This is a genomic window from Dactylosporangium salmoneum, from assembly GCF_039532525.1.
GTDB lineage: Bacteria > Actinomycetota > Actinomycetes > Mycobacteriales > Micromonosporaceae > Dactylosporangium > Dactylosporangium salmoneum.
Map to the genome: position 1 here is coordinate 1 of NZ_BAAARV010000059.1, position 54,589 is coordinate 54,589.

Annotated in this window: 56 protein-coding genes, 1 tRNA gene and 2 pseudogenes (1 of these 59 cut by a window edge); 28 read left to right on the forward strand and 31 right to left on the reverse strand. The window is 73.7% G+C overall.

The annotated features are described in order from the left end of the window. Positions 1 to 708: 708 nt before the first annotated feature. The 6 genes from ABD352_RS31035 to ABD352_RS31060 are packed head-to-tail and all read right to left on the reverse strand — an operon-like array spanning position 709 to position 7,169. On the reverse strand, positions 709 to 1,470 hold the full coding sequence (locus ABD352_RS31035; RefSeq protein WP_344616056.1) for a maleylpyruvate isomerase family mycothiol-dependent enzyme: 762 nt from the start codon (positions 1,468 to 1,470) through the stop codon (positions 709 to 711). Further along, positions 1,467 to 2,078 carry a TetR/AcrR family transcriptional regulator gene (locus ABD352_RS31040; RefSeq protein WP_344616057.1) on the reverse strand — a complete coding sequence of 204 codons (612 nt, stop codon included), beginning with the start codon at positions 2,076 to 2,078 and terminating at the stop codon, positions 1,467 to 1,469. The genes ABD352_RS31035 and ABD352_RS31040 overlap by 4 nt, the downstream gene beginning before the upstream one ends. Positions 2,079 to 2,080: 2 nt before the next feature. Then, entirely contained in the window at positions 2,081 to 3,364 is a 1,284-nt protein-coding gene (locus ABD352_RS31045; protein WP_344616058.1) for an MATE family efflux transporter, read from the reverse strand. 34 nt (positions 3,365 to 3,398) lie between these two features. After that, positions 3,399 to 4,421: a sugar transferase gene (locus ABD352_RS31050; RefSeq protein WP_344616059.1), complete on the reverse strand. Its 1,023-nt coding sequence runs from the start codon at positions 4,419 to 4,421 to the stop codon at positions 3,399 to 3,401. Positions 4,422 to 4,461: 40 nt separating this feature from the next. Further along, on the reverse strand, positions 4,462 to 6,348 hold the full coding sequence (gene asnB / locus ABD352_RS31055) for an asparagine synthase (glutamine-hydrolyzing) (RefSeq protein ID WP_344616060.1): 1,887 nt from the start codon (positions 6,346 to 6,348) through the stop codon (positions 4,462 to 4,464). 41 nt (positions 6,349 to 6,389) lie between these two features. Continuing rightward, on the reverse strand, positions 6,390 to 7,169 hold the full coding sequence (locus ABD352_RS31060; protein WP_344616118.1) for a WecB/TagA/CpsF family glycosyltransferase: 780 nt from the start codon (positions 7,167 to 7,169) through the stop codon (positions 6,390 to 6,392). Positions 7,170 to 7,507: 338 nt separating this feature from the next. Here ABD352_RS31060 and ABD352_RS31065 point away from each other — a divergent pair, with 338 nt between their 5' ends. Next, entirely contained in the window at positions 7,508 to 8,749 is a 1,242-nt protein-coding gene (locus ABD352_RS31065) for an LCP family protein (protein ID WP_344616061.1), read from the forward strand. Positions 8,750 to 8,763: 14 nt separating this feature from the next. Here the strand turns inward: ABD352_RS31065 and ABD352_RS31070 are convergent. Beyond that, a tRNA-Cys gene (locus ABD352_RS31070) sits at positions 8,764 to 8,835 on the reverse strand. 18 nt (positions 8,836 to 8,853) lie between these two features. Then, complete coding sequence (locus tag ABD352_RS31075; RefSeq protein WP_344616062.1) at positions 8,854 to 10,602, reverse strand: ankyrin repeat domain-containing protein; 1,749 nt, start codon at positions 10,600 to 10,602, stop codon at positions 8,854 to 8,856. Between the two features lie 98 nt (positions 10,603 to 10,700). On the opposite strand from ABD352_RS31075, the gene ABD352_RS31080 reads away from it, so the two are divergent. Then, positions 10,701 to 12,554 (forward strand): esterase-like activity of phytase family protein, encoded by a 1,854-nt coding sequence (locus ABD352_RS31080; RefSeq protein WP_344616063.1) that lies wholly within the window; start codon positions 10,701 to 10,703, stop codon positions 12,552 to 12,554. Here ABD352_RS31080 and ABD352_RS31085 read toward each other — a convergent pair. Then, positions 12,544 to 13,881: an MFS transporter gene (locus ABD352_RS31085; RefSeq protein ID WP_344616064.1), complete on the reverse strand. Its 1,338-nt coding sequence runs from the start codon at positions 13,879 to 13,881 to the stop codon at positions 12,544 to 12,546. The two genes, ABD352_RS31080 and ABD352_RS31085, sit on opposite strands and share 11 nt — an antisense overlap. A 184-nt stretch (positions 13,882 to 14,065) precedes the next feature. Here ABD352_RS31085 and ABD352_RS31090 point away from each other — a divergent pair, with 184 nt between their 5' ends. Further along, the gene (locus ABD352_RS31090) at positions 14,066 to 14,266 is read left to right on the forward strand and encodes a hypothetical protein (RefSeq protein WP_344616065.1); all 201 of its coding nucleotides are present in this window, start codon (positions 14,066 to 14,068) and stop codon (positions 14,264 to 14,266) included. Between the two features lie 19 nt (positions 14,267 to 14,285). Continuing rightward, positions 14,286 to 15,380 (forward strand): hypothetical protein, encoded by a 1,095-nt coding sequence (locus ABD352_RS31095; RefSeq protein WP_344616066.1) that lies wholly within the window; start codon positions 14,286 to 14,288, stop codon positions 15,378 to 15,380. Here ABD352_RS31095 and ABD352_RS31100 read toward each other — a convergent pair. Further along, entirely contained in the window at positions 15,285 to 16,583 is a 1,299-nt protein-coding gene (locus ABD352_RS31100) for an MFS transporter (protein ID WP_344616067.1), read from the reverse strand. The two genes, ABD352_RS31095 and ABD352_RS31100, sit on opposite strands and share 96 nt — an antisense overlap. Positions 16,584 to 16,626: 43 nt before the next feature. Here ABD352_RS31100 and ABD352_RS31105 point away from each other — a divergent pair, with 43 nt between their 5' ends. After that, on the forward strand, positions 16,627 to 17,739 hold the full coding sequence (locus ABD352_RS31105) for an ROK family transcriptional regulator (RefSeq protein ID WP_344616068.1): 1,113 nt from the start codon (positions 16,627 to 16,629) through the stop codon (positions 17,737 to 17,739). Here the strand turns inward: ABD352_RS31105 and ABD352_RS31110 are convergent. Together ABD352_RS31110 and ABD352_RS31115 are read right to left on the reverse strand one after the other, a co-directional pair. Further along, positions 17,716 to 18,045 (reverse strand): STAS domain-containing protein, encoded by a 330-nt coding sequence (locus ABD352_RS31110; RefSeq protein WP_344616069.1) that lies wholly within the window; start codon positions 18,043 to 18,045, stop codon positions 17,716 to 17,718. The two genes, ABD352_RS31105 and ABD352_RS31110, sit on opposite strands and share 24 nt — an antisense overlap. A gap of 73 nt (positions 18,046 to 18,118) precedes the next feature. Further along, on the reverse strand, positions 18,119 to 18,574 hold the full coding sequence (locus ABD352_RS31115) for an ATP-binding protein (RefSeq protein ID WP_344616070.1): 456 nt from the start codon (positions 18,572 to 18,574) through the stop codon (positions 18,119 to 18,121). Between the two features lie 81 nt (positions 18,575 to 18,655). Here ABD352_RS31115 and ABD352_RS31120 point away from each other — a divergent pair, with 81 nt between their 5' ends. After that, positions 18,656 to 19,210, forward strand: a complete 555-nt coding sequence (locus ABD352_RS31120) for a DUF6939 family protein (protein WP_344616071.1) — start codon at positions 18,656 to 18,658, stop codon at positions 19,208 to 19,210. A 280-nt stretch (positions 19,211 to 19,490) separates the two neighbouring features. Here ABD352_RS31120 and ABD352_RS31125 read toward each other — a convergent pair whose 3' ends face one another. Beyond that, positions 19,491 to 19,853 (reverse strand): hypothetical protein, encoded by a 363-nt coding sequence (locus ABD352_RS31125; protein ID WP_344616072.1) that lies wholly within the window; start codon positions 19,851 to 19,853, stop codon positions 19,491 to 19,493. A 20-nt stretch (positions 19,854 to 19,873) separates the two neighbouring features. On the opposite strand from ABD352_RS31125, the gene ABD352_RS31130 reads away from it, so the two are divergent. Next, entirely contained in the window at positions 19,874 to 20,386 is a 513-nt protein-coding gene (locus tag ABD352_RS31130; RefSeq protein WP_344616073.1) for a YciI family protein, read from the forward strand. Positions 20,387 to 20,546: 160 nt separating this feature from the next. Here the strand turns inward: ABD352_RS31130 and ABD352_RS31135 are convergent, their stop codons facing one another. Then, positions 20,547 to 20,735, reverse strand: a complete 189-nt coding sequence (locus tag ABD352_RS31135) for a hypothetical protein (protein WP_344616074.1) — start codon at positions 20,733 to 20,735, stop codon at positions 20,547 to 20,549. Between the two features lie 58 nt (positions 20,736 to 20,793). On the opposite strand from ABD352_RS31135, the gene ABD352_RS31140 reads away from it, so the two are divergent. Continuing rightward, positions 20,794 to 21,708, forward strand: a complete 915-nt coding sequence (locus tag ABD352_RS31140) for an SDR family oxidoreductase (RefSeq protein WP_344616075.1) — start codon at positions 20,794 to 20,796, stop codon at positions 21,706 to 21,708. Between the two features lie 4 nt (positions 21,709 to 21,712). Then, on the forward strand, positions 21,713 to 22,681 hold the full coding sequence (locus ABD352_RS31145) for a helix-turn-helix transcriptional regulator (RefSeq protein WP_344616076.1): 969 nt from the start codon (positions 21,713 to 21,715) through the stop codon (positions 22,679 to 22,681). Here the strand turns inward: ABD352_RS31145 and ABD352_RS31150 are convergent. From ABD352_RS31150 to ABD352_RS31160, 3 genes are read right to left on the reverse strand one after another with little or no spacing between them, the layout of a single operon-like run. Next, complete coding sequence (locus ABD352_RS31150) at positions 22,570 to 22,989, reverse strand: hypothetical protein (RefSeq protein ID WP_344616077.1); 420 nt, start codon at positions 22,987 to 22,989, stop codon at positions 22,570 to 22,572. The two genes, ABD352_RS31145 and ABD352_RS31150, sit on opposite strands and share 112 nt — an antisense overlap. A gap of 55 nt (positions 22,990 to 23,044) precedes the next feature. Beyond that, complete coding sequence (locus tag ABD352_RS31155) at positions 23,045 to 23,605, reverse strand: DUF3592 domain-containing protein (RefSeq protein ID WP_344616078.1); 561 nt, start codon at positions 23,603 to 23,605, stop codon at positions 23,045 to 23,047. A 31-nt stretch (positions 23,606 to 23,636) separates the two neighbouring features. Continuing rightward, a complete protein-coding gene (locus ABD352_RS31160; protein WP_344616079.1) occupies positions 23,637 to 24,185 on the reverse strand; it encodes an FBP domain-containing protein in 549 nt (182 codons plus the stop codon). 190 nt (positions 24,186 to 24,375) lie between these two features. On the opposite strand from ABD352_RS31160, the gene ABD352_RS31165 reads away from it, so the two are divergent. Both ABD352_RS31165 and ABD352_RS31170 read left to right on the forward strand, forming a co-directional pair. Beyond that, a complete protein-coding gene (locus ABD352_RS31165) occupies positions 24,376 to 24,936 on the forward strand; it encodes a helix-turn-helix domain-containing protein (RefSeq protein ID WP_344616080.1) in 561 nt (186 codons plus the stop codon). A 10-nt stretch (positions 24,937 to 24,946) separates the two neighbouring features. After that, positions 24,947 to 25,456: a GNAT family N-acetyltransferase gene (locus tag ABD352_RS31170; RefSeq protein WP_344616081.1), complete on the forward strand. Its 510-nt coding sequence runs from the start codon at positions 24,947 to 24,949 to the stop codon at positions 25,454 to 25,456. Here the strand turns inward: ABD352_RS31170 and ABD352_RS31175 are convergent. The 3 genes from ABD352_RS31175 to ABD352_RS31185 form a co-directional block, all read right to left on the reverse strand. Further along, a complete protein-coding gene (locus tag ABD352_RS31175; RefSeq protein ID WP_344616082.1) occupies positions 25,453 to 25,995 on the reverse strand; it encodes a hypothetical protein in 543 nt (180 codons plus the stop codon). The genes ABD352_RS31170 and ABD352_RS31175 overlap by 4 nt on opposite strands. Positions 25,996 to 26,071: 76 nt before the next feature. Next, a complete protein-coding gene (locus ABD352_RS31180; RefSeq protein ID WP_344616119.1) occupies positions 26,072 to 27,067 on the reverse strand; it encodes a serine hydrolase domain-containing protein in 996 nt (331 codons plus the stop codon). After that, positions 27,016 to 28,197: an FAD-dependent monooxygenase gene (locus ABD352_RS31185; RefSeq protein ID WP_344616083.1), complete on the reverse strand. Its 1,182-nt coding sequence runs from the start codon at positions 28,195 to 28,197 to the stop codon at positions 27,016 to 27,018. Before ABD352_RS31185 ends, ABD352_RS31180 begins: the two co-directional genes overlap by 52 nt. A 210-nt stretch (positions 28,198 to 28,407) precedes the next feature. On the opposite strand from ABD352_RS31185, the pseudogene ABD352_RS58020 reads away from it, so the two are divergent. From ABD352_RS58020 to ABD352_RS31220, 8 genes and pseudogenes are all read left to right on the forward strand, one after another. Beyond that, positions 28,408 to 29,514 (forward strand): annotated as a pseudogene (locus ABD352_RS58020) (lytic polysaccharide monooxygenase auxiliary activity family 9 protein); the annotation flags it as partial. Positions 29,515 to 29,640: 126 nt separating this feature from the next. Further along, positions 29,641 to 30,282 (forward strand): annotated as a pseudogene (locus ABD352_RS58025) (cellulose-binding protein); the annotation flags it as partial. A 172-nt stretch (positions 30,283 to 30,454) separates the two neighbouring features. Then, a complete protein-coding gene (locus ABD352_RS31195; RefSeq protein WP_344616085.1) occupies positions 30,455 to 30,871 on the forward strand; it encodes a hypothetical protein in 417 nt (138 codons plus the stop codon). 5 nt (positions 30,872 to 30,876) lie between these two features. Next, positions 30,877 to 31,272 (forward strand): hypothetical protein, encoded by a 396-nt coding sequence (locus tag ABD352_RS31200; protein ID WP_344616086.1) that lies wholly within the window; start codon positions 30,877 to 30,879, stop codon positions 31,270 to 31,272. Between the two features lie 86 nt (positions 31,273 to 31,358). Beyond that, positions 31,359 to 31,751, forward strand: coding sequence for a hypothetical protein (locus ABD352_RS31205; RefSeq protein WP_344616087.1), 393 nt, complete (start codon positions 31,359 to 31,361; stop codon positions 31,749 to 31,751). 102 nt (positions 31,752 to 31,853) lie between these two features. Beyond that, a complete protein-coding gene (locus tag ABD352_RS31210) occupies positions 31,854 to 32,156 on the forward strand; it encodes a hypothetical protein (protein WP_344616088.1) in 303 nt (100 codons plus the stop codon). Positions 32,157 to 32,392: 236 nt separating this feature from the next. Continuing rightward, the gene (locus tag ABD352_RS31215; protein WP_344616089.1) at positions 32,393 to 34,060 is read left to right on the forward strand and encodes an AMP-binding protein; all 1,668 of its coding nucleotides are present in this window, start codon (positions 32,393 to 32,395) and stop codon (positions 34,058 to 34,060) included. Between the two features lie 215 nt (positions 34,061 to 34,275). After that, entirely contained in the window at positions 34,276 to 34,449 is a 174-nt protein-coding gene (locus ABD352_RS31220; RefSeq protein ID WP_344616090.1) for a hypothetical protein, read from the forward strand. Here ABD352_RS31220 and ABD352_RS31225 read toward each other — a convergent pair. Then, positions 34,429 to 35,022, reverse strand: a complete 594-nt coding sequence (locus tag ABD352_RS31225) for a LysE family translocator (protein WP_344616091.1) — start codon at positions 35,020 to 35,022, stop codon at positions 34,429 to 34,431. The two genes, ABD352_RS31220 and ABD352_RS31225, sit on opposite strands and share 21 nt — an antisense overlap. A gap of 81 nt (positions 35,023 to 35,103) precedes the next feature. On the opposite strand from ABD352_RS31225, the gene ABD352_RS31230 reads away from it, so the two are divergent. Together ABD352_RS31230 and ABD352_RS31235 are read left to right on the forward strand one after the other, a co-directional pair. Beyond that, on the forward strand, positions 35,104 to 35,556 hold the full coding sequence (locus ABD352_RS31230) for an Lrp/AsnC family transcriptional regulator (protein ID WP_344616092.1): 453 nt from the start codon (positions 35,104 to 35,106) through the stop codon (positions 35,554 to 35,556). Positions 35,557 to 35,763: 207 nt separating this feature from the next. Beyond that, positions 35,764 to 36,603: an SAM-dependent methyltransferase gene (locus tag ABD352_RS31235; RefSeq protein WP_344616093.1), complete on the forward strand. Its 840-nt coding sequence runs from the start codon at positions 35,764 to 35,766 to the stop codon at positions 36,601 to 36,603. Here ABD352_RS31235 and ABD352_RS31240 read toward each other — a convergent pair. Both ABD352_RS31240 and ABD352_RS31245 read right to left on the reverse strand, forming a co-directional pair. Beyond that, entirely contained in the window at positions 36,600 to 37,214 is a 615-nt protein-coding gene (locus tag ABD352_RS31240) for a GNAT family N-acetyltransferase (RefSeq protein ID WP_344616094.1), read from the reverse strand. The two genes, ABD352_RS31235 and ABD352_RS31240, sit on opposite strands and share 4 nt — an antisense overlap. Positions 37,215 to 37,232: 18 nt before the next feature. Continuing rightward, positions 37,233 to 37,757: an AAA family ATPase gene (locus ABD352_RS31245; protein ID WP_344616095.1), complete on the reverse strand. Its 525-nt coding sequence runs from the start codon at positions 37,755 to 37,757 to the stop codon at positions 37,233 to 37,235. A gap of 30 nt (positions 37,758 to 37,787) precedes the next feature. Between ABD352_RS31245 and ABD352_RS31250 the strand changes: the two genes are divergently transcribed. Continuing rightward, complete coding sequence (locus tag ABD352_RS31250) at positions 37,788 to 38,654, forward strand: ketopantoate reductase family protein (RefSeq protein WP_344616096.1); 867 nt, start codon at positions 37,788 to 37,790, stop codon at positions 38,652 to 38,654. Positions 38,655 to 38,795: 141 nt separating this feature from the next. Here the strand turns inward: ABD352_RS31250 and ABD352_RS31255 are convergent, their stop codons facing one another. Further along, positions 38,796 to 39,986, reverse strand: coding sequence for an MFS transporter (locus tag ABD352_RS31255; RefSeq protein ID WP_344616097.1), 1,191 nt, complete (start codon positions 39,984 to 39,986; stop codon positions 38,796 to 38,798). A gap of 59 nt (positions 39,987 to 40,045) precedes the next feature. On the opposite strand from ABD352_RS31255, the gene ABD352_RS31260 reads away from it, so the two are divergent. Then, positions 40,046 to 41,017, forward strand: coding sequence for an ArsR/SmtB family transcription factor (locus ABD352_RS31260; RefSeq protein WP_344616098.1), 972 nt, complete (start codon positions 40,046 to 40,048; stop codon positions 41,015 to 41,017). On the opposite strand, the gene ABD352_RS31265 is transcribed toward ABD352_RS31260, so the two are convergent. Beyond that, a complete protein-coding gene (locus ABD352_RS31265; RefSeq protein ID WP_344616099.1) occupies positions 41,002 to 41,592 on the reverse strand; it encodes a TetR/AcrR family transcriptional regulator in 591 nt (196 codons plus the stop codon). The genes ABD352_RS31260 and ABD352_RS31265 overlap by 16 nt on opposite strands. Positions 41,593 to 41,650: 58 nt before the next feature. On the opposite strand from ABD352_RS31265, the gene ABD352_RS31270 reads away from it, so the two are divergent. After that, positions 41,651 to 43,015 (forward strand): MFS transporter, encoded by a 1,365-nt coding sequence (locus tag ABD352_RS31270; protein WP_344616100.1) that lies wholly within the window; start codon positions 41,651 to 41,653, stop codon positions 43,013 to 43,015. Here the strand turns inward: ABD352_RS31270 and ABD352_RS31275 are convergent. Genes ABD352_RS31275 through asnB (ABD352_RS31285) form a run of 3 tightly spaced genes read right to left on the reverse strand, consistent with a single transcriptional unit; the run spans position 42,913 to position 47,126 of the window. After that, positions 42,913 to 45,021: an Hsp70 family protein gene (locus ABD352_RS31275; RefSeq protein WP_344616101.1), complete on the reverse strand. Its 2,109-nt coding sequence runs from the start codon at positions 45,019 to 45,021 to the stop codon at positions 42,913 to 42,915. The genes ABD352_RS31270 and ABD352_RS31275 overlap by 103 nt on opposite strands. Positions 45,022 to 45,067: 46 nt before the next feature. Next, positions 45,068 to 45,238 (reverse strand): hypothetical protein, encoded by a 171-nt coding sequence (locus tag ABD352_RS31280; RefSeq protein WP_344616102.1) that lies wholly within the window; start codon positions 45,236 to 45,238, stop codon positions 45,068 to 45,070. After that, positions 45,204 to 47,126, reverse strand: a complete 1,923-nt coding sequence (asnB, locus tag ABD352_RS31285) for an asparagine synthase (glutamine-hydrolyzing) (protein WP_344616103.1) — start codon at positions 47,124 to 47,126, stop codon at positions 45,204 to 45,206. Before asnB (ABD352_RS31285) ends, ABD352_RS31280 begins: the two co-directional genes overlap by 35 nt. Positions 47,127 to 47,239: 113 nt before the next feature. On the opposite strand from asnB (ABD352_RS31285), the gene ABD352_RS31290 reads away from it, so the two are divergent. Further along, positions 47,240 to 47,956, forward strand: coding sequence for a response regulator transcription factor (locus tag ABD352_RS31290; RefSeq protein WP_425553705.1), 717 nt, complete (start codon positions 47,240 to 47,242; stop codon positions 47,954 to 47,956). Next, positions 47,953 to 49,587, forward strand: coding sequence for a sensor histidine kinase (locus tag ABD352_RS31295; protein ID WP_344616105.1), 1,635 nt, complete (start codon positions 47,953 to 47,955; stop codon positions 49,585 to 49,587). The genes ABD352_RS31290 and ABD352_RS31295 overlap by 4 nt, the downstream gene beginning before the upstream one ends. On the opposite strand, the gene ABD352_RS31300 is transcribed toward ABD352_RS31295, so the two are convergent. From ABD352_RS31300 to ABD352_RS31310, 3 genes are all read right to left on the reverse strand, one after another. Continuing rightward, entirely contained in the window at positions 49,582 to 49,878 is a 297-nt protein-coding gene (locus tag ABD352_RS31300; protein WP_344616106.1) for a hypothetical protein, read from the reverse strand. The two genes, ABD352_RS31295 and ABD352_RS31300, sit on opposite strands and share 6 nt — an antisense overlap. 77 nt (positions 49,879 to 49,955) lie before the next feature. Then, the gene (locus ABD352_RS31305; RefSeq protein WP_344616107.1) at positions 49,956 to 51,839 is read right to left on the reverse strand and encodes a potassium transporter Kup; all 1,884 of its coding nucleotides are present in this window, start codon (positions 51,837 to 51,839) and stop codon (positions 49,956 to 49,958) included. A 427-nt stretch (positions 51,840 to 52,266) separates the two neighbouring features. Further along, positions 52,267 to 52,572 (reverse strand): STAS domain-containing protein, encoded by a 306-nt coding sequence (locus ABD352_RS31310; RefSeq protein WP_344616108.1) that lies wholly within the window; start codon positions 52,570 to 52,572, stop codon positions 52,267 to 52,269. A 122-nt stretch (positions 52,573 to 52,694) separates the two neighbouring features. Between ABD352_RS31310 and ABD352_RS31315 the strand changes: the two genes are divergently transcribed. Continuing rightward, positions 52,695 to 53,366 carry a response regulator transcription factor gene (locus ABD352_RS31315; RefSeq protein WP_344616109.1) on the forward strand — a complete coding sequence of 224 codons (672 nt, stop codon included), beginning with the start codon at positions 52,695 to 52,697 and terminating at the stop codon, positions 53,364 to 53,366. Further along, on the forward strand, positions 53,363 to 54,589 hold the 5' portion of the coding sequence (locus tag ABD352_RS31320; RefSeq protein WP_344616110.1) for a HAMP domain-containing sensor histidine kinase. The gene runs 123 nt beyond the window's last position; 1,227 of the gene's 1,350 nt are visible here — the first part of the coding sequence; its start codon is at positions 53,363 to 53,365; the stop codon falls past the right edge of the window. Before ABD352_RS31315 ends, ABD352_RS31320 begins: the two co-directional genes overlap by 4 nt.

Below are 54,589 nucleotides of genomic sequence, written 5' to 3' on the forward strand. Positions count from 1 at the left end.
CAGCCCTACACCTCACCCACTTCGAATACCGTTACCTACCGCAATCTCGTTGAGATCACGTCATTGGGATAGCAGTTGTCTGATGCCATCCTTCGGGGACCCTGGAGAAAATGGTGACCTAGCGGGCGTGGCATTGTTGAACGACGACTGCAATGCGCCGGTGCCCGCATATTGCTGGTCGCCGTTCCGTATATCGTCGCACCGACGGGCCCGCGCAGAAATGGCACGGGTGTGCCACGACGCTTCGGGGCAGGGCCGGGCTGTGCCGTGCGGTTCGTCTCGTGGGGCGCGGGATCGCCATCAGGCGCCATGCTGTCGCTCGCGGGATGTCCGGCCTGCTCAGGCAGTGTGACCGGTGGCGGCGAGGCCGGCGCTGCTTCGCCCATCGAGCCGTCCTGCTGGTCGCCGGCCGGTGGCGGCGTGTCGCCGTGCACGCGGCGCAGCCGCTCGGCGTGCCGTCTGGCCAATCCCCAGGCGCGATGCCGCTCATGTTCCCGGCGGAACTGCTCCTTCGCCGGACAATAGCGACGCGACCTCGTCCGATCGCGCATGGCAGCCAATTCGGACCTGGTGAACAATTGCAGCTGCCCCACGCATTCAATTATCCCAGCACCCAGCCGAAAACGCCGCCCCGGACCGCAGCGCATAATGGCAAATGGCGCACGCTCATGCCGCCTGGTCCTCAGTCCCTATCGCTGCCGTGCGGCCTCAGAACGGTACCGCCGTGGCGAGCAGGCCGGTGGCCTCGCCGCGCCCGGAGAGTCTGCGGCAGAAGTCCAGCGCGTCCAGCGTGATCCGTTCGCCGTCGGTGCCCCACGCGCCGCCGGCCGGGCCGGTGAGTTCCAGGGTGTAGGGGTGGCCGTGGCGGCCGGCCCATTCGTGCACGATGTCGTCGATGAGGAGGCCGTCGTGCTCCGCGGCGGGCTGCGGGTCCAGGCCGATGGCGGCGCAGATGTCGAGCCGGTGCATGAAGCAGTCGCGGGTCAGGATGATGTCCGTCAGGTAGCCGAACGTCCAGCGCTCCAGGCGCCCGCCGACGAGTTGGGCCTCGGGAAGGGTGCGCCGCAGCAGGAGGCCCGGCAGGCGACGGCGGCCGCGTACGGCTTTCGGGGTCAGCTCCCGCCAGTGCTGGACGAGCTCGGCCGTGGTGAGGCCGGCGTTGCGCCGCACCTGCAGGGCGGTGAGGAAGTCGATGGAGACGGGCGCCTTGGCCTTCCGGGCTTGCCGCATCGACGTCGACATCTGGCCGAGCAGCTGCGGCAGGCTGCTCATGACCTGCACCATGCCGAGCATGTGGCCGGCGGTGTCGCGGACGGTCCATCCGGTGTTGGCGGTCGGGGCCGACCACTGCTGGGGCTCCAGCCCGGCCAGCAGGTCGGCGCAGCGGGCGTACTCGGCCTCGGCGAGGCGCATCGCCAGGGCGCGCTCGATGCGCGGCAGCCGGGGCGGGGGCGCGGCCTGTGCGGTCATGGCAGGCTCCTCTCGTCGGTGATGCCGACGTTGGTGGCGTACATGTCGATGGCCCGATCGAGCAGCGCCGACCAGCGCGTGCCGCCCGGGTCGTTGGCGATCTGCGCGTCGGCCAGCCCGCTGACGATGGCGACGAACAGGTCGATGTCGGCCTGCTCGCGCACGCCGTGACGGGCCATCCTGGCGATGAAGTCCTGCATGACGGCGACGGACGGCGCGTAGGCCTCGGGCGAAGGCGTGAAGTCGGGGAGCGTGCGCTGGTTCATCAGCTGGTGGCGAGCCGGGAAGTCCACCGCGAAGTCGAAGAACACGCGGGCGTAGAAGCGCATGGCGGCCCGGCTCGGGCGGGGCTCGTTCGCCTCGGCCGTCTTCGAGTACTCCAGGAACTGCGTCCAGGCGTCGCCGAACATGGCGTCGTAGATGGCGTTCTTCGACGCGAAGTGGGTGTACAGCGACGGGGCCCGCATCCCCACCAGGTCGGCCACGTCCCGCAGCGTGACCTGGGCCAGTCCCTTGTCCCGCGCGACCTGCCACGCGGCGTCGATGATCTCCCGCCGTGTGGCCGTACGTCGTTCGGATTTCCTATCGCGCTTCGGTTCGCCTAACACGATTAGGAGTATCGGGCCGCCGGCTGGGTGGCGTCAAGCGGCACATCGGCGGGGAGGTCCCGGGGTACGGCCCGGGCCGGCGGGCGGACCGACCGCAGGGCGAAGGCGTAGAGGGCGGCCATGCAGATCAGGCTGGCGGTCGAGCCGGTGAGCAGACCCCAGGCGGCGCCGTGCAGGCCGGCGTACCCGGCCCCGACCGTCAGGCCGCTGAGGGAGACGACGGCGAAGGCGACGTACTGCACGAAGAGCAGCCGGGCCCGGTGCATGCCCCGCAGGGCGGCGGTGAACGGGACCTGGAGCAGGTAGACCGCGCACTGCAGCGCGATGGGCAGGGCCAGCGGGGCCGCCTCGGCGAACTTGTGGGTGTGGACCAGCACGAAGGAGACGACGGGCCAGACGGTGAGCACCAGGAGGGTGCCGAGGACGGCGAAGGCGGTCACGAGCTGACGGGTCCGGCGGCGCAGGGCGGGGCCACCTTCGGCGGCGTCGCGCGACGCGCGGGGGACCAGCAGGTTCTGCAGGGCCGTGATCAGATTTTGTACGGGCTGGAGCTCGACGGTCTGCACGAAGCGCAGGTTGGCCAGGTCGATCCGGGACAGCCGACCGGCGACGATGAAGCTGATCGCGAGGACCTGGACCTGGGCGACGATGGCGGTGACGGTGAACCAGCCCGACAGGTGCCGGGTTTCGGCCAGCCAGGCCCGGGGGCTGCCCCGCCACGGCAGCCGGCGCTCGCGGACGAGGTAGACGGTGGCGCCGGCGGTGGCGCCGAGGCCCCAGGCGGTGAGCAGGCCGCCGGCGCCGGCGGTGTGGGTGAGGATCATGACGACGACCGCGACGGACTGGGTGCCGGCCCAGACCAGGCCGATGCCGAGGGCCTTGTCCGGGCGGCGCGCGGCCAGGTAATCGCCGCGGGCGGTGTCGTGCAGCATGATCGGGACCATGAACGGCGCCAGCCAGACGAGCTGGTGCAGGTCGATCTCGCCGCGGCTGGGGGAGAGCGCCCACAGGGCCACGAAGACGACGGTGGTGATCAGGCCGGAGCACAACGCGGTGGCCAGGCCGTCGCGGACCAGCCGCGCGCGGGGCTCGCCGTCGAAGCGCGAGGCCAGCGCGAGCAGCACGTCGCCGACGATCGCCCGGTTGAGGCACGTCGCGAAGTAGCCCACCGCCAGCGCCAGGGCGAGCGCGCCGAAGCGCCCCTTGGGCAGCAGGATGCCGCCGAGGAGGGTGTTCGCCGAGTTGGCGGCGGCGATGACCACCTGGTCGAGCAGGCCGGCACCCACGAGCCGGCCCCGGGCGCGCCGGATGCGCGTCCGCTCAGGTGTCCTGGGCCTGGCTGGCATGCTCGACCGGCCTCGGCAGCTGCCCGTCGGTCCGGCTCGTCGGCACCGCGGGGGAGATCGGCGCCGCGGGGGGAGCGGGCGCGGCGAGCACCGGCTCGTCGTAGTGACGCTGGCCGCGGACCGTGGTCAGCACGGCTTGGACGAGCAGCTCCAGGTCGAGCCGCACACTCTGGCGCTCGATGTAGGCGAGGTCCTTCACCAGCCGCTCCTGCGGCGGCATGTGGAACTTCTCGATCTGGGCGATGCACGCGATGCCGGGCCGCGTCGTGTGCCGTTCGGCGTAGCCGGGGACCTGCTCGAGGTGCTTGCGGACGAGCACCGTGCGCAGCGGCCGCGGCCCGACGAGGCTCATCGAGCCGCTGAGCACGTTGATCAGTTCGGGGAGCTCGTCGAGGTGCCAGCGGCGCAGCCGGCGGCCGACCCTGAGCGTGCGCGGGTCGCCGGCGGGCGACAGGACCGGTCCGGTGAGCCGCTCGGCGCCGTACTGCATGCTGCGGAACTTGAACTGGCGGAACGTGCGGCCGCCGCGGCCGACGGAGTTCTTGGTGAAGAAGATCGGCCCGGGCTCCTCGAACCAGATGAGCAGCCCGATGATCGGCCACAGCGGCAACGTGAGCGCGAGGCCGACGAGAGCGCCGGTCACGTCCAGGACCCGCTTGCCCCTCGGGTCCGGGCGCAGGGTGCAGCCCGTGTGGTACCGCAGGACCGCGTGCTGGATGGCGGGCGGCGGCGGCGCGTTGTCCTCGACGATCCCGGCCGTGGCGCCGCTGAGCACGATCCCGCCGGCGAACGATCCGGTGATCAGGATCATGGCGACCCGCGCCGGCAGCTCGTGGCCCAGGCGCAGCCAGACCCACGGGGCGGCGATCAGCGCCGCGGTGACGACGAAGGCGACCCGGCAGGCCCAGGCCCGGACCCGCGGGGGGACGGAGGAGGTGAGGACGACGGCGGGCAGAAAGGCCAGTAACAGGGGGAAGAGCAGTACCCAGACTCTCACAGGGGTTCGTACCTCCAGGGCGGGCGGGCGGACGCCGTCGTCATCGGTATGCCTTCTCCTGCTCGGCCCACATGGTGAACAGCAGCAGGATCCAGATCTCACGGGCGTGTTCGGCCGCGCCGCTGAGGTGGCGCTCGACGATCTCGTTCACCGCGTCGAAGCGCAGGTAACCCTGCCGCCGAAGGACGTCCCGGCTCAGGTACTCGCGCACCAGCGGCTGGAACTCGCCGCGCAGCCAATGCGGCAGCGGGGCGTTGAAGCCCTTCTTGCCCATGGCGAGCGTCGGCGGCGGCAGCAGGCCGGCCATCGCCTGCCGCAGCAGCCACTTCGGTTGCCGGCCCGGGAACTTCAGCCGGCCCGGCAAGGAGAACGCGAACTCGAGCATCGGCGTGGCCAGCAGCGGGACCCGTACCTCCAGCGAGTGCGCCATGCTCACCCGGTCGACCTTCGTCAGCACGTCGTCGGGCAGGTAGACGTGGGTGTCGGTGTACTGGAACCGGGTCATCCGGTCGAAGGGGGCGCCGGCTTCGTAGTGCCCCTGGTGCGTGTCGTACGCGTCGCACAGCTCGGCGTACACGTCCGGCTGCAACAGCTGCGCCTTGTGCGCCTCCCGGAACACGACCCGCCACAGGTAGTGGCTGCGGCCGGGCTCCTCCAGGGCGTTCTCGACGAAGCGGCGGGCCTTGAAGTCGAAGCTCGCCCTGGCGCTGGAGCGCGGGAGGAAGCGCAGCAGGCCCGGCACCATCCGGGCCGTCACCGCCCGCGGCAGGTATCGGTAGTAGCGGGCGTACTTGTCGGCCTGGTACGTGAGGTAGCCGGCGAAGAGCTCGTCCCCTCCGTCGCCGCTCAACGCCACTGTCACGTCCCGGCGGGCGAGCTGGCACAGGTAGTAGGTGGGCACCATCGACGGGTCCGCGAACGGCTCGTCGAAGGCGGGCAGGATGCCGTCCACGAGGTCGTGCGCCGTCGGCTCGACCATCAGCTCGGTGTGGTCCGTGCCGAACCGCTCCGCGGCGACGGCGGCCTCGGCGCGTTCGTCGTACGACCGGTCCGCGAAGCCCACCGAGAAGGTCTTCAGGGAGGCGCCGGGCAACGCCCGCCGGGCGGCCGCGACGACGGTGCCGGAGTCCATGCCGCCGCTGAGGAAGAAGCCCACGGGCACGTCGGCCTCCAGCTGCTGGCGGACGCAGTCCACCACGAGGTCGCGCAGGATGGCACACGCGCGCAGGGCGCTGAGGTGGGGCCGCTGCGGCACGTCGGCGAGGGCCCAGTAGCGCTGCAGCGTGCAGCGGTTGTCCTGCCAGACCAGCGTCGTGCCCGGTTCCAGCTTGCGAATCTCCCGGTACATCGTGCGCGGCGCGGGCACGTACATCAGCGACAGGTACGCGCTGAATGCCTCCAGGTCCGGCGTCCGGTCGGGGATCGCGCACAGCACCGCCTTGATCTCCGAGCCGAACACGAGGCCGTCGGGGCGCTCCGCGTAGTGCAGCGGCTTCACCCCGACCCGGTCGCGGCACAGGACCAGCCGGTGGTTGGCGCTGTCGTACAGGGCGATGGCGAACATGCCCTCCAGGTGCTGCGGGAAGTCGGTGCCGAACTCCTCGTACAGGTGCGGGATCACCTCGGCGTCGCTGCCGGAGCGGAACGTGTGCCCGCGCGCGGCGAGGTACTGCCGCAGCCGTGCATGGTTGTAGATCTCGCCGTTGAGCACCGCGTGCACGGTGCCGTCCTCGGAGCGCACCGGCTGCCGGCCGTGCAGCACGTCGATGACGGCCAGCCGCCGCACCGCCAGGCCGCCGGTCGGGCTGAGGAAGTAGCCGTCCTCGTCCGGGCCCCGGTGGGCGAGGCTGCCGCACATGGCGCGCAGCCGATCCTCGTCAACAGCAGGCCCGCCGTCGGCCACTACGATTCCGGCGATTCCGCACATGAGTCCTCCGCCTCGGTCGATTGATGAACAGGCGGGCGCGGTCAGACCGGTGCCGGTTCGACCGGCCGGTGCGACGGTGCGGGCACGAACGGTTCCCACAGCCCCGTCTTCTGCGCCGACAGCCGTACCAGGTACCGGGGTCCGAGGACCAGGTAGCGCCGCCACAGCCGGCGCGGCTCGAGCAGCAGCCGCCACGTCCAGGCCAGTCCGTTGCGCTGCATCCAGCGCGGTGCGTAGCTCAGCAGCCCGGCGTGATAGTCGAAGGCGGCCCCGACCGCCAGCAGCGGCATGGCGAGCAGCGGCCGCATCGCGTGGACGAACGACTCCTGCCGCGGGCAGCCGAGGCCGACCAGCACCAGGCGGGCTCCCGACGCGTTGATGCGCTGGGCGATGCGGGCGTACTCGCCCGGCTCGGCGTCGCGGAACCGCGACGGCTCGGCGCCGGCGATCCGCAGCGTCGGGACCGTCCGGGCCAGCGCTGCCTCCAGCCTCGCGACGGTGCGCTGCGTGGACCCGTACAGGTACACCGGCAGCTCCTCGGTGGCGGCGCGCCCCAGGACCCGGAGGGTCAGTTCCGGCCCGCTCACCCACTCGCGCAGCCCGGCCTGGTGTAAGAGGTTCAGCGCCCACCGCACCGGCTGACCGTCCGGGGCGACGACGTCGAAGGCGTTGAGCCGGGCGTTGTGCCGCCGATCGGACACGCCGGTCATGACGCCGTGCACGGCCAGCGCGGTCAGGATGAACGGCCGCTGCTGCTGGGCGGCCGCGATGACCTTCGTGATCGCCGCGTCGTAGTCGATGACGTCGACCAGCACCCCCATGACGCTGCGTTTTCCCGCGTCGACCAACGCTCTTCCTCTCCTCTCGCCCCGCCGGCACGCGGCCGACCACGACGGCCGGCTCGAGGCAACGAACGCCAGCCTCAACTGCGGGATGCTGAGCGCGCCTGTACCCATGCCGTTGCCGATAAACGCGGCCGGCGGCCGGGCTGAGGTGACTCGCCGTGTGATGTGGGCGCGCGGCCGCGACGACGTCGCCGACCTGTGCCACAGCCCCCGCCACCTGCGTAATCACCTGCGGACGCGCGGCCCGGTCCCGTGCGGTCCTCTTATGCTTGCGAGGTCTGCCGGCGCACCAGGTTCGAGGACGGTTACACGTTATGGGCGATCCATTTCCCGACGCCGGCGCCGGTGACGGCCGACCCCGCACGGGCGCGGGAGGTCTTCCCGGCCGGCCCCGGGGCCGGGTGATGGCGCGGGCCAAGGTTCCACAGCAAGGACCGCCCGCCGACGAGGTCAAGGTCCGGCGGCGTCCGCGGTGGGCCCGGCCGCTGATCGTCCTCGGGGTGCTGCTCATCCTGGTCAGCGCCGCCGGCATCGCCGGTTCCCAGGCGCTGCTGCACCGGTACACCGACGCGATCGGCCAGCAGCGGCTGCTCGGCGACGCGGCGGCCACGCACGTCAGCATCGACGGGCCGATCAACCTTCTGCTGGTCGGGATCGACGAACGGAGCAGCAGCCCGGACGCCGACCACAACGCGGACTCGATCCTGATCGTGCACATCCCGGCGAACCACAACGCCGCCTATCTGGTGTCCATACCCAGGGACTCGTACGTGCCGATCCCGGCGTACTCGAAGAGCGGCTTCGGCGGCGGCAGCGACAAGATCAACGCGGCGTTCGCCGACGGCTACGGCGACGGCGTCGGCCGCGCGGGCGGGTTCGAACTGCTCGCCCTGACGATCAAACAGCTGACCGGGATCTCGTTCAACGGCGGCGCGATCGTCGACTTCTCCGGGTTCAAGTCGTTGGTGGCGGCCCTGGGCGGGGTGGACATGTGCGTGGACGAGCGGACCGTCTCCGTCCACGTCGGACACGACGCCCGCGGCCAGTACCGGATGCCGTACGAGCTCACCGAGGACGGGCCGGTTCCCGTCCCCGGGGTCACCCCGCAGGTTTACCAGCCCGGCTGCCAGCATCTCTCCGACTGGCAGGCCCTGGACTACGTGCGGCAGCGCGAGCTGATCCCGGACGGGGACTACGGCCGGCAGCGGCACCAGCAGCAGTTCCTCAAGGCGGTGCTGAAGCAGGCCACCAGCAGCGGTGTCCTCACCAACCCCGTCAGCCTGGACCGTGTGCTGCGGGCCGCCGGTCAGGCCATGACGTTCGACAGCGGCGGGATCTCCATCCCCGACTGGATCTTCGCGCTGCGCAACATCCGCTCGGGCTCCGTGACCATGCTGAAGACCAACGGCGGCACCTTCAACTCCGAGGTGATCGACGGCAAGGACACGGAGATTCTCAGCGACACCAGCCTGGAACTGTTCTCCGACTTACGCGACGACAACCTGGCCGCGTTCGTCGCGGCCCATCCCGGCTGGGTGTCTCCCGATGCCGCCTGATTCGTGGCCGGGGGCGGGGCCGGCCGGATTCGAACCGGCGTCCTCCGTCGGTGCAGGACGATGCGACAACCTCTGCGCTACGGCCCAGCCGCGGTGAGTCTACGTCAGCGCCGCAACTGACGTAGGAAGCCCAGGTCCGGGCGCTCCGTCCAGGCGGCGACGCGTCCGTGCCGGCCGGTCGACATGGCCTTGGGGTCGGCTCGGGCGGCGAGCAGGGCGCGGACCAGGTCCGGCGAGCCGTGCGCGACGGCGGAGTGCAGCGGGGTCTCGCCGTCCACGTCCCGCGCGTCGACCCGCAGGCCGGCGGCCAGCAGCCGGGGGAGCAGGTCCGCGCCGGACAGCCACGGCAGCAGGTGCAGCAGGGTCCGGCCGCGCTCGTCGCGCACGTGCGGGTCGATGCCGCCGTCGAGGGCCGCGGCCACGCCCGGGCCGTCGCCGTGCCACACGCGGGTCAGCAGTTCGTCGCGCAGGCGGCGCATCGGGCGGGGCATCCGCACGGTGTGGTCGCGCCAGCCGTCCCGGGCGGCGACGCAGCCCTGCACGCCGCCGCCGAGCGCCTCGACCATTCGCTCCCGGTCGATCTCGGCCTGCGGGTGCGGGAGGGTGAACGTACCGTCGTGAATCACCACCTCGTGGGTGGCGTTGTCGCAGCGGACGCGGACGGTGTCGCGCAGCGGGCCGGTCACCGCCGGCGGCCGGGGCGGCCGCTCGGGGAAGAGCGCGGCGCGCACGAGCGGGTGCAGGTCGTCGGGGCGCAGGTCCCCGCGCAGCAGGGCGGTCAGCTCCGCGGGGCGCCGGGCCAGGACGAACGGCATCCGCGGCATGCGGGCCAGCTCCAGGCCGAACGCGGCGACCTCGGCGCGCTCCCGGTCCTCGTCGGTCTCGCCGCGCGGCAGCCGCGACACCAGCCGGGCCCGCGGGCGCGGGGAGTCGAGCCGGTCGAGGACCAGGCAGCGGCCCCGCAGGTCGATCCGCACGAGCCCGGCGCGCTCGTCGACCTCGGTCGGCCACGGCAGCACCCGCGGCGGCTCGCTCGGCCACGGCTCGACCAGCCGCAGCGCCGGGACGCGGGCCAGGGTCCGGTGCGCCGCCTCGACGAGCCACGTGTGGACCGGCCGCAGCCCGGCCAGGGACCGGTTGACCACGGTGTCGCGGGCGTCGGTGCGCGCCCGGTCGAACGCGGCCGGGTCGATCCGGTCGGGGCCCCACTCCGGCCGGAAGAGCAGCACCTCGAGGTCGAAGCCCGCCGCGGCCCAGGCGTCGGCGTGCCGGCCCTGCCCGCCCACCTCGAGGGCGAGCTCGACCTGCCCCTCCGGCCCGTCGCCGGCCACCTCGTCGTCGGGGAGGCGCTGCCCGTCGGGGGCGAAGAACGGCAGCCGGGTGACGCCGCCGGACCGGGCCAGCAGCTCGGCGGTACACCTGGCGTCCCATCGGTCGCGCAGCAGCATCAGCGTGTCGTCCCGCGCGCCGCCCCGCTCGTCGGCGGCGATGCGGTGGAACCGCACGCTGATGCGCTGCGGGCGGTCGTGCCAGACGGGCGGGCGGGCGGCGAGCGCGTGCCCGTCGGGGAAGAGGGCGAGCGGGAACCACGCGCCGCCGCGCAGCAGCCCGCCGGGGCGGCCCCGGGGCAGGTGCCAGCGCAGCAGGTCGGGCACGAGGTGGCGCAGGTCGCCCTCGACCTCGTCGGCGACGTCGGCGCCGTGCACGCGCCTGATCGCGCGCAGGTCCACGTCGACGTCGACGGCCGCCGCCTCGCACGCCCCGCGCCAGTCGCCCGCGAGCCGCCGTTGCGTCGCCCGCTCGATCATCCACGCCGGCACCGCGGAAGGATGCAGCGGCCGCACCCAGTCCACCCCCTCAGGATTTGCCGCCGAGTGTAGTTACGCCGCCCGACCGCAGCGCGACACGTCCCGGTCAGCACCCGTTCGCCTGCTGCGGATTGGTTGCCGGAATGCGCCTCAACGTTTCCGCTCGCAAGCGGGCGGCAGTCATCGGCGGCACAGCGGCCGTCATCGTCGTGGCCTCGGTCGGCACGGCCTGGGCCGACCCGTTCGGATGGTGGGCCGCCCAGCCGCACCCGTTCGCGGTGAAGGCCGACTACGGCGTGGCCGGCCCGCACGGCGACGGGACGGTGACGGGCAACCTCCTGGCGAACGACTTCGGCGCGACCGCGGTCGTGCGCAGCAGCGGCCTCGACAACCCGGCCGCGGGCAGCCTGACGGTCAACGCCGACGGCTCCTACAGCTTCACGCCGGCCGTCAAGGGCAGCCACGGCACGGTGAAGTTCACCTACACCGCGACCGACGCCGTCACGCTCTACAAGAACGCCGCGCCGGGCGCCGACAAGGTCCCGCCGCTCGGTTCGCTCGAGGGCCCGAACGGCACGACCGCGCTGATCTCCGGCGGCGGCTACGGCTCGTCCATGGTGGCGGCGCCGGGCCGGCCGGGGTGGTTCTACGGCGTCACCGACCGCGGCCCGAACGCCGACGACATCGGCCCGCTGGGCGAGAAGGTGTTCCTCGACCCGGCCTTCAACCCGCGGATCGGCCTGTTCCAGCTGGTCGGCGGCAAGGCGGTGCTGCAGCGGACGATCCTGTTCAAGACGCCCGACGGCACGGCGTACAACGGCCTGCCGAACCCGGTCACCAAGACCGCCGCGAGCGCCGAGAAGACCGAGGACATCTACGGCAACCAGATCGACCCGACCCAGCCCTACACGATTCCCGGCACCAACCCGCCCGTGACGCTCGACCCGGGCAACGGCTACGACTCCGAGGGCCTGGTCGCCCTGCCGGACGGCACCTTCTGGGTCTCCGACGAGTACGGCCCCTTCATCACGCACTTCGACAAGAACGGCACGGAGATCGAGCGCCTCTCGCCGTGGGGCGCCAGCGCCGGCCACAACGTCGACACCGCGCACCCGCTGCCGATCGAGCTGAAGCTGCGTACCAAGAACAAGGGCATGGAGGGTCTCACCGTCACGCCCGACGGCCGGACGCTCGTCGGCATCATGCAGTCGGCGCTCACGGTGTCCGACTACGGCATCGACGCGAAGGGCAAGACCGTCAAGCCGGCCAACGTCGCGCCGGTGCGGATCGTGACCATCGACCTCAAGACCAAGGCGATGCACGAGTACCTCTACCTGCTCACCAACCCCGCCACGACCGCCGGCGCCGTCAGCGAGATCACCGCCCTGTCCAGCACGAAGTTCCTCGTCGACGAGCGTGACGGAGTCCAGAACGGGCCCGGCACGGCGACGTTCAAGAACCTCTACGAGATCGACCTGACCGGGGCCACCGACATCAAGGGCGACGGCGTGAACCCGCTGGGCTACACGGTCTCGACCGCCTCCGGGCCGAAGTCGATCGACGCGTACGTCGGCGACGCGGCCACCGCGAAGGCCGAGCTGCTGCTGTCGCAGGCCGGCATCACGCCGGTGAGCAAGACGCCGTACCTCGAGGTCGGCACCGTGCTGAACCAGCTCGACCCGTCGGGCACGTTCTTCGGCCACGACAAACTGGAGGGCGTCGCGACCTCGGACGGCGGCAGGACGCTGTACCTCGCCAACGACAGCGACTTCGGCATGGACCACCTGCTCGGCCAGGACGAGGCGGCGTGCGAGGCCTCGGGCCTGTCCGACACGACGGCGTGCGCGCCGGTGAAGTCGCCGACGACGGGCAAGTTCCTCGTGCACCAGAAGACGCTGGACGCCAGCGGCGTGGTGGACGACGGCGAAATCCTCAAGGTCGACATGTCGAAGCTTCCGGTGGTGCTCGGCACGGCGACGGTCACCATCAAGTACTGACCGGCCGCATACCCGGTGACGGGCCGCTCCCTTCGCCAGGGAGCGGGCCGCTCGGCTGCTGGGCGGCCGGAGTGCCCCGGGCCGGGAAGGCCCGCAGCGTGCGGGCCTCGGTGGCGAGCAGGAGCAGGGGGGCCGTCGCGTAGAGGACGGCGAGGGCCCACATGGCCGGCCGGACCCCGAGCGCCGAGGCCAGGAGGCCGGCGGTCGCCGCACCGAACGGGATGGTGCCGAACACGAAGATCCGCGATGCCGCGGTGACCCGGCCGAGCAGGTGCGCGGGAACGAAGGCGCCGCGGAACGTCATGGTCATCACGTTCGCCATCGTGGCTCCGGCCAGCGCGACGAAGGAGCCCGCCGCGAACAGGGTCAGGCGCCAGCCGTGGCCACCGAGCGGCAGCAACAGCACGAACGGGGCGGCCGCGACGCTCGCCACCAGATACGTGCGGGCGCTGCCGAAGCGCCGGGACGCACGCGAGGCGAGTGCGGCGCCGAGGATGGCGCCCAGGCTGCCCACGCCGATCACGGAGCCCGCGGTCCCGGGCGCGGCGCCTTCGGTGCGCACCAGGAAGACGACCCGCAGCGCCGTGATGCCCAGCATCGCGAAGTTGGTCACCGACGCCACCACCAACATGGCCTGCAGCAGGCGTCCGCGCATGATGAAACCGATGCCCTCGGCGATCTGGCGCAGCATGCCCGGGCGGTCACCCGGGGAAGGGCGCGGCTCCGGCTCGGAGCGCAGGCCGAGCAGGCAGGCGGCGGACACCAGGAAGGTGACGGCGTCGATGAGGATGCCGCTGACCGCGCCGGCCGCCTGGGCCAGCAGCCCGCCGAGGCCCGGTCCGACGACCAGGGCGACCGATGCGCTGGTCTGCAGCCTGGCGTTGCCTTCCATGAGGTCTTCCGCGCCGACGAGATGGGGCAGGAATGCGTTGAACGCCACGTTGGCGAAGACTCCGGCGGTCCCGGCGAGCAGCGCGGCCACCACCAGCATGGTCATGGTCAGGACCTCGGTCCAGGCCGCGATCGGGATGACGACGAGCACCGCCGCCGAGACGATGTCGGCGATCAGCAGTGTGCGCCGGCGCGGCCATCGGTCGACCCAGACACCGGCTGGCAGCCCGATCAGCAGCCATGGCAACCAGGTGGCGGCCGTCAGGAGGGCAACCATGGCCGGACCTGCGTGCAGGGGCGAGATGGCCACCAGCGGGAGTGCCACCGTCGTGATCGCGGAGCCGGCCGCGCTGGTGGACTGCCCGATCCACAGCAGGGCGAAGTTGCGCGTCCGCAGCAGCCCGCCCAGAGGCCTGGCCACCGCATCCCCGCTCATGCGGATCGTCCCCTCGTAGACCGCACCCGTTGGCTCATCCGGCAGGATCACACGAAGGGCCCGCAACGTCGATCGATTTAGCGGCTGGCCGGTGGCCGTCTGGGACGCACACCCGCGGGAACTACACCGCTGTAGTTGTGGATCTAGCCTTTCTGCAGGTCAGGGGGCGACGTAGCCTCGCTGCGTGAAGGTCATCGGGGCGATGCAGACGGCCGGCGGGGACTGGCGGGTCGAGGTGGTCCGGCACGCGAGCGGCTCCCGGTGGTACCGCCTCATCCACCACGACAACATCGTCGACTTCCTGACGATCGGGCGGGTCGCCGAGCTGCTGGGGCAGGCCGGGGTCGACATGGGCGACCTCGCCGAGGTCGGCCGAGCTGGATGACCCCCCTTACCTTGTGGGGGTGGAACCGCACCAGCCGAGCTTCCTGACGAGGTTGCGGGCCGGGCTGGCCGGGGAGCGCGACACCGCCTACCTGGAGGCCCTGCGCGCCGCCGGTCGGGTCGCCTACGACGAGATCCTCGCCGCCGACGAGCTGCGCGAGCGGCTGCCGTCGCTGTGGGGCGCGCCGCCGGCGGCGGCGAGCCAGCTGCTGGCCGCGTGGAACGCGTTCGTGCTGCAGACGCTGGGCGAGACCTTCCTCGACGCCGACTACGCCGCGCGGCCGTCGACGGCCGGCTACGTGCCCCCGGTCACGTACGACCAGGCGGCGGCGTGGCTGACGGCGGTCGGCGAGTGGGTGTCGAGGGCCCGGCAGGCGCGGGCCAACCCGGAGTACGACATCGCCCTGAACACCCTGCTCCCGGCGCCCCTGCCGGCCTGGGCGGAGGTCGCCGCCTGCCCGCCGGAGCACCTGGTGGCCCTGCAGGCCGCCGTCGCGCCGGTGCGCGAGCACGCCGAGGTGGCCCTGCACGCGCTGGTCCGGGGCGGGGTGCCGCCGCAGTTCGAGTCGGCGGTCAACCGGCTCAACCAGGACGGCGCGGCGGCGGCCGCGGCGGTCGACTACGCCGCGGGGCTGCGCACCGGGCGCCACCACGCGGGCCTGCACGAGCTCATCGAGCAGCACCTCAGGCGCGCCCTGGAGCTGTGGTTCCGGGTCGGGCAACTGGCCTCGATGCCGTCGCTGCTGGCCGGCCCGCGCTTCGACGTGTGGTGCATGACCGACAAGGCGACCGTGGCCCGCTGGCGCCAGGATCCGCTGGCCGCCCGGGCCGTGGCCGACATGTGGCGCCGCGACCCCGATCCGGGCGCCACGCTGGCCATCCAGGCCCAGGTCGAGGCCGGCCTGCACAACGGCGACCTGTGGTACCACGTGCCCCGCTACGGCGACACGTGCTACTTCGAGCCGCCGTTCTCGCCGCTGTACGAGGTCCGCCGCCCGGTCCGCATCGCCGGCGTCGCGCTACGCGCGGGAGTCCAGTTCGCGGTGCGCGGCGGCGCCAACCGGGGTCTGGTCGTGGGCCCTTTCCGGCCCACGACCAACGTCCGCTACCGGTAGGCGGCGGGCCTTGCGGGCCTCCAGCGCGAAGCTCGCGCCCGCCAGCGCGAAGCCGGCGGCGCCGAGGCCGACGCCGACCCAGCTCGGGGCCACGTACCCCCAGCCGGCCGCGATGACCGCCCCGCCGAGCGCCGCGCCGAGGCTGTTGGCGATGTTCATCGAGGCCTGGCTCACCGCGGCACCCATGAGCTGCGCGCCCGGTGCCACGCCGATGAGCCGCGACTGCATCGCCGGGCCGAGGAACAGCGAGGCCGCGCCCACGACGAAGGCGCCGGCGAAGAGCGTGTACCGGTTGTGCGCGAGCACGGCGAACACGGCCATGCTGGCGATGAACACCACGAAGCCGCTCAGCAGGCTACGGCGCAGGTTGCGGTCGGAGGCCCAGCCGCCGAACGCGTTGCCCACGGTCATGCCCAGGCCGACGGCGACGAGGACCCACGGCACCGCGCCCTCGCTCAGGCCGGCCACGTGCGTGGTCACCGGCGCGATGTAGCTGTCGATGGCGAAGAAGCCGCCGAAGCCGACGGCGGCGGTCACCGCGACCAGCCACACCTGTGGTTTGCGGAACGCGCGCAGCTCGGCCCGCGGCGAGCCGGCCGGGTCGGCGGGTGCGTGCGGCACGGTGAGCGCGACGAAGGCCAGCGTGAGGGCGAACATGGCGGCGATGGCCAGGTACGCCACCCGCCAGCCGGCCGCCTGCCCGAGCCGCGTGATGAGCGGCACCCCGACGACGTTGGCCGCGGTGAGCCCGCCGAGCACCGCGGCGAAGCCCTTGGCCTGGCTGCCCGGGCCGATGATGGACGCGGCGACCAGGCCGGCCGCGCCGAAGTAGGCGCCGTGGGGCAGCGCGGCCACGAACCGCGCGACGAGGACCGGCCAGAAGCCAGGAGCAACCGCCGAGGCGACGGTACCGAGGGTGAACAGGCCCAGCAGGGCGACGACGAGCGTCTTGCGGGGCAGGCGGGCGGTCAGCGCCGCGATCGTGGGCGCGCCGACGACGACCCCCAGCGCGTACGCGGTGATGATCCAGCCGCCGTGCGCCACGGCTCGGGCCGAGGATTCGGCGTACAACTGCGGCAGTAGATCCCGCGACATGTCGGGCAGCAGGCCCATGGCCACGAACTCGGTCAGCCCGATGCCGAAACCGCCCAGGGACAGGGCCGCGAGAGCAGTCCAGCGGCGCACCGCGGTCAGGTCCTCCACGGCGAACAGTTTAGCAACAGCGTTTCGTTATATGGTTGTGGGCATGGACACGCCCGGGGCCGGCCTCGGCTACTTGCGCGGATACAACGACGCCCTCGTGGTCGGCCTCGCCCGGGCCGCGCCGGAGTTCGACCGCTCGTCGATCGCCGCCGCCACCGGGCTCACCCCGCAGGCGGTGTCCAAGGTCCTCGGCCGGCTGACCGGCGAGGGGCTGATAGAGCCCGCGGGGGTACGTCGCCAAGGCGTCGGCAAGCCGGCCACCATCTACCGGATCGTGCCCGCCAGCCGGTTCGCGATCGGCGTGCACGTGGCCCGCACCGGCGTCCGCCTCGTCCTGACCGACCTCGTCGGCGAGGTCCTCGCGGGCGCCGCCGCCCCGCTGTCGGCCGACTTCACGCCCGGCGAGCTGCTCGACGCGGTCGACGCCGCGCGGGCCGAGCTGCTGCAGGCGTGCCCCGTCGACCCGGCCCGGATCGTCGGCCTGGGCCTGGGCATGGTGGGGCCGCTCGACCACGCCAACGGCATCGTGCGCGACGCACACCGCCTGCGGCACTGGCACGACGTGCCGCTGCGGGAGCTCGCCACCACCCGGCTCGGCGTCGCGGTACACCTGGACAAGGACGTCACCGCCGGGGTCACCGCCGAGGCGTGGCGGCGCGGCGACAGCTTCCGCGACGGCGTGCTCGTCATGGTGGAGTCGGGCATCGGCGCCGGCCTGTGGCTGGGTGGCGGGGCCTACCGCGGCGCGCACACGAACGCCGGCGAGTTCGGCCACACCGTGCTGCAGGTCGACGGCCCCCGCTGCGTGTGCGGCCGCCGGGGCTGCCTGGAGGTCCTGCACGACGCCGCCGTCGCCGCCGGGGACGTGCCCCTGGCGGCCCGGCTGCTCGGCGTCGGCGTGGTGAACCTGCTGCAGACCACCGACGTGGGCCACGTGGTGCTCGCCGGCGCGGACCTGCTGCGCCACCGCGACGTCTACGTCGACGCGGTGGCCTCAGCGGTACGCCAGGAGGTGCCCCGCGCCGACTGGCTCACGGTGACCGTGTCCGCGTCGGCGCTCGGCGGCGACGTCATCGCGGCCGGGGCGGCGATGCAGGTGCTCAACGCCGCCTACGGCCGCCCCTCGCCGGCCCTATTGAATCGCGGCCTCGGTTAGCGACGACCGGATCGCGAACACCCGGTCCAGGCCCGTGATCTGGAAGATGCGCAGCAGCCGGGCGTGCGGGATGACCAGCTCCACCAGGCCGCCGGCCTCGGCGAGCCGCTTGTGCACGCTGATGAGCACGCCCAGGGTGGTCGAGTCGAGGAACCCCACGTCACTGAGGTCGACGACCAGCGTCGAGGCGCCGTCGTCGATCAGTTTGTGCAGGTATGCGCGCAGCTCCGGGGCGGTCGCGACGTCCAGCTCCCCGCTCGCCGCGACCACGGCGCGCGGCCCCTCGACCGTGGAGGTGACCTGCATGGGTGTTCCGCCCCTTCGTTGTTGTCGCACGGCTAGTACTTTCGTTCGGGCAAGCATACGTCCGAATGGCCGATTACTCTTCCTGCGCGGGGTCCCACGTCAGGTGCTTGCTGAAGCGGACCAAGGTACCCGTGTCCTCGACCGAGACCACGTCGAGCCGTTCCACCACCGCGGCCAGCACGTGCAGGCCGCGGCCGCTCTCCGGCAGCCCCGCCGCCTCCTCCGGGGCCGGTTCGGCGTCGACCGCGGGCACCCGCTGCGGGTCGAAGCCGCCGCCGTCGTCGGTGACCTCGATCACGCACAGGCCCTCGTCGACGGTGACATCGATGTGGTACTGCGTGGCCAGGCTCGCGTGCGACACCACGTTGCCGCACGCCTCGGTGAGGGCGAGGCGGATGTCGTCGCGGCACTCCTGGGTCACGCCGGCCCCGGCCAGGGCCCCGTCCAGCGTCCGCCGGGCATCGCGGACCCGGGCGGCATCGCGCGGCAGCTCCAGCGAGAACTGCAGGCGCATCTCCTGCTGCGGCACAGCTTCCTCCTTCGTCGCGTCCACGGCGTACCCACCCGGCGCACACCGAAAACTGTCGTACCCGTCCGGCAAGATGCCGGCATGGAGACGGGACTGGACATCCGGGTCGTGCACCACCGCAGCGCCGAGGCCAAACGCCCCACGGCAACCGTCGTCGACGTGACCTCCCGCGGCCCCCACCCATGGGTGCGGTTCAGCCCGTTCTACCCGCACGGCGGCATCCCGGTGCCGCTGAGCCCCGGCGCGACCGGCTCCTCAGTTGAGGCGATCTGGCAGGCCCTCAAGGTGTTCGACGGGGCCGACGTGGACCGGGCACTGCTCTCGGCGACCCGGATGACGGGCCTGAAGCGCACGGTCCGCCGCTTCGGCCCGGTCCGCGGCCACCGGGCCGGGCTGGACTCGCCCGACCTGCTGGACTACGAGACGGCACGGCGGCGCATCTACCTGCCGGCCTATCGTTTCGTCCTCGACCATCACCTCGCGGACGAGCTGGCGGGGCTGGCTCGGCTGGCCGATGCTGGGCCGATCGCCCTGCTGGACTACACCACCAACGGTGACGTGACCGACTTGCGCACGCCCCTGTCGCATGCCGCGCTGATCCGGTCACACCTGCTGGGCGAGTGGCCGTCGGGGTGAGCGACCGGCCGCGCGGCGCCGGCTCGTTCCCGGCCGGCGGGGATGGTGGGGTGCGCTTTTCGCTCCTTCAGCCATCGGTGTGGTGAGGCCGGCCGCGCGGCGCCGCCGGTGTGGTGGGGCTGGTGCTCGGGATCGGTCGGCGCGGCCGTGGCCCGTTCGCGGGTGGGCTGTTTCAGGTGGATGACTCGCCGTCGGTGTGGCGGCGTTGGTTGGCGCGGTTGGTTGGCGGGGTCGGCGGCCGTTGGCGTGGTGGGGGCGGACTGCGGGCAGGGGTGTGCGGTCAGTTGCCGCCGGTGTGGCGCGGGCAGCGGCCCTCGTTGACGACGGTGTTCGTGATGGCGTCCAGGATGATGAAGGTGTCGCCCCGGATGATGTTGAGGCGGCCGCCGGGGATCGGCGTGCCGGTGCAGTAGCTGGGCAGCGGCACCGGGCGCCCCTCGCTCACCACGGCCGGCGGGGCCTGCGGCAGCCCGGCCGCGAACGCGAGCGCCAGCAGCAGCGCCACCTTTGAGCCCGGCCGGCGCCGCACACCACCCGCCCCGGTTCGTCCCGCGCCGGACGGGCCGAGGCCGAGCCAGGACCTGCGGGGGTGGCCCGGTGCGGATTCCTCCGGCGCGCGGTCGAGGTCGATGACCGCGTCCATCGCCTCCCCATCGTAGTGTCGTGAGGGTGCTCTACTTCGTGTACACCGCGGACCGGCCCGGCAGTTCGGCGCTGCGGGAGGAACTGGTCGAGGCGCACTGGGCCTACATGGACGGCTTCGAGTTCCATGCTCGCGGGCCGACACTCAGCGACGACGGCGAGACGGCGACCGGCAGCCTGCACATCGTGGACCTGCCGTCGGACGGTGCGGCCCGGGCGTTCGTGACCGAGGAGCCGAACTGGCGGGCCGGCGTCTATGCGGCCATGCAGATATTCCGGTTCGAGGATCTCGTGGGGCGCACGATGTGGGAGTTCCCCGGCCCGGAGGGCGAGCGGTTCCTGGTCACCGGGGCGGCCGGCGAGCCGGTGGGCGACGGGGTCATCGTCCACGGGCGGCTGCGCGGGCTCGACGACGGGGCGGTCCACGGGTTCGCCGCCTGCGTGCAGGCCCCGGACGCGGACGCGGCCGCGCGCACGGTACGGGACGGCCGGGACCTCACCGTGCGCCCGTGGTGCTTCGGCGGGCGCCGCTGAGCGACGCCCTGCGCGAGGCGGGCGCCGCCGGACGCTGCCCTGTGCGAGGCGGGCGTCGCTGTGGGACGTCCTGCGCGGGCGGGGCGCTGCCGGGCGATGTCCTGTCGGGGCGGGCGCTGCCGGGCGCCGTCGTGTGCGGGGCGGGCGCTGCCGGGCGACGTCAGCGCTCGAACTCCCAGATGGCGGCGCCCGGGGACTCCGGCGGCGGGAGTTCGGCGTCCAGGATCGCGCGGGCCTCGGCCAGCCGGGTCGCGACGAAGTCGGTGGGGTATCCGTCGTCGGTGTAGGCGCGCAGCAGCGAGACGCCGGTCAGGCCCAGGAGGAACGCGCGCGGGTCGCGGTACGACATGGAAGGAAAGCGTAAAGGCCGACGCGTCCTGTCAGGTTTTGCTGGCAGCGTGGCCGGCATGGAGAAACCACTCACCGGCAAGGTCGCGCTCGTCGCCGGGGCGACCCGGGGTGCCGGGCGCCAGATCGCCGTGCAGCTCGGCGCGGCCGGCGCCACCGTGTACGCCACCGGCCGCAGCACCCGCGAGCGGCCGTCGGAGATGCGGCGGCCGGAGACCATCGAGGAGACCGCCGAGCTGGTCACCGCGGCCGGCGGGACCGGCATCGCGATCGGCGCCGACCACCTCGACCCGGAGCAGGTGCGGGCCGTCGTCGCGCGCATCGACGCCGAGCAGGGCGGCCTCGACGTGCTGGTCAACGACATCTGGGGGGCCGAGGGGCTGTTCAGCTGGGACAAGCGGCTCTGGGAGGACGACCTGCAGACCGGCCTGCACATCCTGCGCCTGGCCGTGGAGACGCACATCGTCACCAGCCACGCGGCGCTGCCGCTGCTCGTACGGCGGCCCGGCGGCCTCGTGGTCGAGGTGACCGACGGCACGGCGGAGTACAACGCCACGCGGTACCGCGTCTCGTTCTTCTACGACCTGGCCAAGGCCTCCGTGCTGCGGATGGCGTTCGCGCTCGCCGAGGAGCTGCGGCCGCTCGGCGGCACGGCCGTGTCGGTCACCCCCGGCTTCCTGCGCTCCGAGGTGATGTTGGAGCACTTCGGGGTCACCGAGGCCACCTGGCGCGACGGGGCGGCGAAGGACCCGCACTTCGCGATGTCGGAGTCGCCGGTGTACCTCGGGCGGGGCATCGCCGCCCTGGCCGCGGACCCGGACAAGGCCCGGTGGAACGGCGCCTCGCTGTCCAGCGCCGGGCTGGCGGCGCAGTACGGGCTCACCGACGCCGACGGCAGCCGGCCCGACTGGTGGCGGTACGACGCGGAGGTGGTCGCGGCCGGCCGGTCCGGCGGCGTCGAGGGCTACCGTTAGCCCAGTGCGCGTCTCCCGGCTCATCTCGCTGGTCCTGCTGCTGCAGGCCGGCGGGGTGCGCACGGCCGCCGAGCTGGCCGAGCAGCTCGAGGTCTCCGAGCGCACCATCTACCGCGACATCCTGGCCCTGTCGGCCGCGGGCGTGCCCGTGTACGCCGAGCAGGGCCGGGCGGGCGGCTACCGGCTGCTCGACGGCTACCGCACCCGGCTCAACGGCCTGTCCCGGGCCGAGGCCGAGGCGCTGTTCCTGTCCGGGCTGCCCGGCCCGGCCCGGGACATGGGCCTCGGCGAGGCCCTGGCGACGGCCGAGCTGAAGGTGTCCGCCGCGCTGCCCGACGCCTTGCGATCGGCCTCCGGGCGGGCCCGACAGCGCTTCCACCTCGACGCGCCGGGCTGGTTCCGCGACGCGGAGCCCCCGCCGCTGCTCGGCGCACTTGCCCGGGCGGTGTGGGAGGACCGCGTGGTGACCCTCGCCTACGCCGGGAAGGCGGGCGAGGTGACCCGCAGCGTCGCGCCGCTCGGGCTGGTGCTGAAGAACGGGGTCTGGTACCTCGTGGGCCGCGTCGGCGCCGACGCGCGCACCTACCGGGTCGACCGGGTGCGCGCGGCCACGCCCACCGAGGAGCGCTTCGCCCGGGACGACGGCTTCGACCTGGCCGCCTTCTGGGTCGCTCGGGCGGCCGAGTTCGAGCGGGCGCTGCTGGCCGAGACGGTCACCGTCCGGCTCAGCCCGGCCGGCCTGCGCCTGCTGCGGATGAGCGTGGAGGCGATCGCGTACCGGGCCGCGGCCGAGGGGGCCGGCCCGCCGGACGCGGAGGGTTGGGTCACCGTCGCGCTGCCGGTGGAGTCGGTGCCGGTCGCCTACAGCCAGCTGCTGGCCCTCGGCCCGGACGTGGAGGTGCTCGACCCGCCGGAGCTGCGGGCCATGGTGGCCGGCGCCGCCGAGCGGACCGCCGCCCTGTACCGCCGCTGACGGGCCAGCGCGACCACGGCCAGCGCCCACCCGTAGCCGCCGGCGGCGAGCGCCCCCGCGCTCACCGTGCCCTGCAGCATCAGGCTGCCCGTGCCGAACAGCGCCAGGATCGCGGCCGCCGCCCAGATCGCGGGCAGCGGCGGGACCTTCGCGTCCGGCCGGATCAGCGCTGCCATGAGCGACCAGGCGGCCAGCGCCGCGGCGACGACGACCGCCGTGCCGTACCACGGCAGCCGGAATCCCTCGTAGACGAACGGCACGATCGTCAGACACCCCGTGCAGGCGTACCAGTGCAGCATTTTCGCCATGGCTGGGAGCCTGCTCCGGCCGCTTGTGACGAGCCTGAGGGAACCTGTGAGCCTCTCAGCTGATCAGGCCGGCGGCGAGGTCGAACAGCACCGAGCCGGCGATGCGCTCGCGGGGCTCGGCGAAGCGCCAGTCGATGACGGCCACGGTCGGGTCGGCGGGGTCGACGCGCGCCGGCACGCGCACGCCGGGCGCCATGAACTTCACGAGCGGCAGCGGTACCACCTGCCGCACCCGGGCATTGACCGTTCCGCCGCCCGGTGCCGGCACGGCGAGGTCGATCCGGCTCGCGCCGCGCTCGTCGGGGTCGGTGGACAGCCCGGTGATCGCGGTGATGACGGCCGCGACGGGCACCCCATCGCGCATCACCCGGCGCAGCCGGGCCAGCCGGCGCGCGCCGATGATGAGCAGGGGCAGGCCGATCCCGGCCAGGACGGGCACGAAGGCGGCGGTGACCGCCAGGGTGATCCAGTCGTCGGTGGACGGCACGGCGGGCAGCGACACCCAGACGAGGGCGGTCGCGCCCACCATGACGAGGGCGATGGGGGTGATGATCGCCCCGGTGAGCCGGGCGATCCCGGCGCCGGTCTGCAGCGCCGGCAGCGTCGGATTGGTCATGCATCGAGCATGGCCGCTGCCGTGGGCCGCGTCAGTCGTGCTGGTGCGAGCCGTCCTGTGGTGTGGGCACCACCAGCGTCGGGTCGCCGACCAGGCGGTCCAGGAAAGCCGACAGCTTGCCGGTCAGGCGGTCCACCTGCTGCTCGACGGTGAGCGTCTCGTCCAGCCGGCCGCCGGCGCCCGGCTTGCGCAGCCCGCGGACGTACAGCGAGCAGCCGAGGTCGGAGCAGAGGTACACGCCGACGGAGTCGCCGTTGCGGCCCGCCTTGCCGGCCCGGCGCCCGGTCATGAGCGACACGCCGCTGCCCGGGTGGGTGGTGAGGCACAGCGAGCACATGCTCCGGTGCCGGAAGCCGCGCCCGTGTTGCTCGGCGATCCGCAGCGACACGGCCACGAGGGCGCCGGCGTGCCCGGCGGCGATGTAGGCCCGGTCGAGCGCGCCCGGGTCGCGCCAGCCCAGGAAGTCCAGGTCGGGCCAGCGGCGCTCGGCGAGGTCGCGCGGGACGAAGGCGCGCTGGGCCTCCCCGCGCGAACAGTTGACGAAGGCGGCGCGGATGTCGTGCTCGGTCAGAGGTTCCACGCCTTCGACCGTACGGTTCCCTAAAGCCTTTAGGCAACCGATTACCGGAGGTGCTCGGCGAACAGGTACGCCGGCATGGCCCCGTGGCTGCTGTCGATGGACACCCCGGTCATGCCGTGATGCTCCCAGCCTTCGATCGTGACCGGAACCACGTCGCGCGCCCTCTCGAATTTGGGATATCGTCCCGGATATGGGAGACGACTTGGAGGCCCGGCTGGCCCGGCGCCTGTCCGAGCTGCGCCAGGAGCGCGGCTGGTCCCTGGACGACCTGGCGAGCCGCGCCGACGTGAGCCGCTCGACCCTGTCGCGCCTCGAACGGGGCGAGATCAGCCCGACCGCCGCCCTGCTGGGCAAGCTGTGCGTCGTCTACGAGCGCCCGATGTCCCGCCTGCTGGCCGAGGTCGAGCCGGAGCCCCCGCAGCTGGTCCGCGCCGCCACGCAGCCGGTGTGGCGCGACCGTGCGACGGGCTTCACCCGCCGGGGCGTCTCCCCGCCCCACCCGGGCCTGCGCGGCGAGGTGATCGAGGCGACCCTGGAGCCGGGCGCCGACATCGCCTACGAGGAGCCGCCGGTCCCCGGCCTGGAGCACCACCTGTGGGTCTTCGACGGCGCCCTGACCCTGACGGTCGGTGGCACCGCCTCGTCGCTGACCCCCGGCGACTGCCTGCGCTACCGCCTGTGGGGCCCGTCGAGGTTCGTCAACCCGGGCCGGGCGCCGGTCCGCTACGCCCTGCTGATCGTCCTGCCCTGAAGGAGCTGCCGTGATCGAACCGCTCAGCCCGTCGTCGTACGGGGCCCGGGTCGAGGCCCTGGCCGAAGTCCTGACCGACGCGGTCGCCGGTGGCGCCTCGGTGGGCTTCCGCCTGCCGTTCGCCGTCGAGGACGCCGCCGCCTGGTGGCGGACCCGGGAGCCGGCCGTCCGCGAGGGCACCCTGCGCGTGTGGACCGCGACGGTCGACGGCGCGGTGGCCGGCACCGTGAGCCTGTCGCTGGAGACCAAGCCGAACGGCCGGCACCGCGCGGAGGTCCTGAAGCTGATGGTCCACAGCCGCTTCCGGGGCCGGGGCCTGGGCCGGGCCCTGCTGGAGACGGCCGAGGCGGCGGCCGCGTCCGGCGGGGCGACGCTCCTGCTGCTGGACACCGCCGCGGGCAGCCCGGCCGAGCGCCTGTACGCGTCGGCCGGCTGGACCCGCTACGGGGTGGTCCCCGCCTATGCCGCCGACCCGTCCGGGGTCCTGGAGGACTGCAGCTTCTTCTACAAGAAGCTCTAAGCGGCGCGGACGGCGCGGCCCACGCCGGCCAGGGGCAGCAGCCCGACGAAGAGCAGGATGCCGGCCAGCGGGATCAGGTCGAGGTTGACGATGATCAGCAGGAAGGCGAAGAGGACCGCGACGGGGCTCCAGGCCGGCAGGCGGTGGCCCCGGACGAGCAGGATCAGCAGGGTCAGCAGGCCGAGCTCGAAGGCGGCGGGGCCGGCGGTCTGCAGGGCGTCGGGCAGGCCGGGGAAGCCCGGGTTCAGGTCGCCGGTGATGACCCACAGGAACGCGAGCGAGCCGGCCACCGTGGCCACGACGGCGAGGTTGGCGACCAGGCGGTTGGTGAAGTCGCGCGGCGGCAGCAGGGCGCGGGCCCCGACCGCCATGGCGGCCAGGAGCACGATCGCGGCGAAGAACATGACGTGGCCCGCGTTCCACAGCAGGCTGCCCTTGTGGTGGTGGCCGTCCATGCCGTCCAGCAGCCGCAGGGTGCCGTAACCGAACAGGAGCGCCGGCGCCGCCACGGCCCCGGTCCGCACGAGTGGTGTGGTCATGCGAGAAGCTTCGCCGCGCGCCGGAATCCGGGCATCCGGGCTGAACCCGGACCGCACCCGTAGGTGCGCGGACAAGTCACGCGGACGCGATGAGCTGGAGCAACTCGTCGCACCAGGCGTTGTACGGGGCGCGGTCGACCCGTACGGGGTGGACCCGGTTGCTCAGGACCACCACGCCGTAGCCGCGCGACGGCTCGAACCACACGCGGTTGCCGACGAAGCCCGAGGCGCCATAGCCGTCGGGGCCGGCGGCCGGGCCGCCCAGGCCGCGGGTCGGGTGCAGCCACCAGCCGGCCGCGAAGCGCTCGCCCTCGTCGTTGGCCGCCAGGCACGGCGGGGGCGCGTCGCCCAGCCACGCGCGGGCGGCCTCGGTGACCAGTTCCAGGGTGCCGAACGCGCCCGCGTGGCCGGACACCCCGCCCATCGCGGCGGCGTTCTCGTCGTGGACCTCGCCGGCGATGAGCCGCCCGCGCCACGGGCACTCCTCGGTGGCGACGGCGGGGGAGACCGTGCCGCCCATCCGCAGCCCGGTGCGGCGGGCGGCCAGCGCGGCCAGGGACGAGCCGGTGAGGTCCTCGACGAGGGCGCCCAGGATGATGTACCCCAGGTCGCTGTACACCGGACCGGCCTCCGTCAGCGGGGTCGCCAGGGCGGCGTCCACGATCGCGTCGCGCCCGTGCAGGGTGCGGAAGAAGTGCCGCGACGCCGGCAGCCCGGAACGGTGCGCGAGCAGGTCCTCCGCCGTCACCCCGCCCGCTGGGGTGCCGGCCGCCCGGGGCCACAGCTGCCGCAGCGGTCGATCCAGCGGTACCGCCAATGCCTGCACTTCCGGCAGGGTCACCAGGACCTTGGTCAGGCTGGCGAGGTCCCACCAGGAGTCGGCGGTCGCCGGGCGGCCGGTCGTCACGTCCGCGGTCCCGTGGACCACGGCGGCCCGGACCTGGGCGCGGTCGAAGACGCTCACCGCCACGGCCGGCATCGGCGCGCGGCGGGTGAGCGCCTCGATCGCGGAGGTCAGTGCTACGACAGCGAGTCCCGGATGTCGGCGTAGACGTCGTAGCCGTGGATCCAGGCCACGTTGTCGGGCAGGGAGACCAGCCGGGCGTTGCGCTCGTCGGTCGCGGGGCCGTCGGGCAGCTGGAAGCAGGCCGCGTTGCCGCGCGAACCCATCTGGATCTTCCGGGTGCGGGCCTTGCGCAGGTGCTCGTAGCGCTGCAGCGCCTCGGCCACGCTCAGCCCGTCGGTGGTCAGGTACTCCGCCAGCGCGGCGGAGTCCTCGACGGCCTGGTTGGAGCCCTGGCCGGCGTGCGGCAGCATCGGGTGGGCGGCGTCGCCGAGCAGCGTGACCCGGTCGGTGCTCCACTTGCGCAGCGGCTCGCGGTCGTAGAGGGCCCAGCGGCCGGTCTCCTCGACGTTGCCGAGCATCGTGGTCACCGTGTCGTTCCAGCCCTCGAACGCGGCGACCGCGTCGGCCGGCTCGCACTTGGACGACCACGACTCCAGGGTCCACTCGGGGTCGGGCACGTAGGCGACGAAGTTGATGAGCTCGCCGCCGCGGACCGGGTACACCACCAGGTGCCGGTTCGGGCCGAGGAAGAACGTGAGGCCGAACTTGTCGCCGCCGGGCACCTTGTCGATCGGCACGAGGCCGCGGAAGCAGCTCATCGCCGAGAAGACCGCCTCGTCGGGGCCGGTCACGTGGTGGCGCACCGCGGAGCGCAGGCCGTCGGCGCCCACCACGATGTCGGCCTGGGCCTTGGTGCCGTCGGCGAACTCGAGCTCGACGCCGTCGGGGGCCTCGTTGACCGCCGCGCAGCGCTTGCCCAGGTGCGGCTCGCCGTCGAAGCCGGCCAGCAGGACCTGGTGCAGGTCGGCGCGGTGCGCGCCGAGGAACGGGCCGCCCATCTTCTCGTCGTACCAGTCACCCATCGGGTGCTCGTAGAAGATGTCGCCCGTCTTCCAATGGTGGAACTCGATGCGCTGAAGGTTGGACGCGACGTCGCGGACGGCCTGGCCGATGCCGAGGGCGTCATAGACGCGCATGCCGTTGCCGCCGAGGGACACCCCGGCGCCGATCTCGCTCAGCTCGCTCGCCTGGTCGAAGACTTCGACCTCGAAACCCTTGGCCTGCAAGGCGATCGCGGCGGTCAGGCCGCCGATGCCGGACCCGACAACGGCGACGCGCAGGGGTGCGGAACCCATCCGGTACTCCACGTGATGCGAGGGGACAAAACGCACGGAGGCGACGGAAGCCTATCGACCCGATCAAGAGGTGCCTAGCGGTCTGGCGATGAATCTTTCATCGCAATTGCCTGGACTCTCGCCCGCTAGTGCGTTGTTCGTTGTCAATCCGCAGGTCAGCGGCCTTGAATCCACCAGCAACGACCATTGTCGATGGACGGGAGAGCGAGGATGAACCGCAGACGAAGGCTCGCGCTGATGCTGGCCGCGGCGCTGGCCGGGGCCGGCGCCGCGGCCGTGGTGGCCGCGCAGCCGGCGGCCGCGCACGGCGCGATGATGCAGCCGGGCAGCCGCACCTACCTGTGCTGGAAGGACGGGCTCACGGCCACCGGCCAGATCGTGCCGCAGAACCCGGCGTGCGCCGCGGCCGTGGCCCAGAGCGGCCCGAACGCGCTGTACAACTGGTTCGCGGAGCTGCGCTCGGACGGCGCCGGGCGCACCGCCGGGTTCATCCCGGACGGCAAGCTGTGCAGCGCCGCGGCCACCGTGTACGACTTCTCGGGCTTCGACCTGGCCCGCAACGACTGGCCGGTGACGCACCTGACGTCGGGCGCGAGCATGGAGTTCGACTACAGCAACTGGGCGGCCCACCCGGGGACGTTCTCGCTGTACGTCACCAAGGACGGCTTCGACCCGACGAGGCCGATGGCCTGGTCGGACCTCGAGTCCACGCCGTTCCTGCAGGTTACCAACCCGTCGATGGTGGGCTCGCCGGGCACCACCGACGGGCACTACTACTGGACGGGCAAGCTGCCGACGGCCAAGTCGGGGCGGCACGTCATCTACTCGGTGTGGGCCCGCTCGGACAGCCAGGAGACCTTCTACGGCTGCTCCGACGTCATGTTCGACGGCGGGCACGGCGAGGTGACCGGGATGGGCAACGCCCCGACGCCCCCGTCCTCGCCGTCCACGTCGACCTCGCCGTCCACCTCATCGTCGCCGAGGACGAGTAGCTCACCGTCGAACCCCGGTGGTGGCGGCGGCGCGTGCACGGCGACGTACACCGTGACCAGCAGCTGGCAGGGCGGCTTCCAGGCCGACGTCAAGGTGAGCAACCCCGGCTCGGCGCCGATCACCGGCTGGACCGCGGGCTGGAACTACACCGGCGGCCAGACGGTCACCCAGGGCTGGAACGCCACCATCACGCAGAGCGGGACCGCGGTGACGGCGAAGAACGTCGACTGGAACGGCACCGTGCCGGCCGGCGGCAGCACGAACTTCGGCCTGCTCGGCTCCGGGTCGCCCGGCACCGCGCCCACGCTGAGCTGTACCGCCGCGGGCGGCACGACCACGCCCCCGAGCAGCCCGCCCAGCAGCCCGCCGGTCAGCCCGTCGGGGAGCACGAGCCCACCGCCGCCGGCCGGGTGCGCGGGGGCGGCGTTCTGCGACGGGTTCGAGTCCCAGAGCGGCAGCACCGTGTCCGGGGTCTGGGGCCTGTCGTACCGCGACTGCCAGGGCACCGGCACGGCCACCGTCGACACCGCGGTCGCGCACAGCGGCGGCAAGTCGGTGCGCATCGACGGCAAGGCCGGCTACTGCAACCACGTGCTGGTCAAGCCGACCAAGGACCTGAGCGGGCTCGGTTCGGTGTGGTACGCCCGCTTCTACGTCCGGCACAGCACCGCCCTGCCCGCGGCCCACGTGGCCTTCGCCGCGCTGCGCGACAACGCCGACGGCGGCAAGGACCTGCGCATGGGCGGCCAGAACGGCGCCCTGCAGTGGAACCGCGAGTCCGACGACGCCACCCTGCCGGCCCAGAGCCCGGCCGGCGTCGCGCAGAGCCGCCCGCTGCCCACCGGCAGCTGGAACTGCGTCGAGTTCATGGTGAACGGCTCCGGCACGCTGCAGACCTGGCTCAATGGCACCGCCGTGCCGGGCCTGACGGTCGACGGCACCCCGACGCCGGACATCGACCAGCAGTGGCTCGGGCGCACCTGGCGGCCGCAGGTGACTGACCTGCGGCTGGGCTGGGAGAGCTACGGCGTCGGCGACGACACGCTGTGGTTCGACGACGTCGCGATCGGCGTCTCCCGCGTCGGCTGCTGAGCGGCCGGCCCGCCCACCGCGCCGGCATCCCGCGGCGCGGTGGGCGGGCCGTGAGGCGGCGCATGCGGCGGTTAGGTGACACGACATCGATCACTTTCCTGACGCCGGGCGGGCGACGGGATGCCTAACGTCCTTTTCCGTCAGCACGCCTACTGAGGGAGCAGTGGTACACATGGGCCTGTTCAAGCAGATGAAGGACCTTCGCAACGTCGCCGCCCAGGCGCCCGACATGGTCGCGCAGGCGCAGCAGACCGCTGCCGCCGCGCAGGCTTACGCCGCCCAGGCCCAGGCGGCCTACGGCATGAACGGCTACTCCGCCGCCAACGCGTTCGGCGCCCCGGTCGCGACCGGCATCGCCGCCGACGACCCGCGCCTGGCCCCGATCGCCGGCGTCGACCTGGTGACGTACGCCCGGATCTCCAAGGCCGCCTCGCAGGAGGGCCTGAACGCCGACGGGGTCGCCGCCCGCGCCCAGTCCTTCGGCGTCTCCGCCGACGCCTGGCAGGAGGCCGTGACCGGCTGGCCGGCCCGCATGCGCGGCGACACCCAGCTCGCCGTGCACTTCGGCAACGTGTTCGGCCAGGTCTGAGCGCGATGGGGCTCTTCGGCGACCTGCGCCGCCTCCAGCGGCAGGCGAACGAGATCGGCGCGAGCTACGACCCGGGCGCGCAGATGCAGGCCGGCATGCAGCGGATGCAGCAGATGCAGCAGAGCATGCAGGCGCAGACCGAGGACCTGGAGCTGCTGCGCACCGGCACGCCCGGCGCGGCCACCGTCATCGGCATCGCCGACACCGGTGCCCGGATCAACCTGCAGCCGATGGTCCGGCTCGACCTGCTGGTCGAGGTGGACGGGCGGCCGCCGTACCCGGTGAGCCGCGAGGTCCTGCTGCCGATGGGCGCCGGCCCGCAGGCCGGGGTCGGGCAGCGGGTGGCGGTCGTGGTCGACCCGGCCCGCCCGGACCGGGTGGTGGTCCGCTGGGGCGTGTGAGGCCATGCCGCGCAGGTGACGGCGGGTCACGCCGGGCGTCGGGATCGTGGGTTGCGTAATCGCGCCCAGACCCGAGGGAGACACCCGTGACCAGTGCCATCGCCGAGCGCGAGGTCGGCATCGAACACCCGCTCCTCCTGGCTGCGCTCATGTCGCGGCGGGAGGAGGGGGAGGGCATCTTCGAGCACCCGCTGCTGCTCGCCGCTCTCACCAAGCGCCGCCGTGAGGAGGGGGAGAACATCTTCGAGCACCCGCTGCTGCTGGCCGCCCTGGCCAAGCGCCGCGGTGGCCGCCGCGGCGGCGGGATCGAGCACCCGCTCCTGCTGGCCATGCTCATGCGCCGCCGCGAAGAGGGCGGCGAGGGCGGGATCGAGCACCCGCTCCTGCTGGCGATGCTCATGCGCCGCCGCGAAGAAGGCGGCGAAGGCGGGATGATCGAGCACCCGCTGTTGCTCGCCGCAATGCTGGCCCGCCGTTAACCATCACACCCAGGCCCGCCCCGACCGGGGCGGGCCGGCCACCGGCGGAAGGAGCGCAGAATGCCGGCCGACATGCCACACGAACAAGAGGGGGACCAGCCTGTGGAAGCCCTCATCGACGACCTGATTCTCGACATCCTCAACGAGTCCAAGAAGAGCGGGACCGGCCTCGACGCGGTGATGCACATGGTGCCGCGGATGGCGCCGGGCACGTCGCTGCTGGAGCGGATGCTCATCGCCGAGGCGCTGGCCGGCGCCCTCGCCGACGCCCTGGCGCCGCCCCTGGCCAAGGCCCTCGCCCCGCGGATCATGCAGCAGATGGGCGGTGAGGAGGGGGAGCACGGGGAGCAGGCCAAGCGCGCCCCGGCCCGCAGCGGCGGGACCCGCAAGACCGAAACGAAGTGACCGCGCGGCCGCCGGGTCGTTGAACCCGGCGTGCACCGCAGGGCGATCGGCGTCGTGGCCGCGCTGCTGGCCGCCGCCGGACTGCTCATCGGCCGGGCGGCGCTCTGCGCGTCGCAGGGTCCCGGGCCGCTTCACCGGCTGGCGCTACGGCGACGGCGAGCGGGCCGAGATCCTCGGCCGCGCCCGGGCCGTGGCGTCTCTGTGAGTCGCGGGCCGGCGGACGTACGCTGAGGCGCATGTCGTACGCGTCCTTCAAAGCGGCCCGGGACATGCTGCTGGAGACCGGGGAGGACTACGCCTCCGCGGTGGCGCGGTTCCGCTGGCCGCAGCTCGGCGAGTTCAACTGGGCCCTCGACTGGTTCGACGCGGTCGCCGCCGGCAACGACAAACCGGCCCTGTGGATCGTCGAGGAGGACGGCCGCGAGGAGCGGTACTCCTACGCCCAGCTGTCCGAGCGCTCCAACCGGCTGGCCAACTGGCTGCGGGAGCGGGGCGTGGGCCGCGGCGACCGGATCGTGCTCATGCTCGGCAACCAGGTCGAGCTGTGGGAGACCATCCTCGCCGCGATGAAGCTCGGCGCGGTCATCATCCCGGCCACCCCACTGCTCGGCCCGGCCGACGCCCGCGACCGGGTGCTGCGCGGCGGCGCCCGGCACGTCATCGCCGGCGCGTCGGCGGCCGCCAAGTTCGAGGGGATCGACCCGGCGGTGACCCGCATCGCGGTGGGCGGCGACGTCGAGGGCTGGGCGCGGTACACCCTGGGCGGTGCCCCGGACTTCACGCCCGACGGGCCGACGCGGGCGAGCGACACCCTGCTGCTGTACTTCACCTCCGGCACCACGGCCCGCCCGAAGCTGGTGGAGCACACCCACGCCTCCTACCCGGCCGGGCATCTGTCCACGATGTACTGGATCGGCCTGCGGCCCGGCGACGTGCACCTCAACATCTCCTCGCCCGGCTGGGCCAAGCACGCCTGGAGCAACGTCTTCGCCCCCTGGAACGCCGAGGCCTGCGTCTTCATCTACAACTACACCCGCTTCGACGCGTCCGCCCTCATGCGCGAGATGCAGCGCTGCGGCGTGACGAGCTTCTGCGCCCCGCCGACGGTGTGGCGGATGCTCATCCAGTCCGACCTGACCCAGCTGGCCACCCCGCCGCGGCTGGCCGTCGGCGCCGGCGAGCCGCTCAACCCCGAGGTCATCGAGCAGGTCGGCAAGGCGTGGGGAGTGACCATCCGGGACGGCTTCGGCCAGACCGAGACCACGGTGCAGATCGCCAACTCGCCCGGCCAGCCGGTCAAGCCGGGCTCGATGGGCCGCCCGGTGCCCGGCTTCACCGTGACCCTCGTGGACCCCGGCACCGGCGAGCCGGCCGACGAGGGCGAGATCTGCCTCGACCTGGGCAGGCGCCCGCTCGGCCTGATGACCGGCTACCACGGCGACCCCGAGCGCACCGCCGAGGCGATGGCCGGCGGCTACTACCACACCGGCGACATCGGCGCCCGCGACGCCGACGGCTACATCACCTACGTCGGCCGGGCCGACGACGTGTTCAAGGCCTCCGACTACCGCATCTCCCCGTTCGAGCTGGAGAGCGTCCTCATCGAGCACGAGGCGGTCGTCGAGGCGGCCGTCGTGCCCTCGCCCGACCCGCTGCGCCTGAGCGTGCCGAAGGCCTACGTGGTGCTGGCCCAGGGCTGGCCGGCCGACGAGTCGACCGCCCGGGCGATCTTCGCCCACTGCCGGGCCCACCTGTCGCCGTTCCAGCGCGTGCGCCGCCTCGAGTTCGCCGAGCTGCCCAAGACCATCTCCGGCAAGATCCGGCGGGTCGAGCTGCGCGCCCAGGAGCAGGCCAAGCACCCCGACCCGGCGGCCCGCCCCGACGGCGAGTTCTGGGACGCCTGACGCTCCCGGAATAGTGCCAGGCCCCCTCGCGGCCCGCCGCGGGCGCCGGCGCGTCGCTACGGTCCCCGCATGGCCAGATACTCCGTGGTGGCGCTCGCGCTCGCCGTGCTCACCGCCGTCGCGGTGCTCGCCGCCCAGCTGCTCGGCGCCGGTGCCGGCGGCGCGGCATCACCGCCCGCGAGACCAACGCCCGCTACGGCATCGCCTTCCTGGCCGTGCGCTACCTGGCCCGGCACTACGGCGAGCCGAAGCTCATCGCGTTCTTCGACCAGGTGGTACGGCGCCAGTCCACAGTGGAGGCCGCCGCCCGGGCCGTTTTCGGCGCCGACTGGCCCACCATCGCCGCCGCGGCGGCCCAGGCGATCCGCTCAGAGGCGGCCCAGCAGTAGCGCGGCGCCCAGCAGCAGCATCGCCACGCCCGCGGCGCGGGCCACCGCGGTGTACGCCCGCGGGCGCGAGGACAGCAGCGTGCGGGCCGCCGAGCCGAGCGCGGCGTAGAACGCGGCGCACGTGGCGGTGAACGTCAGGCCCAGCGCGGCGACCTGCAGCGCCACCGGCCAGCCCGCCCGCGGATCGGTGAACTGCGGCAGCAGGGCCAGGAACATCAGCAGGCCCTTCGGGTTGAGCGCGCTCACCCCGACCCCGCGCCGGAACACGGCCCAGCCGCCCCGGGCCACCGTCACCGGGCGGAGACCCGGCCGGGCGGCGAGGGTGACGGCACCGGTCCACAGCAGGTACAGCCCGCCGGCCACGGTCAGGGCGGTCATCGCCGCGGGCGAGGCGGCGACCAGCGCGCCGACGCCGGCCGCGACGACCGCCGTCACCACCGTGTAGCCGGTGGCCAGGCCGGCCACCGCCGGCAGCACCGCGGGGACGGCGAGGGTGAATGCCCAGTCGGGGCCGGGCACGGCGATCAGCAGGGCGGCGAGGAGCCAGAACGCCGCCAGCGCGCTCGTGGACATGGCGGCAACATATCGACGAACGCGCGCAAGGTGTTGCCAAGTTCTGCCCCGCCGGCGGGCCCCGGTGGAAGAATCCGCCCCGTGGACGCCATCGATCGCAAGATGCTTGCGGTACTGCAGAACGAGGGCCGCCTCACCGTCACCGAACTGGCGGCGCGGGTCGGCCTGAGCGTGTCCCCGTGTCACCGGCGCCTGCGCGAGCTGGAGCGCGACGGCACCATCCGCGGCTACCGGGCCGTCGTCGACGCCGACGCGGTCGGCCTGCGCTTCCAGGCGCTCGTCTTCGTCACCATGCGGCAGGAGGACCGCGAGACGCTGCTGGGCTTCGAGGCCGCGGTGGCCCGCATCCCCAACGTCGTGCAGGCCCAGCGGCTGTTCGGCGACCCCGACTACCTGCTGCGCATCGTCACCGCCGACCTGGCCGCCTACCAGCAGCTGGAGGACGACGTGCTGGCGGTGCTGCCGGGCATCCAGCGGCTCAACTCGACCCTCGTCATGAAGCACGTCGTGGCCGACCGGCCGCTGCCCGCCTGACCGGCGGTCGCGGGGACCGTCGTGGCGGACCGGCCGCTGCCCGCGTGACCGGCGGTCGCGGGGACCGTCGTGACGGACCGGCCGCTGCCCGCCTGACCGGCGCGGGGCCGTCGTGGCCGTCCGGCCGTTGCCGGTGCATGGGTGGCAGGGCCTATGATCCGAACCGGACGGGGAACCTCAGGTGGAACGAACGTGTGGAGAACGGACATGTCAGGCGCCGAATGGATGAAGGCGAAGCCCGCTGAGGGCGCGCCCATCGACCTGCAGACCGACCGCCCGCACCCGGCGCGGGTCTACGACTTCCTGCTCGGCGGCAAGGACAACTTCCCCGCCGACCGGGCCGCCGGGGAGGCCGGCCTGAAGGCCAACCCCAACAGCCGCATCCCCCCGCGGGAGAACCGCAAGTTCCTGCGCCGCGTGGTCGAGCACCTCGCCGCGGAGCACGGCGTGCGGCAGTTCCTCGACATCGGCACCGGCATCCCGACCTCCCCGAACGTGCACGAGGTGGCGCAGGCCGTCGCCCCGGAGTCGCGCATCGTGTACGTCGACAACGACCCCATCGTGCTGGCCCACGCCCGCGCGCTGCTGACCAGCAAGCCTGAGGGGCGCACCGAGTACATCGACGCCGACCTGCGCGACGTCGATCGCATCGTGGGCTCGGAGCGGCTGCGCGAGGTCATCGACTTCGACCAGCCCGTGGCGCTGATGCTCATCGCGATCATGCACTTCGTCGGGGACGCCGACCGGCCGTACGAGATCGTCTCGCGCCTCGTCGACGCGCTGCCCTCCGGCAGCTTCCTGGCCCTGTCCCACCTGACCAGCGACTTCGACGCCGCCGCCTGGGCCCGGGTGGCCGAGATCTACGCCAAGCAGGGCGTGACGATGCAGGTCCGCCCGCACGACGACATCGCCCGCTTCTTCACCGGCCTCGAACTGCTGGAGCCGGGGCTGCCGATCGTCACCAAGTGGCGCCCGGACGCCGACGTCGACGCCGACGCGACCGACACCCAGGTCGCCGTCTACGGCGGCGTGGCCCGCAAGGCCTAGCCCGCGTCCCGCGGGTCGGCCGGCGTGAGCGGGTCGGCCGGGGGGCGCAGGTCGGCCGGGATGAGGCTGTAGACCGCCATGTCGGACCGGGTCCCGGCCCGGTTCGGCACCAGGTTGCGCAGCACGCCCTCGAAGCGGAAGCCGGCCGCCTCCGCGACCCGCAGCGAGGCCTTGTTGGCCGTGTCCACCTGCAGGAAGACCCGCTCGAGGCGGCTCTCGGTCAGCGCCCACCGGGCCACCGCCGCGGCCGCCTCGGCGGCGAACCCGTGCCCGCGCGCCCACGGCGACGTCCAGTAGTGCATCTCGGCCGTGCGGGTAGTCCAGTCGACGCCGAACAGCTGCACGTGCCCGGCCAGCCGCCCGCCGTCCGACGGCTGCAGCGCGAAGCCGATCCCCGTGCCGTCCACCCGCCGCTGCTCCATGCCCGTCGCGCACCAGTTCACCGCGGTCGGCAGGTCCGCGCGGGCCAGGGCGTAGCCGACCGGGGCGCTGCGCACGTAGGCCTCGTCCTGCCAGGCCTCGTGCACGTCGGGCGCGTCGGCGGCGGTGAACGGGCGCAGCACGAGGCGCGCGGTGGTGAGCACGACCGGCGGGAAGACCTCATGGACCATCCATGGAACATATCCGGGTCACGCCGCGGCGATCACCTCGGCCACGCGGGCCACCCGGTGTTCCAGGGGCGCAGGGGGTACGTCGACCAGCTCGTAGCCCAGGTCGCGGTACACCTCGGCGTGGATGCGCTCGAAGCGCTCCGACTCGGCGAGGCTGATCCGGCGGGCCGCGGTCAGGGTGATGAACCCCATCAGCCGCACGAACAGCACCCGCCGCTCGTAGGTGCGCTCGCGGGCGATCCGCTCCGCCTCGCGGGCGAGGTCCCGGGGCGGCGCCACTCCGAGGTAGGCGGCCAGCGCGAGCGTGCAGACGGGGGAGCGGTCGAAGACCTGCAGCGCGCCGGTCGCGGCCAGCTGCCGTTCGCGCTGGACAGCGACGATCCGGTCCAGGAACGCGGCCGAGTCCGCCTCCAGCTGCGGCGTCTGCCCGATCACGTCGGTCGCCGCCTCGGCCACCACCACGTGCCCGCGCCGGCGCAGCGCCGCCGCGATCGTGGTCTTGCCCGCGCCGGGCGCTCCCGTCAGCACGTACCTACGCGTCATCGCCGCCTCCGTAGCGGATAGGTTGGTCGGATGTCGAGCGTTGCGATCGTCGGCCCGGGCGGCGTCGGTGGGCTTCTCGGCGGGGTGCTGACCCGCGCCGGCCACGACGTCGTCTACGTGGCCCGCCCCGAGACCGCGGCCGCGCTGAACGAGGGCGGCCTGCGGGTGCACAGCGTGCAGTTCGGGGACTTCGAGGTGCCGGCCCGGGCCGTGCAGACGCTGTCGGCGCCGGTCGACCTGGCCGTCGTGGCGCCCAAGGCCACGTCGCTCGGGGCCGCGCTGGACCGCGTCCCGCCGGAGCTGGTGGACGTGATGCTGCCCCTGCTCAACGGCGTCGGCCACATGGTGGCCCTGCGGGAACGATACCCCAGGGCGCGGGTGCTCGCCGGCTCCATCAGCGTGGAGTCGACGCGTGTCGCCCCGGGCCGGATCGAGCACACGAGCCCGTTCTGCACCGTGCAGGCCGCCGGCCCGGGGGCCGGTCTCGTCGCCGAGGTCCTGGGCGGGGCGGGCTTCGAGGTGAGGGTCCGCGACACGGAGGCCGGCGTGCTGTGGGACAAGATGGCGCTGCTGGCGCCGATGGCCCTCATCACGACCGCCGCGGGCGCCGGCATCGGCCCGGCGCGAGAGGGCCGCCGCGACGACCTCGAGCAGATGGTGGTGGAGGTGGCGGCGGTGGCCAACGCGAGCGGCGCGACCGTCGACCCGGCCGCGATCCTGGCCATCGTGGCCCAGCTCCCGCCGGGGATGAAGTCCTCGATGCTGCGCGACGCCGAGGCGGGCCGCCCCCTGGAGCTGGACGCGATCGGCGGCTCGGTCCTGGACGCGGGTGCGGAGCTGGGCATCGCGACCCCGGTGACGGCCCGCGTGGTGGCGGAGCTTCGGGCCAAGGCCTGACGACTCCCGGCGGGACGGTTCAGCCCGAGCTCGCGAGTGTCAGCGCGGGCGCGGGGGTGCGGCGCAGCGGGCGGGACGGTTCAGCCCGAGCTCGCGAGTGTCAGCGCGGGCGCGGGGGTGCGGCGCAGCGGGCGGGACGGTTCAGCCCGAGCTCGCGAGTGTCAGCGCGGGCACGGGGGTGCGGCGCAGCGGGCGGGCCAGGGCGGCGGAGACCGCGATGGACGCGCAGGCCATGGCGACCATGGCGTGGGCGGGGGAGAGGTACTGCGCCACGACGCCGGCCACCGTCGCGCCGGTCGCCTGCATCGTGAACATGCCGGCGCTGTGCAGGCCCAGCGACTGGCCCCGCAGGTCGTCCGGGGTCAGCTCGACGAGGCGGTCCTGCAGCAGGAGGCTCCCGCAGTACCCCACGGAGGCCACCGCCACCAGCAGCAGCGCCACGGGCAGGGCCGGGGTCGCGGCGAACAGCAGGTAGGGCACCGCCAGCAGCAGCTGGACCGGGGTGGTGAGGGGGCGGCGCCAGCGGCGGGGCAGCACGCGGCCGGCGAAGGCGTCGCCGGCCAGCATGCCGAGCGCGGCGGCGACGAAGAGGGCGCCGGCGGCCGCCGGGGAGAACGGCACGAACAGCGCTTCGCAGCCGACGATGAGCCCGTTGGGGACCCACAGTCCGATGTAGACCGCGCGGCGGGCCGGGTCGGACAGCAGGCGGCGGTTGCCGGCCCAGGTGGCGCGGACGGAGGCGCGGCCGGTGGCCCGGGGCGGGCGGCGGGACAGGCCGAACCTCGCCGTGAGGGCGCCGACGAGGGAGAGGGCGGCGCCGATCAGCAGGACCGCCGAGGGGGAGGTCGCGGCCAGCAGCGCCCCGCCCGCGGCGAAGCCGGCGATCTGCATGGCGCCGACGGACATGTTCAGCAGCGAGCGGCCGAGCAGGTACCCGTCGGCCGGCAGGATCTCGGCGAGCAGCCCGTAGCGCACGCCGCCGCCGACCGAGGCGGCCAGGCCCTGGGCCAGCACGACGGCGAGGACGGCGGCCACGGGCAGGCCCGGGGCGGCCATGAGGGCGGTGGTCAGGCCGGTGAACGCGGCCAGGCCCGCCAGCGCCGTGCGGGCCGGGAGGCGGTCGGCCGCGGACAGCAGTGTCAGCGCGCCGATCACCTGGGCGAACGACGAGCCGAACATGCTCAGCGCGCTCAGCAGCGCCGAACCGGTGGCGCCGTAGACCAGGGTCGCGAGCGCGATGCCGGACACCGTGCCCGCGGCGACCTGCGCGGAGACGGTGGCGAAGAGGGCCGGGAACTCCGGGGTGGCGAACAGCTCGCGGTACGTGCGCATGACCCGGAGCCTGCGGCACGCGCGGGCCCGGGCGGTAGAGTTTCGGTTGGAGGCGAAACGTGGGCGTGTGGCGCATCGACGCCGACGTGCTGGCCGGCAGCCGGTTCGTGGTGTCGCCGATGGTGGAGACGATCGGGTGCCTGGCCGCGCTCAACGGGCTGCACCGGGTGTCGGCGAGCCAGCGGGAGTGGCTGGCCGAGTACGGGCCGCAGTTCCGGGCCCGCTGGGCGGCCGATGCGTTCGCCCTGCCGTTCCTGCGCGACGCGATCCGGCCCGGCTGGCTGGCCGACTTCCTGGTCAAGCCGCCGCACGGCGGCGCGCCGCGGTTCGCCGCGGAGCTGGAGCGGGTCGCCGCCACCACCGACGAGCAGGCCCGGCGGGACATCCTCGAGGCCATGGACCGGCCGCTCGCGCCGGTGCTGCACGAGGACGGGCTGGTCGCGCGGGCGGTCGAGCTGCTGGACTGGGTCTGGCGGCACGCGGTCCGCCCGGGCTGGCCGCGGCGCCGCCGGGTGTTCGAGGCCGACATCGTGGCCCGCACCGAGCGGCTCGGCAGCGGCGGCTGGGCGGCGGTCCTCGACGGCATGCGCCCCGGCATGCGGTGGCTCGGCGACGGCCGGCTGCAGATCAACGCGTACGACTACCCGCCCCGCGACCTGACCGGCACCCGCCTGCTGTTCGCCCCGACCACCTCGCAGCGCGGCTGGGTGAGCTGGGAGGAGGGCGTGGACCTGCACGCGATCGTCTATCCGTGCACCGGCTGGCTCGCTCAGGACCCGGATGTCGTACCGCCCGGAGCCCTCGCCCGCCTCATCGGCCCGGCCCGGGCCCGGATCCTGACGCTGCTCGGGGCGCCGAAGAGCACCACCCAGCTGGTCGCCCTGACCGGCCAGACGCTCGGCTCGACCGGCGGGCACCTGCGGGTCCTGCGCGACGCCGGCCTGGCCGACCGCCGCCGCGCGGGCCGGTCGGTCCTGTACTACCGCACCGACCTGGGCGACGCCCTGTGCCGGGATCAGGCGCCGAGGTAGGCGCGCAGCAGGCCCTTGAGCTCGGACAGCACGAACGGGTCGCCGGCCGGGTCGGTGCGGAAGGCGCGGTTGAGCAGGCACTCGGTGACGTGGATGGCCAGCAGCAGGCGCGGGGTGAGCTCGGCGTCGTCGGGCCGGCCGTAGTGGCCGGTCACCGTGCGCCGCAGCCGCTCGGCCAGGTCGGCGTCGTTGCGCGCGCTCGCGCCCGGCGCCACCAGCAGGGTCTGGCTGCCCAGCGACACCTGCCGGTAGCCCGGCTCGTCGCGGAAGAAGGCGGCGAAGGTGTCCACGACCGAGTCCACGAACGCCCCGAGCGTCGCGGGCGGCGCCGCGACCAGGCCGTCCATCAGCGCGATGACCTTGTCCAGCCAGCTTTCCGACAGCGCGAGGAAGATCGCTTCCTTGTCCGGGAAGAATCGGTACAGCGACCCGACCGACACCTCGGCCCGCTCGGCGATGAGCCGGGTGCCGATCTCGTCGAACGGCACCTCCTGCAGGAGGGCGGCCGCCGCGGCCAGCACCCGGTCCCGCTTGTCGCGGCTGCGGCGCTGCTGAGGCTCGATCCGGGTGTTCATGGCCGCTCGATTGTCGCACGCTTGACGCCGCGACCGAAACTGAACCAGACTCTAGTTCATGTTTGGCGGTCGGAACTTCAACCTGCTGTGGCTCGCCGCGGTCACCTCGGCGCTGGGCAACGGCGTGCGCTGGATCGCGCTGCCACTGCTGGCCGCCGGCCAGAGCCGCGACCCGTGGACCATCTCGCTCGTCACGGCGGCCGAGCAGGTCCCGTGGCTGCTGTTCGGCCTCGCCGCCGGGGCCCTGGCCGACCGGCACGACCGGCGCGCGCTCGTGCGCCGCAGCGACCTGGCCCGGGCCGCGGCCGTGGCGGCGTTCGCGGTCGCGGTGGCCGCGGGGGCCACCCCGATCGCGCTCATCGCCGCCCTCGGCTTCGTGCTGACCTGCGGCGAGACGGTGACGAGCGCCGCCACGGCCGCCCTGCTCCCCGCGGTGGTACCGCCGCCGCGCCGGGCCACCGCCAACGGCCACCTGATGGCGGGCGTGCAGCTCACCGACGCCCTGATCGGCCCGTCGGCCGGCGCCGCGCTCTTCGGGCTCGCCGCCTTCGCCCCGTTCGCGATCGACGCCGTCACGTTCGTCGCCTCCGCGCTGTGCATCACCCTGCTGCGCGTCCCGGCCGACCCCGCCGGGGTGCCCGAGGCGCAGGCGAGCGCCCTGCTGCGCGTCCCGGCCGACCCCGCCGGGGTGCCTGAGGCGCAGGCGAGCGCCCTGCTGCGCGTCCCGGCCGACCCCGCCGCCCCCGCCGGGGTGCCCGAGGCGCGGGCGAGCGTCCTGGACGGGCTGCGACACCTCGGGTCCAGCCGGGCGCTGCTGGCCCTCTGCCTGCTGCAGGCGGCGACGACCCTGGCGTACACCGGCATCCTCGCGGTGCTGGTGCTCTTCGCCGGGCAGGTGCTGGGGCTGGGGCCGACCGGGTTCGGGCTGCTGGTGGGTGCGTTCGCGGTCGGCGGCGTGGCCGGCGGGCTCGGGGCGGGCGCGCTCGCGCGGTGGCTCGGCGCGCGCCGGGGGATGGTGATCGCGTACGCGGCCGGTGCGCTCGGCGTGGCCGCCTTCGGGCTGGCGAGCGGGCCCGTGTCCGGGGGCCTGCTGGCCGCGGCGCTCGGCCTCGCCTCCACGTCCGGCAACGCGGTCGCGGCGGCGATCCGCCAGGAGCTGGTGCCGGACGCGTACCTCGGCCGGGTCACCAGCGCGTTCCGGCTGGTCGGCCTGGGCGCCGCGCCACTGGGCGCGCTCGCGGCCGGCGCGCTCGCCCACGCGTACGGGCTGCGCGCCCCCTTCCTCGCGGGGGGCGCACTGAGCGCGGCCGGGCTGCTGCTCTACGCCTTCATGACGGTGAAGTCGTCGAGGTACACGTTGGTGTCCTTGGCGGCGAAGCCGAGCGTGCCGGAGGAGGGCAGGGCGCCCTTGTCGTCGGAGTAGTCCACGAACAGCCGGTTGTCCACCGCGATCTGGTAGTGACCGCCCTTGGCCACCACCCAGACGTCGTACCAGCGGTTCGTCGCGAACTGGCGCGGCGCGCTCTTCGCGGCGGTGCCCCCGTCGGCGCTGCCCCGCCCGCTGAGCGCGCCGGGACCGACGGCGACCTGCTTGTCGGCCGCGGAGAGCGCCGCGCGGACGTACCTGCCGTCGCCGATGTGCAGCATGACCTCGCCGGTGCCCTCCTTGTCGAGCTTCATCCGGAAGTGCACGGCCACGTCGGACGGCACGTCGCGCACCAGCTTGATGGTCGACCAGCCGGTGACGTCCGGGCCGCCGAACAGGCTCTCCCCGTCCGAGCTCCAGTTGCCGGCGACCCGGTTCCAGGTCGTGGCGTCGAGGCGGCTGTCGAAGGTGTCCTTGAACAGCTCGCCGTTGCCGGTGTACGACCACGGCTTGCCGTTCGCCCCGTCCTCGCCGTCGCCGCCGAGCAGCCGCACGGCGGCGAAGATCCCGCCGCCGACCAGCAGCACCAGCACCACCGCCGCGGCCGCGACAATGACGCCCATCCGCCGCTTCGGCCTGCCCGCGGGAGGCGGCACGAAGGCCGGCACGGGCGCGGGCGTCTGCATGGTCGTGGTCGGCGGCGCGAAGGGCGGCATGCCCGTGGCCGGGGGCGTCTGCATGGTCGTGGTCGGCGGCGCGAAGGGCGGCATGCCCGTGGCCGGGGGCGTCTGCATGGTCGCGGTCGGCGGCGCGAAGGGCGGCATGCCCGTGGCCGGGGGCGCGAACGGCGGTGTGGAGACGGGCGGCGCGACGGGCGGTGTGGGGACGGGCGGCGCGACGGGCGGCGTGGGGACGGACGGCGCGACGGGCGGTATGGAGACCGGCGGCGCGGACACCACGGACACCGGGGGCGCCGGTTGCGCGACGGCGCCGGGTATGGGCGCCGCGTACCCGCCGCCCTGGGCCACCACCAGCTCGGGCTGGTCGGACACGATCGGCTGGACGCCCAGCGCCCGCTGCAGCACGGCCGCGGCAAGGGGCAGCCGGGCCCCGCCGCCCACCAGGTACACCGCGGCCGGCCCGCCCGGGGCCACCCCCGCGCCCTGGAGCAGGCCCTGGACCATCCGCGCGCCCGCCTCGAGCGCCGGCCCGGCCAGCCGGTCGAACTCCTCCCGGGTCACCTGCACCTGCGCGCCGGCCAGCGGCACCTGCAGGACGGCGGCGGGCTGCGCCGACAGCTGCTCCTTGGCCGCCCGCGCCCCCGCCCACAGCTGCTGCCCCGCCCCCAGGTCGGCCGGCTGCTGCGGCCGCTGCAGCCGCTCCCAGACCTCCGGCGCGGGGACGAGCGCGCCGGCGTGCCCCACCACCGCGCCGTCGAGGGCGAGTCCGCCGGCCGCGGGCAGGCCGGCGGTGGCCACGACGACCAGGCCGGTCGGCTGGGCCTGCAGCACGGTGGCGTCGAACGAGCCGGCGCCGATGTCGCACACGACCAGCCATTGGCCGGCCGGCACCGGGCGGCCGGTGACGGCCGCGAGCTGGGCGGCCGCGGCGACCGGCTCGGGCACGAGCGCGACCGCGCCGAGGCCGGCCCGCCGGGCCGCGTCGGTGAGCACGGCCAGGCGCTGCGGGCCCCAGTCCGCCGGGTGGGTCAGCACGACCTGCGGCGGCCTGACGGCGGCGACCCGCGCGGCCTCCCCGGCCACCCGGGCCAGCAGGGCCGCGAGCAGGTCGGCCGCGGCGAAGGCGCGCCCGCCCAGCCACACCGTGCCCTCGTCGATGCGCCGCTTCGGGTGCCGCTCCAGGCCGCCCGGGTCGCCCGCCGCCGCCCACTCCGCCTCCAGGCCGGTCAGCAGGCGCCCGTCCGGGCCGGCGTACACCGCGGAGGGCAGCAGCGGGGACTGGCCGAACAGCACCGGAACGAGCCGCCCGGCGGGGTCGCGCAGCGCGGCGACCGTGTGCTGCGTGCCGAGGTCGATGCCGAGCGCGTATCCGGAAGCGTTCACGCCTGCACCTTAGAGCAGATCGCCCGGTGGCGATGTGCGGTGGTGATCACCACCAGCCCTGGCGCTTGGCCCAGCCGAGCAGCGCGGCGGACATGACGGCCATGATCACCAGTACCGCGACGAGGTGCGGGATCTGGGTGTGGTCGCTGACGATGAGGTTCGGGTGACCCCGCCGGGCAGGATCAACCGCACGTCCATGCGGCGAGCATGCCAGCACCGGGGGCGCCCCGCCAGGCCGGCGATGGTGAACAGTCGCGGGCGGTCCCCTGCTGGCCGTACCACAGGCAGAACATCAGCACCGTCCACACCTTGCGCGAATGGTCGGCCGACCCGCGGCGGTGCGCGGCGAGCAGGCGCTGCACGTGGCCGACGTCGATGAGATGGCCGACGGCGGCGGAGGCCAGCACGTCGCCGGCCCACTCGCCGACGACACCGCGCAGCCAGACCCGGGTCGGGGTGGGGAAGCCGAGCTTGCGCCGGTTGACCACGGCGTCGGGGACGAGGCCGCGCACCGCCTCGCGCAGGGCGTGCTTGGTGGCCCGCGGGCTGAGCTTGAGCTCCGGCGGCAGGGCGGCCGCGGCCGCGTAGACGGCGCGGTCGAGGAACGGCACCCGCAGCTCCAGGGAGTGGGCCATGGACATCCGGTCGGCCTTGGTGAGGATGTCTCCCGGCAGCCAGGTGTGGATGTCGATGTACTGCATCGTGCTCACGTCGTCGAGGCCCTCCGCCGCGCGGAACAGCGGCGCGGTGACGTCGGTGTGCGGCACCGCCGGGCCGCGCAGCAGCCGGGCCTTCTCCTCGGGCCCGAAGATGCGGGCGTTGCCGTAGTAGCGCTCGTCCATCGGCGTCGTGGCCCGCTGCAGGAAGCTCTTGCCGCGCACCCCCTCCGGCAGCACCTCCGCGACCGCGCGCAGGCCCCGGCGCAGCGGGTCGGGCAGGCCGGCCACCCGGGCCAGGGCGGCGGGCTCGCGGTAGATCTCGTAGCCGGCGAAGAGCTCGTCGGCGCCCTCGCCGGACAGCACCACGGTCACGTCGCGGGCGGCGGTGCGGCACAGGAAGTACAGCGGCACGACCGCCGGGTCGGCGACCGGGTCGTCGAGGTGCCACACGATGCGCGGCAGCGCCTCGATGACGTCCTCGTCGCGCACGACGGTGGCCTTCAGCTCGACGCCCAGCGCCTCGGCGGTCTCGGCGGCGTGCTCGATCTCGCTGTACCGCGGGTCGTCGAACCCCGCCGTGTAGGCCCGGATGCCGGGGTGCCGCTCCTTGGCCAGCGCGAGGACGGCGGTGGAGTCCACGCCGCTGGACAGGAAGGCCCCGAGCGGCACCTCGGACTGCAGGTGGGCGTGGACGCTGTCGCGCAGGGCGTCCCGGATCGCGGCGATCGCCTCGGCGGCGGGGCGGCGCACGGGGCGCAGGGCGGGGTCGAAGTACCGCCGGATGACCGGCTCCTGCCCGGGGCCGGCGGTCAGCGCGTGCCCCGCCGGCAGCCGGTGGATGGCGGGGTGCAGGGTCGCGGGCTCCGGGACGTACTGCAGCGTCAGGTAATGCGACAGGGCGGCCGAGCCGATCCGGGCCGCGCCGCCGGCGAAGGGCAGCAGCGCCTTCTTCTCGCTGGCCAGGTACAGGCCCTCGGGGGTGCGCAGGTGGTACAGCGGCTTGATCCCGAACGGGTCGCGGATCGCGTGCAGGGTGCCCTCGGCGGCGTCCCACAGCACCGCGGCGAACATGCCGCGCAGCCGCCGCACCGCCGACGGCCCCCAGTGGTGGAACGCCGCCGCCAGGACCTCCGCCTCCCCCTCGGTGGCGAAGACCGCGCCGTGCTCGCGGGCCAGGTCGGCGCGCAGCTGCCGGTAGTTGTACAGCTCGCCGTTGAACGCGACCGTCCACCGCCCCTGCTGCGGCCCGTCCACCGGATAGTGGCCCGGCTGGCGGCTGTGCGCCCGGTCGACGATCGCGAGGCGGGTGAAGCCGAACACGACGCCGCCGTCGGCGACCATCGACGTCTCGTCGGGCCCGCGGTGGCGCAGCCGCTCCAGCGCCGCGGCGAGGGCCGTGCGGTCGGCGGTACCGTCGGCGCTGAGGAAGACCAGGAGTCCACACATGCCGGTCAGGGTGCGAACCCGGCGGTTGGGAACTCGTGAAGAAGTCGTTGCCGCATCGATACCCGAAGCGGATTTCGCAGGATCCTCACATTTGCCGGGTCACAATGAGCGGGATGAGCGCACGCATCCTGGTCGCGGACGACGACCCGAAGCAGGCCGAGCTGATCCGGCTGTACCTCGAACGCGACGGGCACAGCGTGCTCACCGTGCACAACGGCCGGGCGGCGCTGGAGCAGTGCCGCTCGCGCAAGCCCGATCTGCTCGTCCTCGACGTCATGATGCCGCAGGTGGACGGCCTGGACGTGTGCCGGATCGTGCGGGCCGAGTCCAGCGTGGCGATCCTGCTGGTCACCGCCCGCTCCACCGAGGAGGACCTGCTGCTCGGCCTGGACCTCGGCGCCGACGACTACATGACCAAGCCGGTCAGCCCACGCGAGCTGGCCGCCCGGGTCCGGGCCCTGCTGCGCCGCTCCGGCATCGGCAGCCCCGGCCACCAGCGGGTCCTCGCCGTCGGCGACCTCGTGGTGGACGCCGGGCGGTTCGAGGTCCGGGCGGCCGGGGAGGCCGTCGTGCTCACCGCCAAGGAGTTCGGCATCCTTGAGCTGCTGGCCGGCGAGCCCGGCCGGGTGTTCACCCGCGGCGAGATCATCAACCGGGTGTTCGGCTTCGAGCGCGACGTCTCCGAGCGCACCGTCGACGCCCACGTGGTCAACCTGCGCCGCAAGCTCGAGGCTGACCCGGTGCAGCCGCGCTACGTGCAGACCGTCTACGGCCGCGGCTACCGTCTGGCCGAGGCGCCACCGCTCGGCGCGCCGGACGACGCGGCATGAGCTTCCGGCTGCGGATCTTCTGCCTGATCCTGGTGGTGGCCGTGGCCGCGATCGGGGCGACCGCCTGGCTGAGCTTCCGCCTGACCGCCCGGCAGATCTCCGCGTCGCAGGCGGAGGCGACCCGGCACGTGGCCGACATCGCCGAAACCGTGCGCTCCTACGCCCGCCGGCACGGCACCTGGGCCGGGGTCGCCGAGCGGGTGCGGACCCTCGCCGCCGCCAACCACCAGCGCATCCGCCTGGTCAACCTCTACGGCGAGGTGACCGTCGACAGCGACAACCTCGCCCACCGGGCCGCCCGCCCGGTGGTGAACCCGCCGACCCTCATCGACCCGCGCGCCACGCTCGTGCTGACCCCGGCCGCCGCCAACCCGAAGTCCGAGTTCCTCCTCATCGAGGAGCTCGAACGGTACCGCCGGTCCGCCGTCTACGCCCGCTGCGCCACCGACCACGGCTACACCGTGCCGGCGGTCGAGCCGGACCAGTACGGCGTGCCGCTGCCCCGGCCCGGCGCCGAGCCGGTCGTCGCCGAGTGCACCGAGCAGGCCACCCGCGAGCAGGGCATCGCCCACGACGGCGACGTGCAGGCGCTCTCCGCCTGCCGCTCCACCCAGCCACGGGACCGCTGCCTCGTGCAGGCCTTCGCCGACCGGGTGGCCGGCTTCGCCCCGGAGCCGCTGCAGCTGTTCCTCGGCGCCGTCGACGATGACGCGGTACAACTCGTCGCCCGCCCCTCGCTGCTGTCGATCGGCGGCGTGCTCGTGCTGGCGCTGCTCGGCACCGCCGTCGTGGCCCGGCACGTGAGCCGCCCGCTGCGCCGCCTGACCGCCGCGTCGCGGCGCCTCGCCGACGGCCACCTCGACACCCGCGTCCCCAACGGCGGCCGCGACGAGGTCGGGCAGCTCTCGGCGTCGTTCAACCGGATGGCCCAGGCCCTGGAGGAGGCCGAGCAGGCGCAGCGCCGCCTGGTCGCCTCGGTCGCCCACGAGCTGCGCACGCCGCTGTCCAATTTGCTGGGGTACCTCGAGGCCCTCCAGGACGGCGTGGTGCCCCCGTCCCGCGAGCTGTTCGGGTCGCTGCACGACGAGGTGCTGCTCCAGCGGCGGATCCTCGACGACCTGCAGGACCTCACCCTCGCGGAGTCGGGGCACCTGGCGTACCGCCGCACCGGCTTCGACCTCGCCGAGCTCGTCGAGACCAGCCGGGTGGCCCACCTCGCCGTCGCCGAGGCGGCCGGCGTGGCGCTCTCCGCCGAGGCCGTCGGCCCGCTGCCGGTGCACGGCGACCAGGACCGCCTGCGCCAGGTGCTGGGCAACCTGGCCACCAACGCGCTGCGGTACACCGACCCCGGCGGGCACGTGGTGCTGCGCGCCTTCCCGGCCGACGGGCACGCGGTGGTGGAGGTCCGCGACACCGGCTGCGGCATCGCCGAGGAGGACCTGCCCTTCGTCTTCCAGCGCTTCTGGCGGGCCGACCCGGCCCGCGACCGCGAAACGGGCGGTAGCGGGCTGGGCCTGACCATCGCGCGCCAGATCGTCCTGGACCACGCCGGCACCATCGAGGTCAGCAGCACCCCGGGCGTCGGCTCCACCTTCCGCGTGACGTTCCCGCTGGTGGAGGCGGGCTCATGACGGCAGCACCGGGTGGCGGGTCCAGTGCAGGCCGTCCGGCGAGGTGTACACGGCCGTCCGGTCGGACACGACGTACGCGCCGGGCGCGTCGGCGCGGACCGGCTGGCGCATGTCGTCGGTGTGCTCGAGCCCGGTCACCGGGGCCGGCTTGGTGTACGCGCCGGTGGTGCCGGCATACCACTCGGCCGGATCGTTGACCACCGACTGCACGACGTGGGTGCCGTCGGCGGCCAGGAACGAGTCCTCGCCGTGCTGGACCCACGCTGAACTGCTGCCGGTCCCCGAACCCATCGCTCGGCATGAACACCTCCTCGCCGGATAGGTGCACACCGGCCCGGCCCCCGGGTTTACCGGGCCGCGGAACGCGGTCAGATCTCGATGTGTGAGCCCATGATGACCGTGCGCTCGCGGGGCAGGCCGAAGTGCTCGGCGGCGTCGGCGGTGATGTAGGAGGTGGCGATGAAGAGGCGCTTGCGCCATGCCGCCATCGTCGGCTGGTCGCCGCGGCGCAGCTCGATCTTCGACAGGAAGTACGAGGCCTGCTCCAGGTGTGTGCTGCCCTCCGTGGTGGCGGGGTCCAGCAGGCGCAGCGCGGCCGGCAGGTCCGGGGTGTCCATGTAGCCGAAGCGGACCGTGACGTGGACGATGCCGTCGTCGGCGTAGCCCAGGTCGTCCACCTCGATGCGCTCGCCGGGCGGGATGCGGGGGACCGGCTGGGTCTCCAGGGACATGATGAGCACGTGCTCGTGGCGCACGTGGTTGTGCTCCACGTTGGCCCGCATGGCCAGCGGCGCGGTCTGCTTGCCGCGGTTGAGGAACACCGCGGTGCCGGGGACGGTGATGGTGAGCGACGGGTCCTCGCGCAGCTGGTCGATGAACTCGCGCAGCGACCCCTCGCGGCGGTTGCGCTCGGCGGTGACGATGGCCCGGCCGTGCTGCCAGGTGGTCATGATGGTGAACGCGGTCAGGGCGATGAGCAGCGGCAGCCAGGCGCCGTGCACGAGCTTGGTCAGGTTGGCCGCGACGAAGAGCAGGTCGACGGTGAGCAGCACGGCCGCGCCGGCGGCCAGGAGCCAGGTGGGGGTCTGCCACTTGCGGTGGGCGATGTAGAAGAACATCAGGGTGGTGATGGTGATCGTGCCGGTGACGGCCATGCCGAAGGCGAAGGCGAGCGCCGCCGAGCTGCGGAAGGCGAAGACCAGGGTGAGGACCGAGACCATCAGCAGCCAGTTGATCCACGGTACGTAGATCTGGCCGATCTGCGACTCCGACGTGTGCGCGACCCGCAGCCGCGGCAGGTAGCCCAGCTGTGCCGCCTGGGACGCCACCGAGTACGCGCCGGTGATCACCGCCTGCGAGGCGATCACGGTCGCGGCGGTGGCCAGCAGGACCAGCGGCAGGCGGGCCCACTCGGGCACGAGCAGGAAGAACGGGCCGGCGACGTTGGACGGGTCGGCGAGGACGAGCGCGCCTTGGCCGAAGTAGCTCAGCACGCAGGCCGGGAAGACCAGCCAGAGCCAGGCGCGGGTGATGGACCTCCGGCCGAAGTGGCCCATGTCGGCGTACAGGGCCTCGGCCCCGGTCACGGAGAGCACGATGGCGGCGAGGGAGAAGAAGGCGATGCCGAAGTGGCCGGCGAGGAAGCCGATCGCGTACGTCGGGGAGAGCGCCTTCAGGATCGCCGGATGCTTCGCGATGCCGGCCACGCCGCACACCCCGATCGTGACGAACCACAGGATCATGACCGGCCCGAAGATCCTGCCGACCGTCGCCGTGCCCCTCCGCTGGACGAGGAACAGGGCCACGATGATGACCGCGGTGATCGGCACCACCAGCTCCCCCAGCGACGGCTCGACCAGTTTCAGGCCCTCGACCGCGGACAGCACCGAGATGGCCGGGGTGATCATGCTGTCGCCGAAGAACAGCGCGGCGCCGAAGATGCCGAGCCCGGCGAGGAACACGGCCATCCGCCCCTTGCTGTCCCCGCCCCAGCGGCGCAGCAGGGTGATGAGGGCCAGGATGCCGCCCTCGCCGTCGTTGTCCACCCGCATCGCGAGGAGCACGTACGTGACGGTGACGATGATCGTGACGGACCAGAAGACGAGGGAGACCACGCCGTACACGTTGGCGGAGCTCACCGGCACCGGGTGGGGGTCGTGCGGGTTGAAGACCGTCTGCAGCGTGTAGATCGGGCTCGTGCCGATGTCGCCGAAGACCACGCCGAGGGCCCCGACGGCCAGGCCAAGGCTCACAGACTCCTGCCGTCCGGTCACGGCGTACCCCCCGCTGTGGATGTCGTCCCCGGCGGAGGGTACCCGGCCCGGGCGTACGCACCCGGGCCGTTGACGATTTCGGCGGGCTCAGCCGGCCACGAATGCGCGGACCTGGGCCAGCACGACGCCGTAGGAGTTGTACTCGTACGCGAACCGCCAGGGTGAGCACCCGCCGCAGCGGTTCATGAGCGGGCAGGACACGGCGGCGTACCGGCTGGCTGCGCGAACAGCAGCTCGTCGCGCGCCCGGGCGCCGGGGACGTCCGCGCGGAGCCGGAGGGCGCGCCGCCACCTCGGGGAACCGGTCGTGCCGCCGCGCAGCGGAGGCGGGGCAACTTTGTGCACGGTCCATGCATCAACCATGCCGCGACTGTTACGCGCGAGTAACGCGGAACGGAAGTGCCGGGTCAGCTCACGTGCAGGACGTGGTCGACGCGGGCCAGCTGGAGGGTGCGCGTGATGCGGGGGCCCGGGGAGCGCAGCGTCAGGCGGCCGCCCGTCGACCAGATCCGGCGGTGCACGTCCAGCAGCATGCCGATCCCGGCGGCGTCGATGAACGGGCAGCCGGCCAGGTCGATCACCAGGTGCGTGGGCTGCAGGTCGGCGGCCTCGTGCAGGATGGCGCCGAAGTGCGCCACCGAGGTGGCGTCGAGCTCCTCCGTGATCACGACCTCGATGGCCGGGGTCGCCGGGTCGGCCGGGGCGCTCTGCATGTTCCTAAGCGTTCGGTCTGCATGTGGCGAACATCCCCCGGAACTGTGACGGTTGTATGACTTCGGCCCTGGTGGGGAGGCCTGCTGGTGGACCGGCGCGGGCGGACGGCATGATTCGTCCTATGGCAGGCGTGCTGGTGATCGAGGACGACGACCGGATCCGGCTTTCGCTGGCGCTGGCGCTGGAGGACGAGGGGTACACCGTCCGCGGCGCGGCGAGCGCGGAGGAGGGCCTGGTGGCACAGCGGGAGGAGCCCGCCGACACCGTGCTGGTCGACCTCATGCTGCCGGGGGTGGACGGGTTCGAGTGCATCCGGCAGCTGCGCCGGGGCGACGACGTGCCCATCGTGGTGATCAGCGCGCGCGACGACACCCACGACATCGTGGCCGCGCTCGAGGCCGGGGCGGACGACTACCTGGTCAAGCCGGTGGCGGTGAAGGAGCTGTCGGCCCGGCTGCGGGCGCTGCGCCGGCGCGGGCGCACCGTGCAGGCGCTCACCAGCATGGTCTTCGGCGACCTGGAGATCCTCCCGGAGGCGGGGGAGGTGCGCATCGCGGGCGCGCCGGTGCCGGTCACCCGCACCGAGTTCCGGCTGCTGTGCGAGCTCGGGGAGCACCCCGGGCAGGTGTTCAGCCGCCAGCAGCTGCTGCAGCGGGTGTGGGAGTACGAGATCGGCGACGAGCGGCTGGTCGACGTCCACGTCGGGCGGCTGCGGCAGAAGATCGAGAAGGACTCCAAGCAGCCGCGGTACCTCGTGACCGTGCGCGGCATGGGGTACAAGCTGCAGCGATGACGCGGTGGAGGGCGGGTCTGCGCACCCGGGTGGTGGCCGGGTTCGCGGCTGGGGCGTTGACGCTCTCGGCGTCGATGGCGCTCGTGTCGTACCAGATCACCAGCAACTCGCTGCTCAACGGGCGGGAGCGCGCCGCGGTGCGGTCGGCCACGTTCGACGCGCGGGTGGTGGCGGCCGGCCTCGGGGCCGGGCACCCCGACATCGCCGGGATGCTGCGCTCCCTCGACACCGGCGGCAACCGCCGCGTGCTCGTGTACCACCTGGGCAACTGGTACGCGCGCAACGCCGACAGCGGCGCCGCCGACGCGGTACCGCAGAGCCTGCAGCGCCTCGTGAGCGGCAGCGGCCAGGGCATCCAGCGGGTCAGGGTGGACGGGGTGCCGACCGTCGTGGTGGGCATCCTGCTGACCCCGTCGTCGGCGCTCTACGAGATCGACTACCTGCGCGAGCTCGACCAGACGCTGCGCACCCTCGGCTGGGTGCTGGGCCTGGTCGCGGCGGCGTGCGCGGCGGCCGGGGCGGGCCTGGGCTGGTACGCCACCCGCTACGTCCTGCGCCCCCTGCGCTCGGTCGCCGACGCCGCCCAGGGCATCACTGCCGGGGACCTGAGCGCCCGGCTCGACCCGGCCACCGACCCCGACCTCGCCCGGCTGTCGACGTCGTTCAACGAGATGGTCGACCAGCTGTCCCGCCGCATCGAGCGGGACCGCCGCTTCGCCGCCGACGTGAGCCACGAGCTGCGCTCGCCGCTGCAGACGCTGGCCGCCTCGGCCAGCGTGCTCGACCGGCGCCGGGACCAGCTCGACGACCGGACCGCGACCGCGGCCGGCCTGGTGGTGGAGGAGCTGGCCCGGTTCCAGTCGCTCGTCGACGATCTGCTCGAGCTCTCCCGCGGCGACCTGCCGGCCCAGCTCGCCCCGGTCGACGTGGCCGAGCTGGCCCGCCGCGCCGTGCAGCGCAGCGGCCTGGCGCCGGACATCGTGCGCGGCGAGTCCGGGGAGTGGAGCGTCGACCGCCGCCGCATCGAGCAGGTGCTGGTCAACCTCCTCGACAACGCGGTCACCCACGGCGGCGGGCCGGTCGAGGTCCGGGTGCGCGCCGACGGCGCCGACGGCGTGATCGAGGTCGACGACGAGGGCCCCGGCGTCAACCCGGCCGACCGCGAGGTCATCTTCGACCGGTTCGTCCGCGGCCGCTCCTCCGGCGCCCGCGGCAACGACGCC

Excerpts from the sequence above, each read along its gene's own strand:
- ABD352_RS31080 (WP_344616063.1), top strand. The coding sequence starts at position 10,701 with ATGCGCCTCAACGTTTCCGCTCGCAAGCGGGCGGCAGTCATCGGCGGC.
- ABD352_RS31175 (WP_344616082.1), bottom strand. The coding sequence starts at position 25,995 with ATGACCACACCACTCGTGCGGACCGGGGCCGTGGCGGCGCCGGCGCTC.
- ABD352_RS31225 (WP_344616091.1), bottom strand. The coding sequence starts at position 35,022 with ATGTCCACGAGCGCGCTGGCGGCGTTCTGGCTCCTCGCCGCCCTGCTG.
- ABD352_RS31125 (WP_344616072.1), bottom strand. The coding sequence starts at position 19,853 with ATGGACGCGGTCATCGACCTCGACCGCGCGCCGGAGGAATCCGCACCG.
- ABD352_RS31085 (WP_344616064.1), bottom strand. The coding sequence starts at position 13,881 with ATGAGCGGGGATGCGGTGGCCAGGCCTCTGGGCGGGCTGCTGCGGACG.
- ABD352_RS31215 (WP_344616089.1), top strand. The coding sequence starts at position 32,393 with ATGTCGTACGCGTCCTTCAAAGCGGCCCGGGACATGCTGCTGGAGACC.
- asnB (WP_344616103.1), bottom strand. The coding sequence starts at position 47,126 with ATGTGTGGACTCCTGGTCTTCCTCAGCGCCGACGGTACCGCCGACCGC.
- ABD352_RS31185 (WP_344616083.1), bottom strand. The coding sequence starts at position 28,197 with ATGGGTTCCGCACCCCTGCGCGTCGCCGTTGTCGGGTCCGGCATCGGC.
- ABD352_RS31150 (WP_344616077.1), bottom strand. The coding sequence starts at position 22,989 with ATGGCGAAAATGCTGCACTGGTACGCCTGCACGGGGTGTCTGACGATC.
- ABD352_RS31035 (WP_344616056.1), bottom strand. The coding sequence starts at position 1,470 with ATGACCGCACAGGCCGCGCCCCCGCCCCGGCTGCCGCGCATCGAGCGC.
- ABD352_RS31310 (WP_344616108.1), bottom strand. The coding sequence starts at position 52,572 with ATGCAGAGCGCCCCGGCCGACCCGGCGACCCCGGCCATCGAGGTCGTG.
- ABD352_RS31195 (WP_344616085.1), top strand. The coding sequence starts at position 30,455 with ATGGGCCTGTTCAAGCAGATGAAGGACCTTCGCAACGTCGCCGCCCAG.
- ABD352_RS31300 (WP_344616106.1), bottom strand. The coding sequence starts at position 49,878 with ATGGGTTCGGGGACCGGCAGCAGTTCAGCGTGGGTCCAGCACGGCGAG.
- ABD352_RS31140 (WP_344616075.1), top strand. The coding sequence starts at position 20,794 with ATGGAGAAACCACTCACCGGCAAGGTCGCGCTCGTCGCCGGGGCGACC.
- ABD352_RS31105 (WP_344616068.1), top strand. The coding sequence starts at position 16,627 with ATGGACACGCCCGGGGCCGGCCTCGGCTACTTGCGCGGATACAACGAC.
- ABD352_RS31065 (WP_344616061.1), top strand. The coding sequence starts at position 7,508 with ATGGGCGATCCATTTCCCGACGCCGGCGCCGGTGACGGCCGACCCCGC.
- ABD352_RS31270 (WP_344616100.1), top strand. The coding sequence starts at position 41,651 with ATGTTTGGCGGTCGGAACTTCAACCTGCTGTGGCTCGCCGCGGTCACC.
- ABD352_RS31250 (WP_344616096.1), top strand. The coding sequence starts at position 37,788 with ATGTCGAGCGTTGCGATCGTCGGCCCGGGCGGCGTCGGTGGGCTTCTC.
- ABD352_RS31235 (WP_344616093.1), top strand. The coding sequence starts at position 35,764 with ATGTCAGGCGCCGAATGGATGAAGGCGAAGCCCGCTGAGGGCGCGCCC.
- ABD352_RS31245 (WP_344616095.1), bottom strand. The coding sequence starts at position 37,757 with ATGACGCGTAGGTACGTGCTGACGGGAGCGCCCGGCGCGGGCAAGACC.
- ABD352_RS31120 (WP_344616071.1), top strand. The coding sequence starts at position 18,656 with ATGGAGACGGGACTGGACATCCGGGTCGTGCACCACCGCAGCGCCGAG.
- ABD352_RS31155 (WP_344616078.1), bottom strand. The coding sequence starts at position 23,605 with ATGACCAATCCGACGCTGCCGGCGCTGCAGACCGGCGCCGGGATCGCC.
- ABD352_RS31135 (WP_344616074.1), bottom strand. The coding sequence starts at position 20,735 with ATGTCGTACCGCGACCCGCGCGCGTTCCTCCTGGGCCTGACCGGCGTC.
- ABD352_RS31240 (WP_344616094.1), bottom strand. The coding sequence starts at position 37,214 with ATGGTCCATGAGGTCTTCCCGCCGGTCGTGCTCACCACCGCGCGCCTC.
- ABD352_RS31315 (WP_344616109.1), top strand. The coding sequence starts at position 52,695 with ATGGCAGGCGTGCTGGTGATCGAGGACGACGACCGGATCCGGCTTTCG.
- asnB (WP_344616060.1), bottom strand. The coding sequence starts at position 6,348 with ATGTGCGGAATCGCCGGAATCGTAGTGGCCGACGGCGGGCCTGCTGTT.
- ABD352_RS31110 (WP_344616069.1), bottom strand. The coding sequence starts at position 18,045 with ATGCAGGTCACCTCCACGGTCGAGGGGCCGCGCGCCGTGGTCGCGGCG.
- ABD352_RS31060 (WP_344616118.1), bottom strand. The coding sequence starts at position 7,169 with ATGGGGGTGCTGGTCGACGTCATCGACTACGACGCGGCGATCACGAAG.
- ABD352_RS31290 (WP_425553705.1), top strand. The coding sequence starts at position 47,240 with ATGAGCGCACGCATCCTGGTCGCGGACGACGACCCGAAGCAGGCCGAG.
- ABD352_RS31295 (WP_344616105.1), top strand. The coding sequence starts at position 47,953 with ATGAGCTTCCGGCTGCGGATCTTCTGCCTGATCCTGGTGGTGGCCGTG.
- ABD352_RS31265 (WP_344616099.1), bottom strand. The coding sequence starts at position 41,592 with ATGAACACCCGGATCGAGCCTCAGCAGCGCCGCAGCCGCGACAAGCGG.
- ABD352_RS31165 (WP_344616080.1), top strand. The coding sequence starts at position 24,376 with ATGGGAGACGACTTGGAGGCCCGGCTGGCCCGGCGCCTGTCCGAGCTG.
- ABD352_RS31255 (WP_344616097.1), bottom strand. The coding sequence starts at position 39,986 with ATGCGCACGTACCGCGAGCTGTTCGCCACCCCGGAGTTCCCGGCCCTC.
- ABD352_RS31200 (WP_344616086.1), top strand. The coding sequence starts at position 30,877 with ATGGGGCTCTTCGGCGACCTGCGCCGCCTCCAGCGGCAGGCGAACGAG.